Here is a 57159-nt window from a genome sequence, read left to right on the forward strand (position 1 = left end):
GATATGGGGCGGGCCAAGAACTTCCCGCCCGCGACGCTGGATTTCGAGCGCGATTTCGTCTGGCTGCGGTCGTCGCGCCCGGCGGGCTTCGGCTGGATGGCGCAGGACCTTTCGCCCGCCGGCGCCATGGGCGACGCCTCGAAGGCGACGGCCGAAAAGGGCGAGGCCACCGCCGACTACTGGGCCACCGCCTGCATCGAGCTGCTGCGCGACATCGAGGCGTTCGACCTCGCGCGCCTGAAGACCGACTGAGGCGCCCTCGCGCAAGCCACAGCCGCTAGGCTTTCGGAAGACGGGCGGTCTGGCTGGGGACGGCGATGAGCGTCGAGAAGATCGGGGCGCTGACGCAGGCGACGACCGACGCGACCGCCATGCGGGCCGTGAACGGATTTGGGCCCGGCCATGGCCAGGCGTCGCCGCCTTTCCCGCCGCCGGCCGACGCCCCCGCCGGCGCGCCGCCGCTGTACGGCAATCTCGTTCTCCCCTTGCCCAAGACGGGCGCGGACGGCGTTCCCTCCTCCCGCATCAGCGCCTCCTATCGCACGCAGGCGGCGCAGCGGATGGTCGAGTCGCTCTCCGCCGGCCGGCTGCCGGAGCCGTTGATCCGGCGCGAGGTCGAGACGCTGCTGCGCCGGCTCGCCGGAACGCGCGAGATGACGATCGCGCGGCTGATCGAGGAGACCGGAGAGACCGCCCCCGAGCGGCTGCCCTCGCGCAATTCGGCCGAGGCGCGTTTCGATTTCAGGAGCCGTCTCGCCGCCACGGACGACGACGGCCGTCTCAGGCTGTTCGATCTCTATCTGACCCGAATCGGCCCCCGCCAGTGGGAGGCGGCCATTTTCGAGCGCGACCCCTCGCGCGCCGGCCTGACCTTTCCCCGCGCGACGCCGCCGCTGGAGGCGCATCGGCTTCTGATCGACCCGACGACGGGAGCGGTGGTCGCCTGCGTGGCGCTGGCCGTTCAAACGGGCGCCTCGGCCGCAGGACATGCGGCGGCCTTCGGCGCGCCGCTGCGCAGCCTCGCTTCCGCCGCGCTGGCCGCGGCGCTGTTTCTGCTCATCGCGCGCGTGGCGTCGTGGCCCGCCGCCGCGCTGGTCCTGACGGCGCTGGTCATGTTTCTGGCTTCGGAGCGATAGGCCGTCCCGTTTCAGGAGCCGCCCGAACCGGCGCCGCTGTCCGTCACGAAGGTCGCGACCGCGAGCAGCGCCAGTGACACAACATAGACGAGCAGGGCCCCCGCCGCCGCGCCGCCGAGGATCAGCAGGCCGCTGACGACGCTTTTCCTGATCAGGACATAGACGCCGTAAAGCAATCCCCCGACCACGCCCATGCCGCCGCCAAGAACGACGGCATAGAGGAGATAGATCAGATAGTCGCTGGTCCGGCCCATCGCGCGCGCTCCACCCGAGCAGACTAGATCTTGACCATCGCTCCGGCAACGGGCCGCGAAAGCGCCCGCGCGGCGCTTTTTCGCGCCCCGGCGCGCGGGGACGTTGAATGTGACAGGCATTGCACGTCAAATGCCCCCAAACTGCCAAGCGACAGAAGGGGATTTTCACGCATGGACTTCATCCATCCTCTTGCGCGGGGCGCGAAGGTTTGGACGGCCAGTCTCAATACTGGCGAAACCAGGCGCATTCTCGTGATCGTGACGAACGCCGAGCTCGATCCGGCGAAGAAGAAATACAAGCCCGACCTCATCGCTCAGTTGACGACGGCCGCGCAGGAGTTTCTCGCGGACTCGAACGAGGCCGACGGCTTCCTTCTCGCCAACCGCCTCCGCGATTGGGAGAATTCGAGAGATCGCTGACGCCGCGCGGCTCGCTCAGGTCGCCGAGGGCGGCGACCAGGGGAGCGTCCAGGTTTCCGTGAGCGTGCGGCCCTTCGCGCGCAGGAACAGGCGCAAATCCACGGTGTCGCCGGGTTTCGCCGAGACGTCGAAAAAGACCCGCAGGCCCTCGATATGCGGATTGGCGATCACATTGCTGCGCAGCACCCGTCCCCGCGACGTCGTCGCCACCACCTCCACCTGCCCCGGATCATTGACGAAATAAGCCAGATCGCCGCCGGCGAAATCGACGATGAACCGCTTAGCGTTGGCGTCCTCCGGTTCGGCGGAGCCGAGCGCGCGGGCGGGCGCTTCGAATGTGTGCACGGCGCGGCCGTTGGGCGCGAGGCGCGGCATGTCCAGACCGGCGGTGATCCGATAGGCGAAAGCGAAGGGCTTGCCCGGCTCCGGCGGCGTCGCGGGCGTCCAGCTCGCGACGATGTTGTCGTTGGTTTCGTCCTGCGTCGGCAGTTCGATCAGCTCGACGCTGCCGTCGCCCCAGTCCCCCGACGGTTCGACGAAATAGCTCGGACGGTTCTGATAGGCGAGATCGAGGTCCTGATAGGACTCGAAGGTGCGGTCGCGCTGCAGCAGCCCGAACCCGCGCATGTTGTGATCGAGGAAATAGGACAGGCGTTCGCGCGGCGGATTGCCCAGCGGCCGCCAGAGCCATTCCTCCGCGCCATTGTGAATGAGCAGGCCGTCGGAGTCGTGCAATTCTTCGCGGAAGCCGTCGCGCACGCGGCGGTCGTTCTCTCCCGTGAGATACATGGAGGTCAGCGGCGCCATACCGAATTTGACGCCCGCGCGGCGCGGAAAGATCGTCGCCTTGACGTCGAGCGTGCTTTCCTGGCCGACGGCAAGATCGAAGCGATAGGCGCCCGTCGCCGCCTCGCCGTCCAGCAGCGCGTAGATCACGGCGCGATTGCCGCCGGCGGTCGGCGTCTCGATCCAGAATTCGCGGAAGAAGGGGAACGTCTCCCTGTTCGTTCCGGCCTCGACGCACAGCGCGCGCGCCGAAAGGCCATATTGCTGGTCGCGGCCGAGGAAACGGAAATAGCTGGCGCCCAGAAAGGAGATCGCCTCGTCGTAGACGTGCGGGTCATTGACCGGAAAATTGAGCCGGAAGCCGGCGAAGCCCGTGTTGACGCCGAGCGCCTCGCCGGCCTTCAGCGCGCCGAAATCGAATAGCGCCGGCGAATAGGGAATGGGCGCGGGAATGCCGTCGCGGATCGTGTTGACCGTCACGGGCCGGGGGAAGAGGAACCCGCGATGGAAGGTCGCGAGGCGGAAACCGCCCGGCGGATTGGAGAAGAGCGCGTGGTCTTCCCGGTAGCGGATCTGGCGCCAGGAATCGAAGGTCAGCGAATCAAAGGGCGTCGGAAGGCGCGGGACGACGTCCTCGAAGGGCGCGGCGGCAAGATCGCGCGCCCGCTGGAGCACGTCGTCATAGCCGAACTTCGGCGCCGGATTCGGACCCGCGCTTTGAGCGCGGGCCGGCGCGACGAGTTGCGCGCCGGTCGCAGCCAGGGCGCCGATCATCTGGCGCCGGGTGAGGTCGATCATGGTGGACTACCGGATTTGCCTACATTCTCCGCATGTTTCATGCGGGCGCCCGTTCGATTTGCTGTAACGAGAACGCAGAGGTTGCGCAAGCAGCGCGGCGTTTTGCAGCGCAGCGGCTCGCGGCCGCCGCGCGGATGATTTTCGTCCGCTGTGGCTTCGCTGCGCCGCGGAGCAAAAAAAATAATCATCGGGTCAAAAAGCGCTTGAGTTCGAGGGGAAACGGCGTATCTACAGTTTTGCCCAAATCGCACGTGCCTGTGGTCGTGTGTCGGTCGGCGGGGATCCGGACAAGAGGCCGGTTAACCGTCGGAAAAAAACCGGCAGCCGGAGGCGAACCGGCGAACTCCGCCCTCAACGGAGGATCGCGACTTAAAGCAACGACGGACCGGGCTTTTTTGGTCTCTGTCAGCCCTCCAAAGGCTGGCTTACCGAAGAGGCTTGTCTTTCTTGCCGGGCGTGCGGAAAGGGATCTTCCCCTTCCAATCGATGGCTGATCGGACTGAACGGCATGCGTTTGCGCGCGTGTTTTTCTTCGTCTGACTGGCTGACGGCGCATCACCGGATCGTAGCCGCGCAAGCGTGACGCGATCCTGGATTGCTGGCGCATCAGCGTTCGTCGCGTCTCCACCGCGCGCGAGCGAAGGACGTCGTGCATCCACCGAAGCAAAAATGGTTCCTGGCGCGGCTCGCACCCGCGCCCTTCGAAGGGGATGCCGCAATGACCGATCGTATCCAGGACTTCCTCGCCGAGCGCCGCCGCGCGGGCCGCGACAATGGTCCCTGCCTCGTCGTCGACCTCGACGTCGTTCGCGACAACTATCTCGGCTTCGCCAGGTCGCTGCCCGACACGCGCGTGTTCTACGCCGTGAAGGCCAATCCGGCGCCGGAAGTGCTGTCGCTGCTCGCCTCGCTCGGCTCCTGCTTCGACACGGCCTCCGTGCCGGAGATCGAGCAGACGCTCGCCGCCGGCGCCACGCCCGACCGCATCTCCTTCGGCAACACCATCAAGAAGGAGCGCGACGTCGCGCGCGCCTATGAGCTCGGCATCCGCCTTTACGCGGTCGACTGCGTCGAGGAGGTCGAGAAGATCGCGCGCGCCGCGCCGGGCTCGAAGGTGTTCTGCCGCATCCTCTGCGACGGCTCGGGCGCCGAATGGCCGCTGTCGCGCAAGTTCGGCTGTGTTCCCGAGATGGCGACGCAGGTGTTGGAGCATGCGCACCGCCTCGGGCTCCAGGCCTATGGCGTGTCCTTCCATGTCGGCTCGCAGCAGACCGACCCGCGCAAGTGGGACGGCGCGCTGAAGTCGGCGGCGGACATCTTCCGTGAACTCGCGGAGCGCGGCATCACGCTGCAGATGGTCAATCTCGGCGGCGGCTTTCCGACGAAATATCTGAAGAACGTGCCGGCGGTAAAGCAGTACGGCGCCGCCATCTTCCGGGCGCTGACGAAGCATTTCGGCAACCGCATTCCGGAGACGATCATCGAGCCGGGTCGCGGCATGGTCGGCAATGCGGGGATGATCGAGGCGGAAGTCGTTTTGATCTCGAAGAAGTCGGACGCCGAGGGCGAGCTGCGCTGGGTCTATCTCGACATCGGCAAGTTCAACGGCCTCGCCGAGACCATCGACGAGATGATCCGCTATCCGATCCGGACGGAAGCGGACGGCGCGCCGACGAGCCCCTGCGTCATCGCCGGTCCGAGCTGCGACTCGGTCGACGTGCTCTACGAGAAGAAGCCCTATGATCTGCCGATCTCCCTGGAGATCGGAACAAAGGTGCTGATCGAGGGAACGGGCGCCTATACGACCACCTATTCGGCGGTCGGCTTCAACGGCTTCCCGCCGCTCGAGACCTTCATCATCTGAGGGTCGCGCTCGCGGCCTCGCCCCTCACCCAGCCTCTCCCCGCAAGTGGGGAGTGGGGGCGGGAGCCGATCGGCGCTCTTGATGCAGGCCTGACTCTGCTCCTCTCCCCGCGCGCGGGGAGACGCTGGGTGAGGGGCGAGCCATAGGCGCGTCCCTCGCCGCTTCATTCCTCTCTCACCTGTCCCGTCCGGCGGGCGCGTGTCCTGCGCGCCAGGCGCGAGGGTCGCTTGTCCTCTCGAAGGAGGAACAGATGACCTTTGAACTTGCCCTCCCCTGCTCCGTCGCGCCCGTCGCCACCGCGCCGAGCCTGCCGCGCGCCTTCACGATCGTCGACGAAACGCCGGCGGACGTTCCCGCCCGTGAGGCGCTGCTCGACGCGGCCTTCGGCCCCGCGCGATTTCTCAAGACCTGCGAGCGGCTGCGCGAGGGGCGCAAGCCCGCGCCCGGTCTGGCGCTCGTCGCCAGGGACGAGTCCGGCGGGTTGATCGCGACCATTCGCCTGTGGCCGATTCTCGCGGGCGGCCGTCCGGCCCTTCTGCTGGGGCCGGTCGCCGTCGCGCAGGAGGCGCGCTCGCTCGGCCTCGGGGCCGAACTGATTCGCGAATCGCTTACGCGCGCCCAAGCGCTCGGCCATCGCGCGGCGCTGCTCGTTGGCGACGCGCCCTATTACGCGCGATTCGGCTTCGAGCGTCGCTTCGCCGAGCGGCTGCTTCTGCCGGGGCCGGTGGAGCGCGCGCGTTTTCTGGGTCTGGAGCTCGTCCCCGGGGCGCTGGGGGGAGCGGCGGGTCGCGTGCGGGCGGCGGCGGGGATCGACCCGGCGGCGCTGCCCCACGCGGCCTGACGCGCGGCTCAGCCGCGCTCGCGCGCCACTTCCCGCCAGCCGATGTCCCGGCGGCAGAAACCGCCGGGCCAGTCGATGACGTCGACCGCCGCATAGGCCTTCGCCTGCGCCCCGGCAACGCTGGGCGCGAGCGCCGTCACATTGAGCACGCGGCCGCCCGCCGCGAGCAGCCGCGACCCTTCGAGCCGCGTGCCGGCGTGGGTGACGATCACATCCGCCATCGCCTCCGCATTGGCGAGACCCCGGATTTCCGAGCCCGTCAGCGGCGTGCCGGGATAGCCCTTCGCGGCCAGCACCACGGTCAGCGCCTTCGCGTCCGAAAAACGCGGCCGGGCTCCGTCGAGCGCGCCGCGCGCCGCGGCCAGCATGATCGCAAGCAGATCATCTTCGAGGCGGGGGAGGATGACCTGCGCTTCCGGGTCGCCGAAGCGATTGTTGTATTCGATGAGCTGGGGTCCCTGAGCCGTCAGCATCAGCCCGGCGTAGAGCACGCCCTTGAAGGGCGCGCCCTTGTCGCGCATGGCGCGCATGGTGGGCTCGATGATCTCGGCCATCACGCGCCGCTCGATCTCCGGCGTCACGACGGAGGCCGGCGAATAGGCGCCCATGCCGCCGGTGTTCGGCCCCGTGTCGCCGTCTCCGACGCGCTTGTGATCCTGCGCCGTGGCGAAGGGAACGGCGCGCGCGCCGTCGCAGATCGCGAAGAAGGAGGCTTCCTCGCCCTCCAGAAACGCCTCAACCACCACCTCGGCGCCCGACTGGCCGAACAGCCCGGCGAACATCGCTTCGACCGCGCGCGTGGCTTCCTCCAGCGTCATGGCGACGACGACGCCCTTGCCGGCCGCGAGCCCGTCCGCCTTGACGACAATGGGCGCGCCCTTCGCGCGCACGTAAGCGAGCGCGCGATCCTTGTCGGAAAAGCGCTCATAGGCGGCGGTGGGAATGCCGTAGTCGCGGCAGAGGTCCTTGGTGAAACCCTTGGAGCCTTCGAGCTGCGCCGCCGCCTGCGTCGGGCCGAAGGCGAGCACGCCCGCGCGGGTCAACGCGTCGACGAGCCCGCCAATCAGCGGCTGCTCCGGCCCGACCACGACGAGGGCGATCCCCATGTCCTTGCAGAAGCGCGAGACGGCCCCGTGATCGCCGGCGTCGAGATCGACAGTCTCGGCGACGCGCGCGGTTCCGGGATTGCCGGGGGCTACGTAAAGCCTCGTCAGCAGAGGGCTTTTGGCCAGCGCATTGGCGATCGCGCATTCGCGCCCGCCCGATCCGATGAGAAGCACGTTCATGTCGCAAGGCCCCGTTCGATCCGCCCCCGCCCGGGGGAAGGCGGAGTTAGCGCGCTTTCCGCAAAAAAGGAAGCCGCCCCGCTGCGGTCGACCTGCGGCTACGCTCGGGAGCGGCAGATTGCCGAAAGGGACCGCGACTAGTCTCGCCGCAAATCAGATCCAGGAGGCCCCAGCGCGTGATCGCCAGCTTCAATCCGCCATCCACCATCGAAAATGGCCTCCCACACGCCGCGCTCGCGGCCGGTTGCGCCCTCGGCCACGAGGCGCTGCTGGCGATGGAGCGCCGCCGAACCGGTTTGTCGTTGTGGGAATCGGGACGTCTGGCGGAGGCTGCCGAGGCGCTTTCCGCCGCCGCCGGGTTCGCACCAAACGACGCCTGCGTCCTGCGCGAACTCGGCAGCGTGCTGTGGGCCGCCGGCCGTCATGCGGACGCGCTGCAACCGCTGGCGCGGGCGGTAGAGATCGACCCGCGGCATCTGCAAGGCTGGTTGACGCTTGCAAGCGTCGCCCATACGGCGGGGCATAAGATCGCGGCTGAACACGCGTTTCTCGCGGCGCTCGACCTCGCGCCGGCTTGCGTGGACGCCGCGACGGGGCTGGCGTTTCTCCATTTCGAGCAGAAGCGTTACGCCGAGGCGGCGAAGGGATTCGAAGCAGTCGTCGCGAGCGGCTCCGCGCCGCCGCATCTGTGGGCGTGCCTCGGGCAGACGCGGCGGCTTCTGGGTGAATTCGCGGCGGCGCGCGAGGCGTTCGAACTGGCCGCGCGCGCCGCGCCGCAGGAAGCGTCGTTCGTTGAAAAATATGCGCGGGCCCGATTTATCGAGACAGCGATCTTTGCCCCGGTCGACGCGGCGATCGAAGCCTATCGGGAGGCGGCCGGAAACGCGGCCGACGACATCGAGGCGGTCTGTCGCGATGCGTTCCAGTGTCTTGCGGGCTTCGGTCATCTGGCGGGCGCTGCGCGCCTCGCGGAGGCGCTGCTCGCGGGCGCGCCCGACGACCCCATCATCGCCTGGCACCTCGATGCGCTGAACGGCGTGCATCGAGAGCGCGCGCCCGACGCCTATCTCGCCGCCTGCTTCGACAAATACGCCGCGAAATTCGAGCGCCACCTGGTGGAGACATTGGGCTACGACATTCCGGCCCAGTGCAACGCCCTGCTGCTCCAGACCGGAAGGCGCTTCGCGAACATTCTCGACCTCGGCTGCGGAACCGGCCTGGTCGCGCCGCACCTCGCGGCGCTCGGCGGCGCGCTCACGGGCGTCGACCTCTCCGCCGGCATGCTGGAGCGCGCTCGGGCGCGGGGCCGGTATCACCGTCTGTTTCAGGCCGAGGCGACGGCCCATCTGTCTTCGCAAGAAGATTTCTATGATCTCATTGTCGCGCTCGATGTGCTCATCTACTTCGGCGACCTGGCGACGGTCTTCGATCTCGTCTCGAGCCGCCTCGCGCCGGGCGGCATCTTCGCCTTCAGCTACGAGTTCGGCTCCGGTCGCGATTACAGCTTCCTGAAGACAGGCCGCTTCGCGCACGATCCTGAGTATATCGAGAGACTGTCCAGGGGCCGTTTCGACTATCTCGCCGACATCGTCACGACCGTGCGGCTGGAGGCCAATGCGCCGCTCGAAGGCCGCCTGGTTCTGCTCCGGCGCGTGTGATCGTCGTCGCCGAGCCGGGGCGGCTCGCGCCGGAAGGCGCCGACGCGCCCATCGAGATCCACCCGCAGACGGGACTGGCCAGCGTCGACATCGGCGTCGCCGGCGCGCCCCACGCATTCGTCATCGACGCGGGCGGCGGCTATTGCTGGATGCGCGGCCAGACGCTGGCGCAATGGCTCGCCGCCGCACCCGATTGGCGGCGCGCCGAGGGCGCGGTCGGGCCAGCCAATGACAACATGATCGATTTCGCTTTCGAGAGACAGGGCACGGTCGCGCGCCTGCCCGAGATCGCCATCGGCGAGACGGCGCTCGCCAATGTCGGCGTGATGGGAACGGGACCGCTGCTCGGCGCCTTCGGGGATGCGCTGGTCGGCGATTTGTTCTGGGACAATTGGCAAAAGTCGGCGTCCAGGCCCGTCGTCGGCTGGCTCGGCGCCAATGTGCTGCGTCACTTCCGGCTCACGATCGACTACGCCAATCGCATGTCCTACTGGCGTCAGCAATCAGCCCCGGACCCGCATGATCTCGATCAGCCCGGCGTGACTCTCGTGCGCAGGGACGGGCGTTATTTCATCGGTGGAATCGTTCATCCGGCGCGCGGGGCGCCGCTCGAGGGCGCGCGACCCGGCGACGAGCTCATTGCCGTTGATGGGCTGAGCGCGCGGGAGGGCGGCAAGGGCGCGGTTCTCGCGGCGCTGCACGGGCCTCCGGGTCAGAGCCGGACGCTGACGCTGTCGGGGCCGGGCGGAGACCGCAGGATCGAGGCGCCGATTCTCGACCTGAGTTGATCCGCCGCAGTCCCCGACGCGCCGCAAGTCCCGCGCCGCGCTTGCTGGCGCCGCGATCAACGCTAGCTTTCGGCGCCAAGGGGGCGGATGGAGTGTGCCAATGTCCCTCACTCGAGAACTCCAAACAAGAGACGCGGCCGCGGCCTATGGCGGTCTGATCGACGCTATCGGCGGCGTCGCCACCATCGTGCTGGCGATCTGCGGCCTCGTGAACATCGCGCCACCCTATATGGTCGCCATCGCCACCATCGTGTTCGGTGTCGCCCTGCTGATTCAGGGCGGCGCGATGGTTTCGGAATATGCCCAGATGGTCATTCCCGCGGAGGGCTCGCGCTTCGTGTCGGAGCAGTTCGGCGGGAACAGCCTCGCGGTCGTGTTCCTGGTCGGCGCGGCGGGAATCGTGCTGGGCATTCTCGCCCTGCTCGGGATCAATTCGGGCACGCTGACGCCGATCGCGGTCATCGCCTATGGCACGGCGCTCGTGCTGAGCAGCAACGCGGTCTGGCAACTCTTCCTGATGCGCCGCGCCTCGCGTCTGCAAACGGCGGTCACGGGAGCCCAGGCGGGGGGCGAGTTGCTTGCAAGCGAAATGGCGTCGGGGTCGGCAGGCCTGCAGGCGCTCGCGGGTCTCGCCGCGATCGTCCTGGGCATCCTCGCCCTCGCCGGCAATACGAACGACATCACCCTCAATCTGTCGGCGCTGCTGGCGCTCGGCGCGACGCTCGTCCTGACGGGCAGCACGCTCAGCGCGACCGTGGTCGGCTTCATGAGGACCTGAGCCGCTCGGGGGAGAGGCGCTCGCAGGAGCGCCTTTCTCGGGGCGCCCCTTTTCGGGGCGCCTTTTCCGCCGGATCGCGGGGAAACGGCGCGCGCCGGGCCACGCGGGCGACGCTGCCTCCAAAGGGCTTTCCCCGGCTGCGCGAAATGCTCTAAACACGGCTCCAAGATTTCGCGAACCCGAGACGGAGCCAATGGCGCGCCAGTTCATCTATCACATGCAGGGCCTCACCAAGACCTATCCGGGCGGGAAGAAGGTCCTCGACAATATTCATCTCTCCTTCTACCCCGACGCCAAGATCGGCGTGCTCGGCGTCAACGGCGCGGGCAAGTCGACGCTGCTGCGCATCATGGCCGGCATCGACAAGGAGTTCACGGGCGAGGGCTTCGTCGCCGATGGCGCCCGCGTCGGCTATCTGCCGCAGGAGCCGCACCTCGATCCGGCGCTCAACGTGCGTGAAAACGTCATGCTCGGCGTCGCCGGGAAGAAGGCGATTCTCGACCGCTACAATGATCTCGCCATGAATTATTCGGACGAGACCGCCGACGAGATGACGAAGCTGCAGGACGAGATCGAGGCCAAGGGCCTGTGGGATCTCGACAGCCAGGTCGATCAGGCGATGGACGCGCTCGGTTGTCCGCCCGACGACGCCGATGTGACGCAGCTCTCCGGCGGCGAGCGCCGCCGCGTGGCGCTGTGCCGCCTGCTGCTCGAACAGCCGGAGATGCTGCTCCTCGACGAGCCGACGAACCATCTCGACGCCGAGACGGTGAACTGGCTGGAAGGCCATTTGCGCAACTATCCCGGCGCGATCCTCATCGTCACGCACGACCGCTACTTCCTCGACAATGTCACGGGCTGGATTCTCGAACTCGATCGCGGCCGCGGCATCCCCTATGAGGGCAATTACACGAGCTGGCTGAAGCAGAAACAGAAGCGCCTCATGCAGGAGGCGTCGGAAGACAAGGCACGTCAGCGCGCGCTGGAAGCCGAAAGCGAGTGGATCGCCGCGTCGCCCAAGGCGCGTCAGGCGAAGAGCAAGGCCCGCATCCAGCGTTACGAGGAGCTCGTCGCCAAGCAGAACGACAAGGCGCCGACAACCGCGCAGATCATCATTCCGGTGGCCGAGCGCCTCGGCGCCAATGTCATCGACTTCGAGCACATCACCAAGGGCTTCGGCGACCAGCTCCTGATCGACGATCTCTCCTTCAAGCTGCCGCCGGGCGGCATCGTCGGCGTGATCGGCCCCAACGGCGCCGGCAAGACCACGCTGTTTCGCATGATCACCGGGCAGGAAAAGCCGGATGGCGGCGCGATCACCATCGGCGACAGCGTGCAGCTCGGCTATGTCGATCAGTCGCGCGACGCGCTGCACGCCAACAAGACGGTGTGGGAAGAAGTTTCCGAAGGCAATGAGGTGATCTACCTCGGCAAGCGCGAGATCAACTCGCGCGCCTATTGCTCGGCCTTCAACTTCAAGGGCTCCGATCAGCAGAAGAAGGTGGGCCAGCTCTCGGGCGGCGAGCGCAACCGCGTGCATCTCGCCAAGATGCTCAAGAGCGGCGCCAATGTGCTGCTGCTCGACGAGCCGACCAACGATCTCGACGTGGATACACTGCGCGCGCTGGAGGAGGCGCTCGTGGATTTCGCCGGCTGCGCCGTCATCATCTCGCACGACCGCTTCTTCCTCGACCGGATCGCCACCCATATCCTGGCCTATGAGGGCGATTCGCATGTCGAATGGTTCGAAGGAAACTTCGCCGATTACGAGGAGGACAAGAAGCGCCGCCTCGGCGTCGACAGCGTGATTCCGCACCGTCTGAAATACAAGAAGTTCGCACGCTAGGTCTGGCGCGCAACCAGGAAGCGACCCGGCGCCGGCAGCGGCGGCCGGGTCTTTTTTTTGCCTCGACCATAAGCGTTGCCATTCCTGCCGTGCTCCCGTAACCATGAGCGTTACGATGAGAGAGCGCGTCACAGAGCCGTTTTGCTGGCGACCCCGTCACGGCCCCGACGCCGCCGCCCTGTCTCGCCTGCGCGCCCATAGCCCGCGCCCGCAGGCGCCGCTGGAGGACGCATGGTTTCTGGCCGGCGCGCCGGCGCCCGTCGCGGCCGTCGATCGCTGGATGTCCTATTGGGAGGTCCGCGACGCGCTCTATGACCTGTCGCGCAACGCCGCCCACGGCGCCGCGCGGCCGCTGGCGCGGGACTGGTTTCACTTTCTGCTGGCGCAGGAAATCCCCGGCGCCCAGTTCGGCTCGGTCCTCTCCCCGCTCGTCGAGGCGCTCGCCACCAGCTTTTTCATTCTTTACCCGCTCGGGACCGAAGACGAGCCCTACGACGGCTTTTTCCGGGACTGCCTGCTGACGCTCGGCCGCGTCGTCATGGGGCGGGACGGCTGGTCGCCGTCCGGCGCGCTCATCCGGGGCGCGGTGTTGCGGCGGCGCTGGCGGCTGGGCGCGGGATGGGGCTGGGAGCGGCCCGCCGGCGATCTCTCCGCCTCCATGTTCTTCTGCCTGAAATATCTGCCGCCAGCCAAAATCGACCCATGGCTGCGCTCCGCGCTGGAGATCGAGGACTCCTGCTGGCGCGCGCAACTCGTCGCCTGGTTCGTGAGCGCGCGGGGGGTGCTGGACGGAACGATTCGTCAGCCCGCGGATCTCCCGCACGATGATGAGCGGCCGCTCTTCTGGACGGATTCGAATCTGATCTCGGTCGACGTGATCGACGGAGACGGCGCGCCCTTCCTGCCGGTCGCCCGCCGCCTCGCCGCGCGCGCCGCGCTGGCGGCCTATTTCGACGACATCTCCTTCACCGACTGGGCGGGGGGCGTCCTCGGCGATGGCGAACTGGCGGCCGCCCTCGGCGAATTGCCCTGGCGGTTCCGGGAGCTTTTTGTGCGCGCGCCCGCCTGAGCGTCAGGCCGGGCGCCCGAAGGCGCGGCGCAACTCGTCTTTCGCCGCCTCCAGCACCCGGCGGCGCGCCTCCGGCAGATCGCGGCCGGCGCGGTTCATGTAGAAGGTGAGCATGGACATGGCCGAGCGGAAGGGCGTGCTCTTGCGCCGCGTGCTCGCCTCGGCCGAACGCTTGAGAGACGCGGCGATGGCGGCGGGATCGTCCCAGGTGAAGACGCCCGCCTCCAGGTCCAGCGCATTGCTGCCCGCGGTCACCCGCTGGAACCAGCGGTCCTGTTGGTCTGTCTGCCGGGTCATGCGCCGGGCTCCCGAAGGTGAGATGGGCGCGCGCGGACCTGACGGCAACTGCTGGGGGGCACAGGAAAAAAGTCGGGGATAAACGGATTTTTAACCGCGTTTCGGCGCCATGGAGCGGCCGTGCGGCGGCCCGGCGCGCCCCGGCCGGGTCAACCGCCACGATTTCGCCACAGGGGCGTGGCGACTTACCAAAAGTTAACTGACGCGGCGTTTTTCGAAGGGACTTATCTGAATATGAAATCAACCGCTTGCGCCGCTGCCCTGGCGGCCCTCGCCCTTGCCGGCTGCGCCGCGACGGAGTCGCCGGTGGCCTCGGCGCCCGAATCCTACGTCAACGAGCCGCGCTCCGAGGAGGCGATCACGGGATCGGGCGTCGGCGGTCTTGTCCACAAGGACGCGCTGCACGCCCGCATCGCCCATTTCGCCCGGCTCTACGACATTCCGGAATCGCTCATTCACCGCTCGGTGCGGCGCGAGAGCAATTACAATCCCGGCGCCCGGCACGGACCCTATTGGGGGCTGATGCAGATTCGCCACGATACGGCGCGGGGCATGGGCTACAGGGGGCCGGCCCACGGCCTGCTCGACGCGGACACCAATCTCACCTATGCGGTGCCCTATCTCGCCAACGCCTACAAGCTTTCGGGCGGCGACGAAACGCGTGCGATCCGGCTCTACGCCAATGGCTATTATTACGAGGCCAAGCGCCGCGGCATGCTCGGCGTGATGCACAAGGAAGCGCTCGCCACGGAGTGACCGGAACGCCCGGCGGACGCTCGCGAGAGCTGTTCGCCGGCTCTACTGGTTCTTCGGCGTGAAGGTCGAGCGCACGCGCCCGCCCTGCTGGGAGCCGCCCTGCACGGTCGCGACGCCGCTCGTGACGTCATACACCAGACGATCCCCCTTCACGATATTGTCGCCCTGGGTCAGCGTCACATTGCCGGTGAGATAGACCTTGTTGTCGGCCTTGTCATATGTGCCGTGGTCGCCCGTGCCGACCTGGTCCTTGGAGACCAGCGTGACGGGGCCGTCGGCCTCGATGTGCTTCACGCGGTCGTTGCTGGCGCCGCCCTCGGTCGCGCCCTTGCCCTCCAGAAGAATAGTGAGCCGTGTCGCCTTGAGCGTCGAGGGGCCGTTGGTGACGATGACGCTGCCGGAATAGACGAGCTTCTGGTCCTGATCGAAATAGTCGAGCTTGCCGGCGTCGATGTTGAGCGGGTCCTTGGCGCTCGCGCCGGGGAGGATGCCGCCGGAGCGGCCCTTGCCGGCCGCCTGCGCGGCGCCCGTGAAAACCAGCGCCGCAAGACCGGCGCAGAGGATCTGACGTTTCATCCCTGCCTCACTGCGCCGCCGGCGCCCCCTGCTTGGGCGCGCCGTCCTCGCCGTACAGCACGGAGTGAACATTGCCGGTGAAGGTCGCGCGCCGTTCCTTCTGGAAAAACTCCACCTGATCCGCATTGACCTGCCCGCCGTCGATCTTCAGCGTGACAGGCGCGCCCGAGGTCATCACGCTGTCCCTGAAATTCATCGCCGCGGCGTCCATCCGCATGTCGAACGTCTTCCTGTCGGTGATCTGGACGCCGCCGCTCATGTCGGCGCGGTCGGCCTTTGTGTTGTAGAGCGCCTTGGGCGCAGACAGGGTGACGGCGCCGTCCGCGCTGGTTTCGACGCGCGCGTCGAGCCCTTCGAGCTCGAACACGTCCGGCTTGGCGATGTCCTGCGCGCCGACGCGCGCGCGCACCTCATAGGGACGGCCGTCCTTGCGATAGCCCACGAGCTTGGGGCTCTCGATCACGATCCGCGTGCCCTTCAGGGCGACGCGCGCCAGATTGATGTCCACCGGCAGGAATTTCAGCGAGCTGACCAGAAGGCCGAGCGCGACGAGCGCAATGGTCCCCCCCACGCCCCAGAGAATCCAGCGGCGCAGCCGGGTGACGCGGGCCGAATGGCGCAAGGCTTCCGGGAAGGCGCTCTCGCGCGGCGCGGTGAGGCCGGCGAGGCGGTCGCGCCCCGATACTGGCGGCGCGGCGGCGGCGCGGCTCTCCTTGCCCGGCGGCGGCGCGGCCGGCGTCCGGGCGGGTTGGGCGGTTTTGGCGTCAGCGGCGCTGCCGTCGGTCATGCGGGTGCTTATCCGGCCCTGGCGTGGCGAATTCGGGGCGGCGCCGCGGCCGTCACTCGTGGGAGAAAATGTCGGTCTCCGGCCAGCCCGAGAGATCGAGCCGCGCCCGCGCCGGCAGGAAGTCGAAACAGGCCTGGGCCAGTTCGGCGCGCTCCTCGCGCGCCAGCATGGCGTCGAGGCGCTCCTTGAGCTGATGCAGATACAGCACGTCGGACGCCGCATAGGCCTGCTGGGCGTCGGAAAGCGTGGCCGCGCCCCAGTCCGAGGATTGCTGCTGCTTGGAGATTTCGACCCCGACGAGCTCGCGCACCAGATCCTTCAGCCCGTGGCGGTCGGTATAGGTGCGGACAAGCCTGGAGGCGATCTTGGTGCAATAGACCGGCGCCGGCATGACGCCGAAGGTCTTGGCGAGGATCGCCAGGTCGAAGCGCCCGAAGTGAAACAGCTTGAGCACCTTCGGATCGGCGAGCAGCTTCTCGAGATTGGGCGCGCGGGTCTGGCCGCGGGCGATCTGCACGAGCTCGGCGTCGCCGTCGCCGAAGGAGAGCTGCACGAGGCACAGCCGGTCGCGGTGCGGGTTGAGACCCAGCGTCTCCGTGTCGATGGCGACAATGGGGGAGGGAGCGTCCCCCGAGGGGAGATCGCCCTGATGCAGGCGTATCGTCATGGCGTCCGATTCGGTTGCAGGAAGCGTTCCCGCTTCCTTAGCGAAAAGCACGCCGATTGTCGAAACGCGCTCACTTGCAAGCGCTCATGGGAGTGGTTTCTGCGCCCGCCTGAGCGATGGGCGCGCGCCCATCATCGGCCGACGGCCCGCCCCCCTCTCCCCGCGCGCGAGGAGAGGGAACGTGGAAGCGTATAAGGCTGACGCGCGGGGCGGCGGGATCGGATACAAATGATTGAACACGGCGCCGCCAAAATGAATATTATGTGCGCCCGCCGCATCTTACGCGCTTTTTCGCGGATTCCCGCAAAGGCCGGCGCGGCGCCCCTTGCCAGCCCGCGGGCCGGCGTCCACTCTCGCTCCATCGCAGCGCACAACAGGCAGTCCTCGTGACCGACGAACCGCTCACCTTCAACGGCGCCGAACGCCGCTTCAACGCCGTCTTCATCGAACTGTCCATTCGCCTGTTCGTCATCGGCGCGCTCGCCTACTGGACCTTCGGCATCGTCGCGCCCTTCGGGGCGATGATCATCTGGAGCGTGGTCCTCGCCGTGGCGCTCTACCCCCTGTTCGACCGTCTGTCGACGGCGATCGGCGGGCGCCCGGCGATCTCGGCCGCGCTCATCACGGTGGCGGCGCTGGTTCTCGTCATCGGCCCGGTGACATGGATGGGCGTCGGCTTCATCGACCCGATCAAGAGCCTGATCGCCGGTTTCGACAATGGCGACATCGCCGTGCCGCCGCCGCCGGAGGCGGTGAAGAACCTGCCGCTCGTCGGCGCGCAGATCCATGCGTTCTGGGAGCTCGCCTCCACCAATCTGCACAGCGCGCTGGTGCAGATCCTGCCGCAGCTCAAGCCGGTCGGCGAATATCTGCTCGGCATGGTGCGGAACGCGGGCGTCGGCACGCTGAAATTCCTTCTGTCCGTGATCCTCTCGGGCTTCCTGCTCGCCTATGCGTCGCAACTCATCGTCGGCGTGCGCGCCCTCGCCCGGCGGATCGACCCCACCAACGGCCATAATTATCTCAATCTGGCGGGCGCCACGATCAATGCGGTGTCGCGCGGCGTCATGGGCCTCTCGCTCATGCAGGCGGTGATCGGCGCGATCGGCATGTATCTGGCGAATGTGCCGGGCGCGAGCCTGCTCACCATCGCCATCCTCGTCCTCGGCATCGTGCAGATCGGCCCGCTGCTGGTCGTGGCGCCGGTCGTCTTCTGGGCCTGGACGACGCTGTCAACGCCCGGCGCCATCGCCCTGACCATCTGCATGCTGACGGTCAATTACATGGACAATGTGCTGAAGCCGTTCATTCTCGCGCACGGGCTCTCGACGCCGATCCCGGTGATCTTCATCGGCGTCATCGGCGGCGTGCTGGCGCATGGCGTCGCGGGCCTCTTCGTCGGCCCGGTGGTGCTCGCGGTCGTGTGGGAGCTTGGCAACGCCTGGATCGCGGAAGAGGTCGCCGCCTCCCGCAGGGGCTCTGAGCAGGAAGCGCTGGCCTCCGCCGAGCGCAAGCATGTCGAGGCGGCGGAGGCGTAAGCGCGGTCGTGAGCTTGATCCCTCCCCATGAAAAGGGGAGGGAGAGGTCACGCAGGCAGGCAGGCGTCAGGCGACGAGGCTCGCCTTGCCCTTCGCCTTCTTGCGGTCGTTGGGATCGAGGATCGCCTTGCGCAGGCGGATCGATTTCGGCGTCACTTCGACCAGCTCGTCGTCCTCGATATAGGCCAGCGCCTTCTCCAGCGTCATCCGGATCGGCGGCGTGAGGCGCACGGCCTCGTCCTTGCCGGCGGCGCGGATATTGGTGAGCTGCTTGCCCTTCAGCACGTTGATCTCGAGATCATTGTCGCGCGTGTGCTCGCCGACGATCATGCCGCGATAGACCTTCCAGCCCGGCTCGATCATCATCGGCCCGCGATCTTCCAGCTTCCACATGGCGTAGGCCACGGCCTCGCCCTGCTCGTTGGAGATCAGCACGCCGTTGCGCCGTCCCTGAATCTCGCCCTTGTAGGGCGCATAGGAGTGGAACAGGCGGTTCATGATCGCGGTGCCGCGCGTGTCGGTGAGCAGTTCGCCCTGATAGCCGATGAGGCCGCGCGTCGGCGCGTGGAACACGAGGCGCAGGCGATTGCCGCCGGAGGGCCGCATCTCGATCATCTCGGCCTTGCGCTCGGACATCTTCTGCACGACGACGCCGGAATGCTCCTCGTCGACGTCGATCACGACCTCCTCGATGGGCTCGAGAATCTCGCCGTCATCATCCTTGCGGAACACCACCTTCGGACGCGACACGCCGAGCTCGAAGCCCTCGCGGCGCATGGTCTCGATGAGAATCGCGAGCTGCAATTCGCCACGGCCGGAAACGATGAAGGCGTCGCCCATCGGCGCGTCTTCCACGCGCAGCGCGACATTGCCCTCGGCCTCCTTGAACAGGCGCGCGCGGATCATGCGGCTCGTGACCTTGTCGCCCTCCGTGCCCGCGAGCGGGCTGTCGTTGACGAGGAAGGTCATGGACAGCGTCGGCGGATCGATCGGCTGCGCCTGCAGGGGCTCGCTCACATCGGTCGCGCAGAGCGTGTCGGCGACGTTGAACTGCTCCAGACCCGCGATGGCGATGATGTCGCCGGCTTCCGCCTCGTCGATCGGCTGGCGCTCGATGCCGCGGAAGGCGAGAATCTTGGACACGCGGCCCTGTTCGACGACCTTGCCGGTGCGATCCAGAACCTTCACCGGCTGATTGGGCTTCACGCTGCCGGAGAAGACGCGGCCGGTGATGATGCGGCCGAGATAGGGGTTCGCCTCCAGCAGCGTGCCGAGCATGCGGAACCCGCCCTCCTCGACCTTGGGCTGCGGCACATGCTTCACCACGAGATCGAACAGCGCCGCCATGTCCTCCTTGGGACCATCCGGCTCCTCGGCCATCCAGCCCTGCTTGGCCGAGCCGTAGATGATCGGGAAATCGAGCTGCTCGTCGGTGGCGTCCAGCGCCGCGAAGAGGTCGAAGACCTCGTTGACGACTTCCTGAACGCGGGCGTCCGGCTTGTCGACCTTGTTGACGCAGACGATGGGCTTCAGGCCGATCTTGAGCGCCTTGCCGACCACGAATTTGGTCTGCGGCATGGGGCCTTCGGCCGCGTCGACGAGCACGATGGCGCCGTCCACCATGGAGAGGATGCGCTCCACCTCGCCGCCGAAATCGGCGTGGCCGGGGGTGTCGACGATATTGATGCGAATGTCCCGCCAGACGACGGAGGTCGCCTTGGCGAGGATGGTGATGCCGCGTTCCTTCTCGAGGTCGTTCGAGTCCATGACGCGCTCGGCGACGCGCTGGTTTTCGCGGAAGGCGCCCGACTGACGCAGGAGGCAGTCGACGAGCGTGGTCTTGCCGTGGTCGACGTGGGCGATGATGGCGATATTGCGCAGTTGCATGGAACCGGCCGGCTTTCAAAGAAACAGCCGCGAACCGGTCCGCAGGCGTGAACGGGCGCGGACGAGGGCGGCGGCTATGTTGCGATGCAGCGCCTTTTACAGGAGGCGGGCCGGGAAGGGAATAGAAAAGGCTTGACGCGGCAAATCGCCCCCTCCCGGCCGTCCCCGCGTCGCGGGACGGGGCGGATCGTGGCCGCGTCATCGGGGCGGCGGATCGTCGGCTCAAGGGCCGCAGAGCCCCTCAGCTCAGATAGATGCGGTTCGGCAACTCATCCCCCTCGCCCGCCGGCGGGGCCACCCGCGCCAGCAGCCCTGCGCAGGCGTCGATGGAGAGGACGAAGCCCTCGGCGCAGCGCCCCTGCCCGAGACAGGTGAGCATCGGCTCAAGCGCGGCCTGCCATTCGGCGTCGGAGATCCTGCCGTCCAGCCCCTCGTCCGCGATGATGCGGGCGTAGCGCTCGGCGAAGGAGACGAAGATCAGCACGCCCGTGCGCCCCCGCGTGCCAGCGACATTGTGGGAGAAGAACTTCTCGACCGCCGCGCGTTCGGCGCGGCGCTTTTTCACGAGTCTGGGGGTCAACTTGAGCCGGATCGGCGGCCAGGACACGATGAGCGCCGAGGCGACGAAGACGGCGATCTGCGCGGCGTAGATCGCCTTGGCCGACATGTCGGTGAAGACAGCCAGCGGCCAGGGCGACACGAGCGCGAAAAAGGCCGCCCAGAGCGGCGGCACATAGGCGTAATCGGAGGCGCGGCGGGCCAGCGCGCAGACAATCTCGCCGGAGGTGCGCTGCTCGGCGCGGCCGATGGCGTCGACGATGCAATCCAGATCCTGCGTCGTGAGCCGCATCACCAATCCCCCGAAGCGCCGCCGCCGCCCGACGAGCCGCCGCCGCCGGAGAAACTGTCCGAACCGCCGCCGCCGCTCCAGGACGAGCCGCCGGAGGAGCCGCCGAAATCATCCCAGTCCCGGCCGCGGCCGGTCGGCACGATGACCGGCGGGCCGCCGCGGCGATAGGTGCGATAGGAGGCCGGGCGCCCGACGTCCCGCACCATCATGATGAAGATGAAGATGAACAGCGCGAAAATGATGAGCGGGAACAGCTCGTCGAAGAGCGAGGGCGGCGGCGGGACCTTCTTCACCCATTCGGCGGAGTCGCCGCTCAGCACCTCGATGACCGCGTCGACACCGCGCTCAATGCCGGCGCCGAAATCGCCGCTCTTGAACTTGGGCGCCACGGCCGTGGCCATGATGACCTTCGACAGCGCGTCGGTCAGCGTGCCTTCGAGGCCGTAACCGACCTCGATGCGCATCTTGCGGTCAGTGGGCGCGACGAGAAACAGCACGCCATTGTTCTTCTTCGCCTCGCCCAGCTTCCAGTAGCGGAAGAGGCCGTTGGCGTAGGTCTCGACGTCGGCGTCGCCCAGCGACTTGATTGTCGCCACGACGAGCTGGATGCCGGATTTGTCGTCGAGGTCCTTCAGCTTCGTGGTCAGCGACGCCCGCGTCGCCTCCGGAATGACGCCGGCCTGATCGACGACGCGGCCGGTCAGCTGCGGATATTTCGGCCCCGCGATCGCGAGGCTCGCGGCAAGGATGAGGGTGAGAGCGACCAGGGCGCGCAGCATATGGCGCGCGGCGGCCGGCGGCGCGGAATGCGGTCCGGTCATGGAATCAGGCGCCCGCGCAACGGGCGCAGCGGCCGGCGATTTCGACGACGCGGGTGCGCGCGTTGAAACCGGCTTCGGCGGTCAGCGCCGCCAACTCCCGCGCCAGGCCGGCGGAGGTAGCCTCCTTCACCTCGCCGCATTGTTCGCAAATCAGAAAGACGACCGGCTCCTCGGCCCCATGCGAATGGCCGCAGACCACGAAGGCGTTTCTGGATTCGAGCCGATGCGCGAGCCCGTGATCGAGGAGAAAGGCGAGGGCGCGATAGACGGAGACGGGCGCGGGCCTCTTGCCGTCGGCGTCGGCCATCAGATCGATCATCTCATAGGCGCCGACAGGCCGGCCGGCCTGGGTGAGAATGTCGAGCGCGCGCTGGCGCGCCGGGGTCATCCCCGGGGTTTTGGCCGTGGCGTGCGGCGGATGAGTGCTCATGCAAGACATTTTAGTCGCCCATGCACGGAAAGACGAGACCTTCGCCTTACGGCCGAGTGCAAGCTGAAGCACAATCGTTAAGATTGCGCGACCGCCCCGGAGCGGGCGGGGCGGAGGCGGCTTGCGCGCTGCGGCGGCCGGTTTATAACGGCGCCGACCCAGGCGCCCATCCCCGAGCCAGACATGACCCGCACCAAGAAAGACATCAAGAAAGTCGTCCTCGCCTATTCCGGCGGCCTCGACACCTCCATCATCCTCAAATGGCTACAGACGGTCTATGGCGCGGAGGTCGTCACCTTCACCGCCGATCTCGGCCAGGGCGAGGAGCTGGGCCCGGCGCGCGAGAAGGCGCTCCTGCTCGGCGTCAAGCCGGAGAACATCTTCATCGAGGATCTGCGCGAGGAATTCGTGCGCGACTACGTCTTCCCGATGTTTCGCGCCAATGCGCAATATGAGGGGCTCTACCTCCTCGGCACCTCGATCGCGCGTCCGCTGATCGCCAAGAAGCAGATCGAAATCGCCCGCAGGATGGGCGCCGACGCGGTCTGCCACGGCGCGACCGGCAAGGGCAATGATCAAGTGCGCTTCGAGCTCGGCTATTACGCGCTCGATCCCGACATCACCGTGATCGCGCCCTGGCGCGAGTGGGATTTCGTCTCGCGCACCGATCTCATCGCCTTCGCCGAGGCGCATCAGATTCCGATCGCGAAGGACAAGCGCGGCGAGGCGCCGTTCTCCACCGACGCCAATCTTCTGCACACCTCGTCGGAAGGCAAGGTGCTGGAAGACCCGGCGCAGGAGACCCCCGATTACGTCTATTCCCGCACCGGCAATCCCGAGGACGCGCCGGACGCGCCGCAATATGTGACGATCGACTTCGAGAAGGGCGACCCGGTGGCCGTCGACGGGGCCGCGCTGACGCCGGCCGCGCTCCTCGCCCGGCTCAACGATCTCGGCCGCCTGCACGGGATCGGGCGTCTCGATCTGGTCGAGAACCGTTTCGTCGGCATGAAGTCGCGCGGCATGTATGAGACGCCCGGCGGCGCGATCCTGCTCATCGCGCATCGCGGCATTGAGAGCCTGACGCTCGACCGCGGCGCGGCGCATCTCAAGGACGAGCTGATGCCGCGCTACGCCGAGCTCATCTACAACGGCTTCTGGTTCTCGCCCGAGCGCGAGATGCTCCAGGCGGCGATCGACCACAGCCAGCAGCATGTGACCGGCCGGGTCCGGCTGAAGCTCTACAAGGGCTCGGTGACGCTCGTCGGCCGTGAGAGCCCCTGGTCGCTCTATGATCAGGACCTCGTGACCTTCGAGGAGGGCGGCGCCTATGACCAGCGCGACGCGGAAGGCTTCATCAAGCTCAACGCCCTACGCCTGCGCACCCTCGCCCGCCGCGCCGCGCGCGGAGAGAAGAAGTAACGCGCGTTAAAGGCTGGCGCGCGGCGCGCGCCGGCCGCTCTCAGAGGAACGCCAGCGCGTAGCGCGACAGCGGGAAAGCCACCGCCGCGCCCAGCGCCACGCCGGCGACGACGTCGCTGGGGTAATGGTGGGCGGTCGCGATGCGCGACCAGGCCATGGACAGAACCAGCACCGCCGCCGAGACGGTCATCGCCGGCCAGGCGAGGACGATCGGCGCCAGCACGCCCGTCAGGGTCATCGCATGGCCGCTGGGGAAAGAGTGCTGGTCCAGGGTCTTCAGCAGCGACGGCAGGCGGGGGTCGACATGGAACGGCCGCATGCGGCTGAAGCGGCGCTTGATCATCGGATACAGGATGTGCAGCAGCGCCGCATTGGCGGCGGCGAGCAGCACGACAGGCCAGCTCCGCCAGCCCAGCCCGATGAACACGGCCGGCAGCAACAGGAGATAGATCCAGCCATTGCCGAGCTTGCTGATCGCGATGGCGAGCAGCCGCGTCGCCTTCGGCCGCGCCGTGCGCGAGAACAGATGAACCGCCGCGAGATCGGCGTCGAGGAGCCTTTGAAGCCGCGCGGCCGGACGGCCGTCTTGCGGGAAGGATGACGCGTCGCGCGTCAGCTTCGCCGCGATGTCTGTCGTAAACGCCATGACCCGAGGCTAGGCGCGTTGCGCTGCGGTTTCGCGACGCTGCGACTGCGTTTGCGTGACGGTTCGATAGAGGCTTCGTGACGCAGGGATGATGACTGCATGACAGCATGGACGCCGCCGCGAAGATTTCGGAGATGCGCGTTTTGCGCTTTTCGATGAACGGATTGGCAAGAAAGAGCTGATCACCTGTGGCGACCGCAATCCGACGCCGGATGCGCAAGACTGATTGAGAGCGTCTGAAGAAGAGACTGACGCGGGGCCTGTCGGCGCCGCGCCTGCAAAGCGGACCCGTCCGCTCAAATCAGATCATGCTGCTGAGGTTTCGCCAGCAAGGCCAGGGGGAATGATGCACGGTTTCATACGTCTGATTCGGTGGGCGCTGCCGCTTGTTCTTTCAGCCGCGTTCACCGGAGGGCCGGTCGCCGCCCAGACAGTCTCTCCCGGCCAGATTTTCAGTTCCGGCGGAATCTTCCATCGGCAGGTGTGCGCGGGAACGGCGCCCGCGGGTCAGGCGAACTGCCATTCTCATGTCGTGACCGATCAGGCGGGCGCGGCCCGCACCGATGACGTGTCGCCGCCTGAACGCAAGCGCCGGGGGCAGGTCTTCTCCCCTTTCACGGTTCCGCAAAATGGCGCCGGGGCGAGCCCGAACGCGGCGCCGACGCCAAACGCCACGACGTCGGCGGCGCCCTACGGGGTCACTGACATTCGTGCCGCCTATGGCCTCGGGCCGGCGCCGACCAGCTGCACGTCCTTTGGCCCCCTGGTCGCCATCGTCGACGCCTACGGATATGCCAGCGCGGAAGCGGACCTCGCCAAATATCGTTCGACCTATGGTCTGCCCGCGTGCACGACTGCGAATGGGTGCTTCAGAAAATACAATCAGAACGGCGGCACGTCGTACCCCGCCCAGAATCTCGGCTGGGCTCAGGAGCAGGCGCTCGATCTGGACATGGTGTCGGCGGTGTGTCCATGCTGCAAGATCGCACTCGTGCAGTCCACGACCAACAGTTACACCAGTCTTGGAACCGCGGTGAATCGGGCGGCCACGCTCGGGGCGATCGCCATCAGCAACAGTTATGGCGGTTCGGAATCCGGCACGACGTCGATCGCGACCAGCTATTATAATAATCATCCGAACTCCGCTGTTGTCGCCAGCTCCGGCGACAGCGGCTATGGCGTGCAGTTTCCCGCGTCCGCTTCCTACGTGATCGGCGTGGGCGGAACGAGTCTGAAGGGCGATGCGTCCGCGCGCGGCTTCACGGAGACGGTCTGGTCGGGCTCGGGAAGCGGATGCAGCCAGGTTTTCGGAAAACAAATCTGGCAGACCGATACCGGATGCTCGAAACGGACCGTGACCGATATTGCGGCGGTCGCCGATCCCGCCACGGGCGTCGCGGTCTACGCACCGACGAACACGACCGGCGGCGCGGCCTGGTATCAATTCGGCGGGACGTCGGTCGCGGCCCCGATCATCGCTGGCCTGTATGGGCTGGCCGGAGCGCTTCCCGCGACAAGCGCGACCTGCTCGTCGAGCTATCCTGCCTGCGCGCTCTATCGTCTCAGGGGAACGACCGCCTTCAACGACGTGATCAGCGGCTCGAATGCGACGTCGACCAGTTCCTGCGGCGCCTCGACGTCGTCCACCTATTATCTGTGCAACGGGGGCTCGGGCTATGATGGTCCGACGGGCCTTGGGACGCCGACCGGCCTGACAGGTTTCTGACACGCCGCCAGCGGCGTCGAGCGCCCATGCGCATCAGCAGCATGCGCATGGGATCGACGCCGATCCCGCCGCTCAGATCGCCCGCGTCGCCTCCCGCAGCCACTTTTTCGTCCTGGCGTCGACGAGCGGAGAAAGCGTCTTGCGCACCTGCGCGTGATAGGCGTTGAGCCAGGCGGACTCTTCCGGGCTCATCAGCTTCGGCTCCACGCAAGCGAGATCGAAAGGCGCGAGGGTGATGGTCTCGAAGCCATACATCTCGCGCTCCGCGCCGGCGATGTCGCGCCTTTCGACGATCACCAGATTTTCGAGCCTGATCCCATATTCGCCCGCGCGATAATAGCCGGGCTCATTGGAGAGGATCATGCCCGGCCGCAGGGGCGTCACGCCGACCCTGGAAATGCGCTGCGGCCCCTCGTGCACGGACAGATAGGAGCCGACGCCATGCCCGACGCCGTGATCGAAATCGAGGCCCGCCTCCCACAGGAAGCGGCGTGCGAAGCCGTCGAGCTGCGCGCCGGTGGCGCCCTTTGGAAAGACCGCGCGCGCGATGGCGATATGCCCCTTGAGCACGCGCGTGAAATGATCGCGCAACTGTCTTGACGCGCGGCCCACGCAGACGGTTCGCGTCACATCCGTGGTGCCGTCGAGATATTGCGCGCCGCTGTCGACGAGATAGACGCCCTTGCCGATGCGCAGATTGCTCTTTTCGGTCACGCGATAATGCGGGATCGCCGCATGCGCTCCGAAGGCCGAGATCGTCGGGAAGGAAATGTCGCGCAATGCGCCGGTCTCGCGACGGAAGGTTTCGAGCGCCTCGGCGGCGGTGATTTCAGTGAGGCCGCCTTTTGGCGCCGTTTCGGAAAACCAGGCGAGAAAGCGCGTCAGCGCGGCGCCGTCGCGAATATGCGCCTCGCGCGCGCCGGCAAGCTCCGTCTTGTTCTTGACGGCCTTGGGCAGCGAAGCGGGGTCATCCGCGACGCGCGGCTTGCCGCCGGCCTCGCGCAAGGTCTCGACGAGCTTCACGGGCGCGGTCGCTGCGTCGAACAGGATGGTCTCGCCACGCCGGCCGGCTTGCGCCAGATCGCCGAGCAACCCGGAGGGCGCGCGCAGGGTGAGAAACTTCTCCAGCGCGGCGCGGGTCTTCTGGTCGAGCTTGGCGTCGTCGGCGTAAAGGGCCGGCGCGCCCTCCTTCGGCAGGAGGGCGAAGCACAGCGCGATGGGCGTATGCGCGACGTCCGAGCCGCGAATGTTGAAGGCCCAGCAGATGGCGTGCGGGTCCGACATGAGCGCCGCGTCGGCGCCGTTCAGACCGGCGCGCAAAGTCTTGATCTTCGCGGCGGCGGCCGCGCCGGCGTAGCGCGGCGGATGAACGACGATCGCGCCCATGGGCTCGGCGGGCCGGTCCGTCCACAACGCGTCGATCGGATTGGCGTCGAGCGCGACAAGCTCGATCTTTTTGCTCTCCAGCGCCTTGGCGAAGCGCTCGATCTGGCCGCTTGTGTGCACCCAGGGGTCATAGCCGATCCGGGCGCCCTCGCGCGCATGCGCGGCGAGCCACTGGGCGGGCGCCGTTTCGGCGATGTCGATCGACGCGAACAGCCTGCCGTCGATCTCCTGCGGCGCCTGCAGCACATAGCGTCCATCGACGAAGAGGGCGGCCTCTTTTTGCAAAATGACGGCGAAGCCCGCCGAACCGGTGAATCCCGTGAGCCAGGCGAGCCGCTCGGCGTTCCTGGGAACATATTCGTTCTGATGCGCGTCCGCGCGCGGCAGCAGAAAGCCGTCGAGAGTCTGGCGCGCGAGTTCGGCGCGCAGCGCGGCGAGCCGGGCGGCGCTGTCGTGAGACGAGGAGGCGTCGGCGAAGGATTGGAATTTTGCTTCGAACATGAGGGAAAGCTAATCCGCCCAAAGGCGGCGGGCAATGGGAGAACGGGCGCCGCCCCCTCCCCGTCCCCTCTCCTTACGAAGCGGGGGAGGGACAGGGGCGTTGCCTCGGGCCGCGCAATGCGCATGTATGAAGAGGAATCGCCGCAGCACGCGGGCCTCTGATCTCCACAACGGGAATAACCCATGCAGCACCCCCTCTCGCGCCGCCAGACCCTCTGCTTTCTCGGCGCGGCCGCCGGCGCGCTCGCCTGCGGCGCAGCGCAGGCGGAGGACGCGAAGAAGATGATCGTCCACAAGAGCGCGACCTGCGGCTGCTGCGGCGGCTGGGCGAAGCACATGCGCGCGGCCGGCTATGTGATCGAGGAAATCAACGAGCCGGACATGAAGGCGATCAAGGCGCGGTTGGGCGTGCCGGAGAAGATGGCCTCCTGCCACACCGCCGAACTCGACGGCTACATCATCGAGGGCCACGTGCCCGCGCAGGCCATTGCGCAATTGCTGAAGGAGCGCCCCAAGGCGGTCGGCCTGGCCGCGCCGGGCATGCCGATGGGCTCGCCCGGCATGGAGATGGGCGAGCCGGAAGTCTACAGCCTGTATTTGTTCGACGCCTCTGGCGCGCGCGAATTCGGCAAGTGGCTGGGCGACAAGCCGGCCTGAGCGTCATCCTTCAGAAGGCCGAGATAACGGGCGGCGCCCCTGCCGGCGGCGAGGCCGGTGGCGAACGCCGCCTGAAGCAGATAGCCGCCGGTGGGCGCGTCGAAGTCGAGCATCTCGCCCGCGACGAAGACGCCCGGCATCTTCATGACCATCAGACCGTCGTCCACTTCCTCGAAGGAGACCCCGCCGGCGGTCGAAATCGCGCGCTCCAGCCCGGCGACGCCGGCGACCGTGAGCGGCGCGTTCTTGATCAGCGCCGCCAGCGCCTCGGCGTCGCGCGGCAGGCCCTCCGGCCGCGCCTCGCGCAGCAGGCCGATTTCCGCCCGCGAGAAACCGGCGCGGCGCAGAAAGGTGGCGTGCGATTGTTTGGGCGGACGGCGCGTGAGCTTGCGAATCAGACAGGCTTCGCTCGTGTCGGGGCGCAGATCGAGGCGGAGCGTCGTTTGCCCGGCCTCCGCCGCGGCCTCGCGCAGCCGGGACGAGAGGGCGTAGACCGGCCCGCCTTCGAGCCCCGCCCGCGTGATCACCACATCGCCGCGCGCGGTGGCGTCGCCATGGCGCAGAAGCACGGTCTTGAGCGGCTGGCCCTCGAAGTCGCCCCTGAAGATCGGGCTCCAGTCGATGACCGCGCCGCTGTTGGCCGCGGCGAGCGGCGTCACCGCGACGCCCGCCTCGCGCAGCGTGCCGGTCCAGCCGCCCTCGGAGCCGAGGCGCGGCCAGGAGGCGCCGCCGAGCGCCAGCACGACGGCGTGCGCCGGGCGGGTGAATTCGGCCCCGTCAGGGCCGCGCAGCCGCAGCGCCCCCTGCCCGGCGAAGCCCAGAAAGGCGTGGCGCGTGGCGATGCGGACGCCAAGATCCGCCAGCCGCGCCAGCCAGGCGCGCAGCAGGGGCGACGCCTTGAAGCTCGCCGGAAAGACGCGCCCGCTCGATCCCACGAAGGTCGATTCGCCCAGTTCAGCGCAGAAATCGCGCAGCGCCTGGGGCGGAAAGGCGCGGATGACGGGGCCGATGCGCCGGGCGGCGGCGCCGTAACGCGCGATGAAGCGTTCGAGATTTTCGCTGTGGGTGATATTGAGACCGCCGCGTCCCGCCATGAGAAATTTGCGCGCGGGGCTCGGCTTGTGCTCATAAACGATCACGCGCGCGCCGGCGCGGGCGAGAGCTTCGGCCGCGAACAGCCCGGCGGGTCCCGCTCCAATCACGGCGCAAAATGGAGTGGCGGCGTCGTTAATGTCAGCGGCCTCCACTTGAGCGGCGGCGACGAATGCGAGAGGCGGATGGCTCTGTCCCATCTCAGGTCACGCTTCTATCGGCGTTTTTCGGAGCGCTCAGTTAGCACGAGCGCTCCCTTAAGCGGAAGAAAACTTTAAATGAGCTTCGAGGATATGCAGCAAATGGACGCAGGCGGCGCCACGCGTTTCGCCTTCACCGTCGCCGAGGACGCGGCCGGGGCGCGGCTCGATCGCTACCTTGCCGAGCGGCCGGAGCTTGTCGAGGCCCATCTCTCCCGCAGCCGGCTCAAGGCCCTGATCGAGGAGGGACGCGTCGCCCTGCGCGGCGCGGCGGTCTTCGACCCGGCGAAAAAGCTCGCCCCGGGAGACATGGTCACGCTCGACGTGCCGCCGCCCGAGCCCGCCGAGCCGCAGGCGGAGGACATCGCCCTGAACGTCGTTTTCGAGGACGCGCATCTCATCGTCATCGACAAGCCGGCGGGCCTCGTGGTGCATCCGGCGAGCGGGCACGAGACCGGCACGCTGGTGAACGCGCTGATCGCCCATTGCGGCGATAGTCTCTCCGGCGTCGGCGGGGTGAAGAAGCCGGGAATCGTGCATCGCATCGACAAGGACACGACCGGCCTGCTGGTGGTCGCGAAGACCGACGCGGCCCATCACGGCCTTTCGGCGCTGTTCGCCGATCACGGCCGCACCCTGTCGCTCACGCGCGAATATCTGGCCTTCGTCTGGGGCGTTCCCGACCGCGCCCATGGGACGATCGAGACCCATCTCGGGCGCCACAACATCCAGCGCGAGAAGATGGCGGTCGTGCCGGAAGCGCGGGGGCGGGAGGCCATCACCCATTGGGAGAAGGTCGCCGATTTCGGAGTGGCGTCGCTGATCCGCTGCCAGCTCGAGACCGGGCGCACCCACCAGATTCGCGTGCATCTCGCCCATATCGGCCATCCGCTGATCGGCGATTCGACCTATGGCGCGGGCTTCAAGACCAAGGCGGCCAAGCTTCCCGAACCGGCGCGCGCGGCCGTGGAGGCGCTCGGCCGGCAGGCGCTCCACGCCGCGACGCTCGGTTTCGAGCACCCGGTCACCGGCGAGGAGATGATGTTCGAGAGCGAGTTGCCGGAGGATCTCGCCGCGCTGCTGGCGGCGCTGGAGGAGGGGTAACACGCGTCCGACGCCGATCCTGCTCAATTTCACTCCCCTCTCCCCGCGCGCGGGGAGAGTGTGAGGGGCAAGGCGCGAAGGCAGGGGGTGTCTGCCGTCTGGAGACGGTCAACTCCGACGAGACCCGCTCCCCGCCGGACGGATCTACCCCCCGCGCAGCGCCTTCAGCACCTTGAGGCTGGCGCGGCCGTTGCGCGGCAGGCCGACGCGGCTCTGATAATCCGCGATGGCCTCCTTGGTCTTGGTCCCGATGACGCCGTCGGGGTCGCCCACGTCATAGCCGGCGCGGATCAGCAGCCCCTGCAACTCGCGCCGCTCGGCGCGCGACAGGCCAGGATCGTCCGTGGGCCAGGGCGTCTGGATGCCGGGACGCCCGCGCAGCCGGTCCGACAGCACGCAGATCGCCAGAGCATAGGATTCGGCGGCGTTATAGGCGTAGATCGCGTCGAAGTTCCTCGTCACGAGAAACGCCGGGCCGTTGCGTCCCGCCGGCAGCAGCAGCCCGGCCGAACCGCCCCCCAGCCCGCCGCCATCGAGCCGCGTGATCCCGCGCGACTCCCAGAAGGACATGGGCTGCTTGCGCCCGCGCCCCGTCGGGCCGGAATAATTCTCCGGCAGCCGCACCTCGAAGCCCCAGGTCTCGCCGGAGCGCCAGCCGCTCTTGCGCAGGAAATTGGCGGTCGAGCCCAGCGAATCCGCCGCCGAGCTCGCAATGTTGCGGCGGCCGTCGCCGTCGAGATCCACGGCCGTGCCGAGGAAGGTCGACGGCATGAACTGCGTATGGCCGAAGGCGCCGGCCCAGGAGCCCATGAATTCGTCGGACCGGATGTCGCCCGCGTCGAGAATCTTCAACGCGGCGACGAATTCCTTGCGCCAGTAGTCGTTGCGGCGGGGGGCCTCGCAGGCGAGCGTCGCCAGCGACTGCACCACGGGGCGCTTCCCGAAGCTCTTGCCGAAATCCGACTCGACGCCCCAGACGGCGACCACCGTCGCCGGGTCGACCCCATAGCGGCTCTCGGCGGCGTGCAGCGCATGGCCGTATTTCTGCACCATCGCGCGCCCTTCCTCGACGCGCTCCTCATCCACGAGGCCGGCGACGTAATCCCACACCGGCGTCGTGAACTCCGGCTGCTTGTCCATGAAGCTGACGGCGTCATTGGGCTCGAGCCCGTTTGTCGCGGAGGCGATCGCGTCGTGACTGACGCCCGCCCCCGCGGCCGCCTGGCGCAGACCCGACAGACAGTTTGACCATTCCGCGCGGGCCGGGCCCACGAAGAGGAGAAGCGCGGCGACAGCCGCGGTCAGATGATTCGCCTTCATGCGCTCACGATAACGCAGGAAAGTGTTTTTTTTACTTTGGCCGCGCGACTCCCGGGTCTCGCGGCTACACCGGCCGATTGGCGTTCCGGTTGCGCACAGGCCCCATGCGCTCGACGCCCTGCGCATAGCTGATGACGTCGAATTTCTGGTTGAAGCCCAGCGCGGCGTCGGCGACGGCGTCGGTCTTGCCGGCCGTGGAGAGTTTCTTGAGGTCGCCCTTGTCGAGATAGAGCAGCTCCAGCAGCTCGTTGTAGACGGTCGCCTCGTCGATCGGCAGCACGTTGAACGTGATTCCGTCGATCTCGACCTCATATTTCGACAGCAGGTCGATGTTGTTGCAGAAGATGAAATACTTCCCCTCGGGCGTGAACAGGCCCTTCGTCACCTCGGCCAGAGTGGTCAGCCATTCGAAGGAATGAAGATAACAGGCGAAGAACGGAATTGTCGGTTCTCCGACATGGGCGATGGCGATCACCTGATCGACCGAGCGCTCCGGCGGGCGTTTTTCATCGGCGAACTGGTCCGCGAAAATGAGCGCCAGTTCGCCACGGAAGCCATAGCGGCCCGGCTTTTCCGTGGGACCCTTGAGGACCGCGTTGAGAAGGCGGCCCTGTTCCTCGAGGATCTTGAAGGCGGTGTTGGCAATGCTGGTCATTTCGTCTCTCTTCGCCGTTTGGAAACCTGCAGCGAGAGAAGAGCAACCGACGTGCCACCCATGCGTCGGGCCGCCCGCGGCGGTCCGACGCATGTCGGAAACGATCAATATTGATCGCAGACGCGGCGGGGATGCGAGCCGATGACGTTGCCGTATTCGTCGAACACGGGGCGGCGCTCGGTCCAGCAGCGCGGCGGGGGCGGCGGCGGCTCGACATAGACGACCGGCGGCGGCGCCGGCTGGGCCAGCGCGCCGCCAGCGATGGCGCCGAGCGCGAAGCCGCCGATGCCGGCGGCGATGGCCGGGCCGGCCGAGTCCGCCCGCGCCGGCGCGACGGACAGCGTCAGGGCCCCGATCGCCGAAACAGCGAGGATCGGGGCAAGGGTCTTGCGCATCTCAAACTCTCCCAAAAGGCGACGGGGCCTGTTGAAAACCTTTCCCATCGCGACGTTAGCGGTCAGATGGTCGATGAATCGTAAATGCGCGGCGAAAACGTGACGGCTTCACCCCGATCCATCTCGAATCATGGAGACTTTCGGCCGCGACGGGGGTTTCGGCCCCGATGTCGGGAGGCGGATGTTCTCCCAGCCGCCGGCGGGCGGCGCGACTTCATTGGCCTCGCGCGGCGGCTCCTTCACGCGGAACGCCGCCGCGGCGGCCTTCGCGGCGGCCAGCTCCCTGGAATCCAGCCGCGCCCCGACTTCCTCGCGCTTCTTGTCCGCATCGGCGTCGCCCTGGGCGGCGGCGGCGGCGAACCAGACATAGGATTGCGTCAGGCTCTGCGGCAGGCCGAGACCACGCGCGTAGAGGATCGCCAGATTGTACTGGCTGTCGCGGACGCCCGCCTCGCCGGCCTTGCGGAACCATTCCGAGGCGGCCCCGTAATCCGGCTTGCCGTTGTCGCCGCCTTCGGCGAGCATCACCGCGAGATTGTGCATGGCGCGGGCGTTCCCGGCCTGCGCCGCGGACAGATACAGCTTGCGCGCGCGGGCGGGATCGCGCTCCACGCCGACGCCCTTCTCATAGAGCGATCCGAGCCGGTATTGCGCCGGCGCGAGACCTTGCGCGGCGGCTTTCTCGAACCACTGGGCCGCCGCCTTCGGATCGCGCGGCGCGCCCCGCCCTTCGGCGGAGCGCAGGGCGAGCTCGAACTGCGCCGCCGCGCTGCCCTGCTCGGCGAGCGTACGGATGACGTTCACCGCCTCCTGCGGCGACAGCGGATTGAGCGCGCCGGGGCTGATCGAGCCGACCGGCGTCTTATCGAGCGGGGCATTGTCCGCGCGCGGCGCGATCATGCGCGGCGTCGGCGCGGGCGTCGGCGCGGCGGCCTGCGGCCGCTCCACCTTCTCGGGCTCGGGAAGGGCCGGCGCGACGGAGCCCTTGGGAGCCCGCCTGTCGGCCTTGGGGGCAGGCGCGGGAGCCGTCGCCTCGCCGTCTCCGGGCGAGATTTCCGCGTGCTGGCCGCCCTGCCGCCAGGTCTCGGCGCCGTCGATGCCGATGCGCGCGATCTGATAGGCCCCCGCCATCAGCACCAGGGCGCCCAGGCCGAGCAGCAGCGGCCGCTTGCGCTCCTGGATCAGCGCCGCAAGGCCGGAGGCCTTGCCGGCGGATCGGGCTTCGCCCCCGGCGGCGTTTTCCGCCACCGTGGCGGCGCGGCGGGCCATATGGGCGCGCTCGGCGGCCTGCGCGTCGCGCGCCGCCTGCTGGGCGGCGCGGCGCGCGGCGGCGATGAAGTCCATCTGGGCCGATTCCGGCCGGGAGGCCTCGGGCGCGACGGCGGCCTCGGCGGTCTGCGGCCGATCCGTCGCCGGCTGCGGCCCGAACGCCGCCGAGAGGATCTCCGTCAGATCGCCGGGGTCCGGCGCTCCGGCGCGAGGCGCCAGCGGCGCCGCCTCGGGCGCGCGCTCCATCTCCACCGGCTTCGGCGGCCGTGCGACGGGAGGCCGCACGATCGCCGGGGCGGGAGGCGCGGCGCGGATCTCGGTCAGCTCGTCCTCGAACATGGCGAGCCGGTCGACCACGCGCTCCAGCGTCTCATGCACGGCGAGCAGCGTCTCATGGGTCCGCTGCCCGCTTTCGTCCTGAATGTTGCGGATGTCGGAGAGCTCGCGCTCGATCGCGGCGCGCAGGGCTTCGGCGTCGGGGCTCGCCTCTCGCAGAATATCCTGCGTGGCGCGGCGAATCGCCTCCTCGGCGGCGAGCGTCGTCGCGGTTTTGGTTTCCTCGATCTGCGCGACGAGCGCGCCGATCTTCTCCTCGACGGCCGAGAGCGCGGCGCCGTTATGGTCGCTGCGGTCGAGCCGTTGCGAGAGGGCGCTGATCTGCCGCTCGAGCGCCCTCAGCGCCTCGGCGTCGCCGCGCGGATCGACCGCCTGATTCATGCGCGCGGCAAGCTGCTCGACGAGGTCGGTCAGCTCGGCCTGGCGCGCCTCGACGCGGGCGCCGTCGTCGGGGCGCCGCGCCAGCGCCATCTGCATATGGTCGAGCCGCGACGCGATCTCGTCGAGCTTGGGATGCTCGGTCGGCGCCGTCAGCAGCGCGCCGAGCCTGTTCGTGCTCGGATCGTCGAGGCGGTCGACCTTCTGCGACAATTGCTCGAGCTGGCTGCGGATCGGCTCCATGTCCGGCGCCGCGGCCCTCGCCGCCAGCGCCGTTTCGACCTTGCGGTCGAGGCCGCGCACGAGCTTCTCGATCGCGCCGATTTCCGGCTTGGGGACCGCCGCGCCCTGTTCGAGCTTCTGCGCCAGAGTCTCCCGCACGCCGTCGATGCGCTGCGCCAGATCGGCGAAGCGCTGGTCGGCCTGCGGCCTGGCCAGCGCCGCCTCGATGCGCGCGATCGACTCGGCCGCCGCCGGGTCGGGAAGGCGCCTCTCGATGCGTCCGATCCGTTTGCCGATCTCCGCGAAGCCGGTCTCCGGATTCGGCAGGCGCGTCTCCAGCGCCTCGAGCTTGCGCCCGATCTCCTCGAAGCCGAGCCGCTGATCGGGAAGGCGCGTTTCGAGCGCCTCCAGCTTGCGGCCGATCTCCTCGATCACCGGCGCGTGCGGCGGGTGATCGAGCGCGGTGTCGAGCTTTTTCGCGAGGCCCGCGACGAGGTTTTCGAGCGACGACGTGTCGAGCGGCGGCGGCGCCTGCGCCGCGCTGGCGGCGATGCGCGTGGCGAGCTTGTGGCCGAGGTCGTCGATCCGCTTGCCGATTTCGTCGAAACGCTTGGCGCCGGCTTCGGCGACCACGCCGTCGAGCTTGGCGGCCAGCGTCTCCAGACGGCCGCTGAAGGTGTCGAAGCTCGAACTCGTTTCTTCCGCCACGATGGCGCGGATGGAGCGCGCCACCTCGCCCATGTCGAAGGCGACGGCGGCCTTGGCCGCGTTGCCGGCGGCGCGGGTCAGCAATTCGACGCGCTGCGTCAGGTCGACGAGCCGCGCCTCGATCTTTTCGAGCGGCAGCGGCCGCGCGGCGAGACCGGCGAGCTGCGTGCGAATCTCGGCCGTCTGGCCGACCAGCAGCTCGACGGCCGCCGGGTCGATCGCGCCGGGCTGCTGAAGCGCGTCGAGGCGCCGCCCGATCGCCTGCACGTCGGCGTGCAGATTGCGCACGAGCGGGCTCGGGTCGAGCTCCTTCATGGCGATGCGCAATTCGCCCGCGATCCGCTCGGCCGGCGCCAGCAGATCCTCGGCCACGCCCTGGTCGCGCTGCGTCTCGATGCGGCGCGACAGATGATGCAGCGCCGTCTCGATGGAGGCGATGGAGGCGCGTGGCGCGAGTTCGACGATCGCGCCCGCCATCTCCGCCAGATCGCGGCGCCGCGCCTCGACCTGGCGCATCACCACGAGATGGTGATCGGCGCGTTCGGACGCGTCCCGACGCGCCGTCTCGAGCTGCTGGGCGATCGTATCGAGGCGCGCGTGGACCGCCGCGAGATGTTTGGCGGAGGGAGCCGGCTCCGGCGCCTCCATGCGCGCCGGCGTTTCCATGCGCGCCGCCGTCTCCATGCGGGCCGGCGCGGGCGCTGGCGGGCGGGATGGCGTGGGGGGAGCCGCCGGCGCCTCCACGGCGTCGAGCGCGCGCTGGCGGCGCGCGATTTCTGCGACGGACTCTTCCAGCGGACGGCGCGCGAAGGACTCGGGCCGGCGCGGAGGCTCGGGTCGGGCAGGCGCCGGCGCCTCGGGAGCCGGCGGCGGACCGGTCCGTTCGCGGGCCTGCGACGCGTCCAGCCGGCTGGCGATGTCCGCCAGACGCCGGTCGAGCCCATCGAGCGCTTCCTCGACATGGGCGACGCGATCCGCCCCCGAGAGGCGCTCCAGGCGCGATTCGAGCCGCGCCAGCGCCGAGCGGATCGGCCGGACGCTGTCCCCGGCCGAGGGCTGTTCGGCCAGGCGCGATTCGATGCGGCCCAGGCGCCGGGCGAGGAAGGCGAGCCCCTCTTCGGCCGTCTCGCGGCTGCGCGCGCCGTCTTCCACGAGCCCGGCGAGATTGTCGAGCGCGCGGGCGGTGTGGCGCTCGCTCTCCGCGATGCGGCGCCCGACGATCGCCGCCGCATCGGCGACGATCGCCTCAGGATCGACCGGGTCTTCAAATCCGGCAAGGCCGCGCCAGGAGGCGCCGAGCCTCCGCCCGCCCCGACGCGATCCGTCGTCGTCCATCTCCTCGTCCGCGTCGAAACGGGAATCGCGGCGTGCGCGCAAGGGCGCGCGCATATCCTCCGCCTCGTCGCGCCAACGGCGCGGCGCGTCCTCGTCCGCATGCCGGCGCCGCGGCGGCGCGTCGCTGAACTCCTCGCGGCGGCGGCGCTCGTTGCGCCCCTCCTCCCGGGACCGGCGCGGCTGCTCGTCGAAATCGTCGCGCTGGCGGCGCGGCCGGCCCTTGGCCTCGTCGCGCCAGCGGCGCGGCGGCTCGTCCTCGTCCCGCCGCCGGCGCGGCTCGCCCCCGCCCGGCCGCGCCAGACGACGGGCGGCGGCCTCGACGCGCTCCGCGTCGTCGGCGTCGTCGTCCTCGAAGGCGTCTTCGTCCTCGCGGCCCGCGTCATCCAGCCAGGCGCCGAGGCGCTTTCCCGAGCGACGGGCCTCGGCGCGAGCGGCGCTGCGCGCCTCTGCGTCCTGTCCGCGATATTTTCGGGGAAGAGCCTTGGTCATGTGCGTGTCCGGCGAATCCGTCTGGCGGATGGCTCGAGAAGAACTCCAGGAAACCGATTCACAGGCACGCGCGAATCAGGCTTTAACTTAACCTTAAACTTATGCGAACGTCGCGTTAACCATTCAAGCGCCGAGCCGGCTCCAAGGCTGAATTTCGTTGTGGACGGTAAACAGGGGGTTAACGGCCGCCGGCGCCGGTAAGTTTTGTCAGAGCTTGAGAAACAGACAGTTAGCCAGCGCCGTGACATTGTTTGGGGAAAGGATGCGCGCGCAGGTTGAAAGGGCCTGAGCCATGTTCAACCCCCTATTGCGCGCTTCTCGCCCCCTCTCTACCTAAGACGCGAACGGCGTCTCACGCGGACGGCGCGCGCCGGCCGCAGGTCGATTTTTGGGGAGAATTCGATGCCGAGCTACAGAGCGCCCGTCGACGACACTCTTTTTCTGCTCAACGACGTGTTGCAGGTCCAGCGCTTCGGCGCGCTGCCGGGGTTTGCCGACGTCACGCCGGACGTGATGGCGCAAATCCTGTCCGAGGCGGGCAAGCTCTGCGAGGAAGCGCTTGCCCCGCTCAATCAGTCGGGCGACGCCAATGGCTGCCGCCGCCACCCGGACGGCTCGGTGACGACGCCCGCCGGGTTCAAGGCGGCCTTCGAGGCCTATGCGGGGGGCGGCTGGATCGGTCTGCCGGTTCCGGAGGAGTATGGCGGACAGGGCCTGCCCTTCGCCTTGTCGACGGTGATGAGCGAATATGCGTCCTCGGCGAACATGGCCTTCGCCATGTATCCGGGGCTCACGCAGGGCGCGCTCGCGGCGCTCCTGACGCATGGCTCGGACGAACAGAAGCGGCTCTATGCGCCGAAAATGGCGGAGGGGCGCTGGACCGGCACGATGAATCTCACCGAGCCGCAGTGCGGGACCGATCTCGGCCTGCTGACGACAAAGGCGGTCCCGCGCGCCGACGGCTCCTATTCGCTCACCGGGCAGAAGATTTTCATTTCGGCCGGCGAGCATGATCTCGCCGAGAACATCATCCATCTGGTCCTCGCGCGCATCGAGGGCGCGCCGGCGGGGGTGAAGGGCATTTCGCTCTTCCTCGCGCCCAAGTTTCTCGTCAACGCCGACGGCTCGCTCGGCGCGCGCAACGGCGTCTCGTGCGGCTCCATCGAAGAGAAGATGGGCATTCATGGCAACGCCACCTGCGTGATGAATTACGACGGCGCCCAGGGCTTCCTCATCGGCGAAGCCAATCGCGGCCTCAACGCCATGTTCGTCATGATGAACGAGGCCCGGCTCGGCGTCGCCATCCAGGGGCTCGCGCAATCCGAGGTCGCCTATCAGAACGCGCTCGCCTACGCCAGGGAGCGGCTGCAGGGCCGCGCGCTGACCGGGCCGAAGGAGCCGGACAAAAAGGCCGATCCGATCATCGTGCATCCGGACGTGCGCCGCATGCTGATGGAGATCAAGGCGTTCAACGAGGCGGCGCGCGGGCTCACGCTCGCCGCCGCGCTCGACAGCGACGTGGCGCATCGCTCAAACGACGCGGCGGCGCGTCAGGCGGCGGAGGATCGTCTCGGGCTGATGACGCCGGTGCTGAAGGGCGTGCTCACCGACGTCGGCTTCGACAACGCCGTGAAGGCGCAGCAGGTGTTCGGCGGGCATGGCTACATTCGCGAATGGGGCATGGAGCAGTTCGTCCGCGACGCGCGCATCACGATGATCTACGAAGGCGCCAATGGCGTTCAGGCGCTCGATCTCGTCGGCCGCAAGCTGCCGCGCGATGGCGGCCGCGCCATCATGGCCTTCTTCAAGGACGGCGCCGAACTGTTGCAGGTGCACGGCGACCGCGAGGCGATGAAGCCCTTCGTCCAGCCGGCGCAGGCGGCGCTCGGCGATCTTCAGAAGGCCACCATGTGGCTCATGCAGAACGCCATGGCGAAGCCCGACAACGCCGCCGCCGCGTCATACGACTATATGCACCTCCTCGGCCGGGTGGCGCTGGCGTTGATGTGGGTGCGGATCGCCGCCGCGGCGATCGACGGGAAGGCCCGCGAGCCGGATCAGGCTGCGCGCATGGACGCGAAGCTCGTCACCGCGCGCTTCTACATGGAGCGCATGCAGCCGGAAACGGGCCTGCGGCTGGCGCGCATCGTCACCGGCGCCGACACGATGATGTCGCTTACGGCGGAGATGTTCTAGCCATGAAAGCCAAAGTGCGCGCGGCTTCGCCCCTCACCCCAACCCTCTCCCCGCCTTGCGGGGAGCGGGAGAAGCGTGGCGGTCCGTAGTGTCGATGAAGGCCCGCATCTCCACGCCTCTCCCCGCTTGCGGGGAGAGGCCGGGTGAGGGGCAAGGCCGCGAACACGAATGAAAATGACCGAGAGGAAACGTCATGCCCGAAGCCTTTATTTACGACGCCGTCCGGACGCCGCGCGGGCGCGGCAAGCCGGATGGTTCGCTGCATGAGGTCTCCTCGCTCAGCCTCGCCAACACCGCGCTGACGGCGATCAGGGCGCGCAACGGCCTCGCCGGACCTGAAGTCGACGACGTGATTCTGGGCTGCGTCGATCCGGTCGGCGAAGCGGGCGGCGACATTGCGCGCGCCTCCGCGATCGCCTCGGGCTTCTCGTACAGAGTGCCCGGCGTCCAGATCAACCGCTTCTGCGCCTCCGGTCTCGATTCGGTGAATTTCGCGGCCGCCGAGATCATGTCGGGGCAGCATGATCTGGCGATCGGCGGCGGCGTGGAATCGATGAGCCGCGTCGGCATCGGCGCCTCCGGCGGCGCCTGGCCCGTGGACCCGACCATCGCGATTCCCTCCTATTTCATGCCGCAGGGCGTCTCGGCCGATCTGATCGCGACGAAGTATGGTTTTTCGCGCGACGACGTCGACGCCTATGCGGTGGAGTCGCAAAAGCGCGCCGCCGCCGCCTGGGCCGAAGGCCGCTTCGCGCGATCCGTGGTTCCCGTCACAGATGTGAACGGGATCACGCTGCTCGACCGCGACGAGCACATGCGCCCCGACACCAACATGCAGTCGCTGGCGAGCCTGAAGCCCTCCTTCGCCTTCTTCGCGGAACAGGGCGGCTTCGACGCCGTGGCGATCCAGGCCTATCCGGCGATCGAGAAGCTGCATTACGTGCACCACGCCGGCAATTCCTCCGGCATCGTCGACGGCGCGGCGGCGGTGCTCGTCGGCTCCAGGGACGCCGGCGAGAAATTGGGGCTCAAGCCGAGGGCGCGCATTCGCGCTTTCGCCAATATCGGCTCGGAGCCGGCGATCATGCTGACCGGGCCGGTCGACGTGACCAAGAAAGTGCTGGCGCGCTCCGGCATGACGCTCGACGACATCGACATCTTCGAGGTCAACGAAGCCTTCGCGGCGGTCGTGCTGCGGTATTTGCAGGCGTTCGATCTCGACCCGGCGAAGGTGAACGTCAATGGCGGCGCCATCGCCATGGGCCATCCGCTCGGCGCGACTGGCGCGATGCTCGTCGGCACGGCGCTCGACGAACTGGAGCGCACGGGCAAATCGACCGCGCTGGTGACGCTCTGCATCGGCGCGGGCATGGGCACGGCGACGATTATCGAACGGGTGTAAGCAGCGCCCCCTCCCCAACCCTCTCGCGGGAGAGGGAGCAGATTGCGCCTTCATTGACGGCGCCGATCGTGAGCGTCCCCTCTCCGCGAAGCGGGGGAGGGACTAAGGAGGGGGGAAAAGGATTCTCCGCTTGGGAGCGAACCAAATGAACCTCGTCAACTTCCGCTTCGAGACCGGCGCCGATGGCGTCGCGCTCCTGACATGGGACATGCCCGACCGCTCGATGAACGTCATCACGCCCGAGGTGATGGACGAACTCGATCACGCCGTGGAAACCATCGTGGCCGATCCCGCCGTCAAGGGCTGTGTGATCGCCTCGGGCAAGAGCGCCTTCTCCGGCGGCGCCGATCTCTCCATGCTGCAAACCGGCGCGGCGGAATACGCCAGGGCGCGCAAGGAACAGGGCGAGGAAGCGGCCAACAGGCTGTTCTTCGAAAACTCGCGCAGGCTCTCGCTGCTCTATCGCAAGCTGGAGACCTGCGGCAAACCCTTCGCGGTCGCGCTTCACGGCGTCTGTCTCGGCGGCGCCTTCGAACTGGCGCTGGCCTGCCACTACCGCGTGATGGCCGACGACGAGAAGACCAAGGTCGGGCTGCCGGAAATCAAGGTCGGCCTCTTCCCCGGCGCCGGCGGCACGCAGCGGGTCTCGCGCATCATGCAGACCGGCGACGCGCTCCAGTTCCTGTTCCGCGGCGATCAGGTCAAACCGAAAGCGGCGCTCGGCGCGAAGCTCGTGCACGAGATCGCGCCCCGCGCGGAGATCGTCGAGCGCGCCCGCGCCTGGATCGCCAACGGCGGCAAGGCGCAGGCGCCCTGGGACGTGAAGGATTTCAAGAATCCGTCCGGCAAGGTGTTCTCGCCCGCCGGCATGATGGTGTGGCCGGCGGCCAACGCCATCTATCGTCGCGAAACCTACGACAATTATCCGGCGGCGAAGGCCATTCTGCATGCGGTCTATGAAGGGCTGCAATTGCCGATGGATCAGGCGCTGACCGTCGAGTCGCGCTGGTTCGCGCATATCCTGCGCTCGAAGGAGGCGGCGGCCATGATCCGCTCGCTGTTCCTCTCCAAGAACGAGCTGGACAAGGGCGCGCATCGGCCGAAGGATGTCCCGCCGACGAATCTCAAAAAGATCGGCGTGCTCGGCGCCGGCTTCATGGGCGCCGGCGTCGGCTATGTCAGCGCGCTCAATGGAATCGAGGTGGTGCTGATCGACCGCGATCAGGAGAGCGCCGACCGGGGCAAGGCGACCATCGACGGGCTGATCTCCGGCTCTGTCGCCAAGGGGCGCGCGACGCCGGCCGACAAGGAGGCGCTGCTGGCGCGCGTGACGGCGACCGCCGATTACGCCGCGCTCGCCGGCTGTGATCTCGTGCTCGAAGCCGTCTTCGAGGACCGCGCCGTGAAGGCCGAAGCCACGAAGCGCGCGCAGGCGGTGGTGGGCGCCGACGTGATCTTCGCCTCCAACACCTCGACCCTGCCGATCAGCTCGCTCGCGGAAACCTCGCTCGCGCCCGAAAACTTCATCGGCATCCACTTCTTCTCGCCGGTCGAGAAGATGCTGCTCGTCGAAGTGATCATGGGCGAGAAGACGGGCGACCGGGCGCTGGCGACGGCGCTGGATTTCATCCGCATCATCAAGAAGACGCCCATCGTCGTCAACGACACGCGCGGCTTCTACGCCAATCGCTGCGTGCTGAATTACGTGCGCGAAGGCCAGATCATGCTGACCGAAGGCGTGCCGGCGGCGATGATCGAGAATGTCGCGCGCATGGCCGGCATGCCGGTCGGGCCGCTCTCGCTCAATGATGAAGTCGCGCTCGATCTCGGCTGGAAGATCCTCAACGCCACCAAGAAGGACCTCGGCGAACAGGCCATCGATCCGCGCCAGGAACGCGTGCTGCGCTTCATGGTGGAGGAGAACGGGCGCTTCGGCCGCAAGAACGGCAAGGGCTTCTACGACTATCACGCCGACCGCACCAAGAGCCTGTGGCCCGGCCTCTCCGCCCTCGCGGAAACGAAGCTCGACCCCGATACGATCGACGTCGCCGAGCTGAAGCAGCGCTTCCTCGTGGCGCAGGCGGTGGAGGCGGCGCGCACGCTCGCCGAGGGCGTCGTCACCGATCCGCGCGAAGCGGATGTGGGGTCGATTCTCGGCTTCGGCTTCGCGCCCTTCACCGGCGGCACGCTGAGCTATATCGACGGCATGGGCGCGAAGGCGTTCGTGGCGCTATGCGACGCGCTCGCCGCGAAACACGGCCCCCGCTTCTCGCCGCCGCAACTCCTGCGCGACATGGCGGCCAAGGGAGAAACCTTCTACGGCCGCTTTCTGCCGCAGAAAAAGGCGGCCTGACACGGCGCGGGCGCTGACCCGCGCCAGATCCTCGCGTATGGGCGGACGGCGCGCCGTCCGCCCGGCGTGAGCGCCGCGTCCCGCTTTCGCCCTTCTTTCGCCTTGCGCGACCCCTTGATTATAAACGGGGCCTGCGCCCGAAGGGGGCATGACATCGCCTCTCCCCGCCGCTAAAAGGTTAACGCGGCGCGGGGCTGAGTCGCGCGCCCCCCGGACCCCTTTGATGCCCTTTTTTGTTCTGCCCTTCCCCATCGTCGATCCGGTCGCGGTCCATCTCGGCCCGTTTCCGATCCGCTGGTACGCGCTCGCCTATATCGGCGGCTTCATTTGCGCCTGGCTGGGCATGCGGGCGCTCGTCGGGGCCAGCGCCCTGTGGCGGCGCGACCAGCTCCGGCCGAGCGCCGAGGGCGTCGACGATCTGATCGTCTACGCGGCCTTCGGGGTCATCATCGGCGGGCGGCTCGGCCATGTGCTGATCTACGATCCCGGCCATTATCTCGCCCATCCGCTCGAAATCTTCGAGACATGGAAAGGCGGCATGGCCTTTCACGGCGGGCTCATCGGCGCGATTGTCGGCATGGCGCTCTTCGCCCGCAAACATGCGACGCCGATCTTCACGGTCTCGGATCTCTGCGCCGCCGTCACGCCCATCGGGCTTTTCTTCGGACGGCTGGCAAATTTCATTCGACCTGAAATGTGGGGCCGCGAAACGGACGTCCCCTGGGCCATGGTGTTCCCGCCCGCCGGAGACGCCCCGCGCCATCCCAGCCAGCTCTACGAGGCGGGGCTCGAGGGAGTGGCGTTGTTCGTGGCGCTCATGCTGGTCGTGCGCGCGGGCGGGCTGAAGCGTCCCGGCCTCGTCACCGGCCTGTTCGGCGTCGGCTACGGGCTCGCCCGCATCTTCTGCGAATTCTTCCGTGAGCCGGACCCAGCGCAGGAGGCCCTGTCCAATGGACTGACAATGGGCATGGCGCTGTCCCTGCCGCTCATTCTGATCGGAGGCGCCCTGATGATCCTCTCGCTGCGCCGCAGGAGCGCGCCCGCATGAATGCGCTGAAACAGGAAATCGCAACGATGATCGCCCATGAGGGGCCGATCACGCTCGAACGCTACATGGGCCTCTGCCTCGCGCATCCGCGCTATGGCTATTACATGACGCGCGATCCCTTCGGGGCCGGCGGCGATTTCATCACCGCGCCGGAGATCAGCCAGATGTTCGGCGAGCTTCTCGGCGTCTGGGCGAGCGAGGCCTGGCGCCTCGCGGGCGCGCCGGTCCCCGCGCGGCTCGTCGAGCTCGGCCCCGGACGCGGCACGCTGATGTCCGACGTGCTGCGCGTCGCCCGCATCTCGCCGGCCTTCCTCGACGCCGTCACCGTGCATCTCGTGGAGACCTCGCCGGTCCTGCGCCGCATTCAGGAGCAGACGCTCGCGCGCGCGCCAAAAATGGTGAGCTGGGCCAGCGACGTCAACGAGACGCCCCCGGGGCCGGCGATTCTGCTGGCCAATGAATTTTTCGACGCCCTGCCGGTGCGCCACTATGTCCGCACCCTCTCCGGCTGGCGCGAGCGCCTCGTCGGGCTCAACGCTTCGGGCGGCCTGGTCTTCGGGCTGTCCGACGAGATCGAGCCGTCGCTGATCGCGCCGGCGCGCGAGGGCTCGATCATCGAGGTGAGCCCCATGAGCCAGCGCATCATGAGCGACATCGCCGCGCGCCTCGTGCGCGAGGGCGGCGCGATGCTCGTGATCGACTACGGCTATCTCGAAACCTCGCTGGGCGACAGCCTTCAGGCGGTCTCCAAACACGCCTATGTCGATCCGCTCGCGGAGCCGGGCGAAGCCGATCTGACCGCCCATGTGGATTTCGCGGCGCTGGCGCGCGCCGCCCACGCGCAGGGCGCGAGGGTGATGGGGCCGGTGACGCAGGCGCAGTTCCTGATGCAGCTCGGCATCGAGCGGCGCGCCCAGGCGTTGATGAAGAAGGCCAACCCGGAGCAGGCGCAGGCGATCGTCGACGCGTTCGACCGGCTGACCGGCGCGAAGGACCCGCGCCGTCACATGGGCGGCCTGTTCAAGGTGATGGCGGTGACCCATCCGGACATGCCCGACATGCCGGGCTTCATCGTCTGAGTGAGGACAAGCGCATGTCACATCCGCCCGCGCTGACCGCCGGGAACCTCGACCTGCCCGGCGTGCGCCACGCCTTCTTCACACGCGAGGGCGGCGTTTCGGAGGGCGTTTACGGCTCGCTCAACGGCGGCGTCGGATCGAAGGACGCGCCCGCGCGCGTCGCCGAGAATCGCGCGCGCATGGCCGCGCGGGTGGGCGTCGCGCCCGAACGCCTGCTAGTGCCGTTCCAGATTCACTCAGCCGACGCCTTGACCGTTGCGGAGCCATGGGCTCCCGAGGCGCGGCCGCGCTGCGACGGCCTCGTCACTGGCGCGGCGGGGCTCGCGCTCGGCGTCACCGGCGCGGATTGCGGCATGCTGCTCTTCGCCGACGCGCGGGCGGGCGTGGTCGGAGCCTGTCACGCGGGCTGGAAGGGCGCCTTTGGCGGCATGATCGAGGCGACCGTGGTCGCCATGGAGGCGCAGGGCGCGCGGCGCGGCGATCTTCACGCGGCGCTCGGCCCGGCCATCGGCGCGTCGAGCTATGAGGTCGGCCCGGAGTTTTCCGACCGGTTCCTGGAAACCGACCCCGGTTACGCGCGCTTCTTCGCGCCCTCGCCCCGCGCGGGCCACAGCATGTTCGATTTGCAGGGCTTCATCGCCATGCGGGTGGAGCGGCTCGACCTCGGGTCCTTCACGGCGCTGGGCGTCGACACCTACGCCGACGAGGCCCGCTGCTTCAGCTATCGCCGCAGCGTCCATCGCCGCGAGCCGGATTACGGACGGTTGGTGTCGGCGATCGCGCTGGAGGGGTGAGGCAGCAGCGAGTCGCGCCACAGGCGCCCCCTCACTGTCCCTCCCCCGCCAGAGGGTGTCCGTAAGGACGCCCGTCTGTTGACCGGCGGCGAGGGAGGTGGCTACTTCGTCGCGTAAGAGAACAGCATCGCCCGCGGCAGGCCGCGCGGCGGCGGCGGGAAGGGCGCGGCGGCGCGGACGGCCGCGAGCGCGGCGGCGTCGAGGTCCGGCAGGCCGCTGGTCTTGTAAACCGCCTGATGGGTCAGATTGCCCATCTCGTCGATGTAGAAGGCCACGACGCCCTTGGTCGACATCGGCAGTTCGCGCACGCGCGGCGGAATCCGCATGTGCGGCATGATCAGCCCGTAGAGGATCGTCAGATAGGTGGTCTTGGCCTGACCGCCGCCGACCGGCGACGTCTTCGGCGGCGCGGAGAAGACCGGCGCCGGCAGCGGCGCCATGGCCGCGACCATTTCGGCGATCGTCTTGCCCTCGCCCTTCCTGGCCGCTTTGCCGGGGTCCGGCGTCGGCTTCTCGACCGGCTTGGGCGTTTTTTCGGCCTGCTCGATCACCTCCGCGTCGGGCTTGTCCTCGATCTCCTTCATGGGCGCCGGCGCAGGCTTCTTGTCGCCGTCGGCGTCATCCTCGGCGTCCTTCAGGGCTTCGGGCTTCTCGTCCTTGGGAACGACCTTCTCCGTCGGCGTGTCCTTGCGCGGCGTCTTTGTCTCTTTCTGCTCCTCGGGCGCGTCCTGCTCGCTCTTGGCCTTGCTTTCGAGCTTGGGCGCGTCCGTCGCCGGCTCCTCCAGCTTGTCCGGCGGGGGCGGAGGCGGCGGCGGGGGCTTCTGCTTTTCCTGCTGCTGCTGCTCGGGCTCGGGCGGCGGCGGCTCTTCCTTCTTTTCTTCCTGCGGCGGCGGCGGCGGCTCGGTGATCACCTCGACCGGGATTTCCTCGACGGGCGCCGGCAGCGCCGTGTGCTTGTCCTCCCACAGCAGGAAGGCAAGGATCGAGAGATGCAGCAGCAGGCAGAGGATGAGAAAGGCGAGGAAGCGCGGCCGTGGCTTGACCGCGCCGCGAAAGCGCGGCTCGAAGAGGCGCTCCATCGCGACAGCCGCGACCGCTGCGCCACGCGGCTTCTGTCTGACCGTCTCGTTCATTCGCTGAGAGAACCCGTCTGAAGCCGGCGCCCGCTGACGCCACTCACAGGCATAAATCGTCCTGAGCTTTTGCCACAGGCGACGCCGACTTCGCAAATTTTATGAACCCTTTCGCGGCGCCGCCGCCCTTTCGCGCCGTCGCGCTGCCGCCTTATGCCGCAGGGGTTTCGGACCCGAAGGGTCTTATATTCGACATAACTAATAAATCGCGCGGATCGTCGCGCAAAAGGGAAGGTGTTGAATGCGCAAGATGTTCAGGGTGACGCGACGCGGCTTCCTGATGTCGGCCGCGGCCCTCGCCGCGCCGCGGATGGCCTTTGAAACAGCCGTGGCGAAGCCGGCGCGGGGGGCAAGCGAGAGCTTCAGTGCGGACGTCGATCTGGAGCTGGTCTGCCAGCGCGATCTCGCCCCCATCCTGCCGGGCAAGCCGACCCAGGTGTGGCGGTATACGGGCAATCTGCTCAAGGGCCCGGCCAATACGCTGACAACCCTGCCCGACAGCTATCTCGGGCCGCTCCTGCGGCTCGTGAAGGGACAGAAGGTCCGCATTCGCCTGCGCAATGATCTGCCCGAACAGACAATCACCCATTGGCACGGCCTGCATGTGCCGATGGAGGCCGATGGCCACCCGATGGCCGCGATCGAAACGGGCGAGACCTACGTCTATGAATTTGACGTCCGCAATCGCGCGAGCTTCAATTTCTATCATCCGCACACGCATGAGGCGACGGCGACGCAGGTCTATCACGGCCTCGCCGGCGGCCTGATCGTCGAGGACGAGGAAGAACGCGCGCTCGGCCTGCCTTCGGGCGCCTATGAAATTCCGCTCGTGATTCAGGATCGCTCTTTCGACGAGGCCAATCAGCTCGCCTATTGGGGCGGCATGCATCGCGACATGTTCGGCTTTTATGGCGAGCGCATTCTCGTCAACGGACGGCCCGACTACAGGCTCGACGTCGAAAGCCGCGCCTATCGCTTCCGCCTGCTGAACGGATCGAACGCGCGCATCTACAAGCTGACGTGGGACGACGGAACGCCGCTGACCGTGATCGGCGTCGACGGCGGCCTGCTGGAAAAGCCGGAGCGCCGCCCTTACGTCATGTTCGCGCCGGCCGAGCGCGTCGACCTCTGGGTCGATTTCAGCGGCCGTCCGGTGGGCTCGAAACTGGTGATGCGCAGCGGCGCCTTCGAGGGTCTCGTTCCGCCGATGGCGCAACGCATGATGGGCGGCGCGCTCTTCGTGGGCGACGACTATCCGCTGTTCACGGCGACCGTGACGCGCGCCGTGAGCGACAGTCCGAAACTGCCAGAGAAGCTCGCCACGATTCAGCACATCCGCATGGAGGACATCGCCAACCGCGACCGGCCGCGCCCGATCGCGCTCTCCATGGGCCACATGCAGGTCGCGCTCAACGGACGCACTTACGAGCATGACAATGTGATGGACATCGAGCGCATCCCCGTCGACACGGTGCAGCTCTTCGAAATCTACCATGCGCATGGCGGCGGCATGGGAGGGATGGGCGGCATGGGAATGGGCCGCGGCATGATGGGCGGCGGCATGATGGGCGGAATGGGCGGCGGAATGGGGATGATGGGCATGATGAACATGGCGCATCCCGTCCATCTGCACGGCCAGCCCTTCGAGATCCTGAGCCGGACCTATGAGGGCGACGACGCCGACGCCTATGCGACGATCCGGGACGGGTTGATCGACAGCGGGCTGAAGGACACGGTCCTCGTCACCCATGGCGAGACGATCCGCATCGCCAAGCCCTTCAACGATTTCAAGGGCCGCTTCATGTATCACTGCCACAACCTCGAACATGAGGACATGGGCATGATGCGGGAGTTTTCGGTGGAGTAAGGCAAGAGACTCCCTCTCCCCGCGTCGGGGGAGAGGGAAGTTACGCGTCAGTGCTGCATGCCGCCGCCCGAGCCGCCGTGGCTCATTCCGCCCATCATGCCGCCCATGCCGCCGCCCATCATGCCGCCGCCGCCCATGCCGCCGCCCATGCCGCCGCCGCCCATGGACATGCCGACCTTCATGACGGAGGTCATCGTTTCGCTGGCGATCTTCTTCTGGTCGTCGGAGAGCGCGGTGAAGAGCGGTTCGATCGCCGCCTTCTGCGCGCGCACGATGTCGAGATGGTCCGTCATGTGGTTTTCCATCTTTTCCAGCTTCTGGAGAACCGCCGGCTTGGAATTATCGGGGCGGTCGTCCATCGCGGCGCATTTGCTGCTGGCCTTCTGGGCCGCCGCGCGCCAGGCGTCGGCGAAATTGTTCCAGGGTGTGACCTGCTCGGCGGTGAGTTTCAGCTCGGCCTTCAGATAGGCGAGGCGGCCTTCGAGATGTTCGGTGAAGCCGCACATCATGTGGTGCATCATCCCGCCCATGCCGCCGCCATGGCCCGCGCCGCCGCCGGAGCCGCCATGGTTCATGCCGCCCATTCCACCCATCATGCCGCCCATCATGCCGCCGCCCATGCCGCCGCCGTGCGACATGCCGCCCGCGCCATGATCCATGCCGCCGCCCGCGCCGCCGCCGTCATGATGGCCGGCATGTTCGTCAGCCTTCGGCGTCTCGGTCTTCGGAGCCTCGGCGGCGGCGGCAGGGGCCGCCGATTGCGCCTTGCCGGGGTCGGCCCATTGCACCTGCCCTGTCGGCGCGGCGCCGTGGGCGGAATGGTCCATCCCGCTGTGATCCATCTTGCTGTGGTCCATGCCCGCATGGTCTTCCGCGCGCGCCGCGCCGACGCTCGCCGCAATGAGCAGGGCGGCCGCGCCGGCCGTCAGATATCCGCCGCGCAGGACTTTGATGTGCGTCGTCATGAAACCTCCCAAATGATTTTGTCCCGGAGCCGGCAAAGGCGCGCCTTTGCACCCGATCCGAGCCTGCGCGCTTGCCGCGCGGAGGACGATAACTTTGTCACAGATCAAACACGGAGGCGAGCCGGCGAATCGTCGCGCCGCAGCGTTCACGCGGCCCTGCTTTTTTCCGCGATGTCGACGAGCGCGCGCATGATGCGCCGCGTGCCGGCGAGCCGCTGCTTCATCGAGTCGAATTCACGGATGAACACGATGCGCATGTCCGGCCGCACCTTGGCCTGCGTTCCCTGCTCCGACACATAGCGCACGAGGCCCGCCGGATCGGCAAAATGATTGTCCCGGAAGGAGATGATGACGCCCTTCGGCCCGGCGTCGACCTTCTCGACATGGGCGCGGCGGCACATGGCCTTGATCGCGACGATCTCGAAGAGCTGCTCCACCTCGGGCGGGATCGGACCGAAGCGGTCGATCATCTCGGCGGCGAAGGCCTCGATGTCCTGATCCGTTTCGAGCGTCGACAGGCGCCGGTAAAGCTGCAGGCGCAAGGTGAGGTCGGGAACATAACCCTCCGGGATTGTGACCGGCGCGCCGATGGCGATGGTCGGCGACCACACATCTTCCTCGGGCTCCTCGACCCCGGCCTTCAGCATGGTGATCGCGTCGCTGAGCATCTGCTGATAGAGCTCGTAACCGACTTCCTTGATGTGGCCGGACTGTTCCTCGCCGAGCAGATTGCCGGCGCCGCGAATGTCGAGATCGTGGCTGGCGAGCTGGAAGCCGGCGCCGAGCGTGTCGAGCGTCTGCAACACTTCTAGGCGCTTTTGCGCCTGCGGCGTGATGGTGCGGTTCGCGGGCGTGGTGAACAGCGCATAGGCGCGCGTCTTCGAGCGCCCGACGCGGCCGCGCAACTGATAGAGCTGCGCGAGGCCGAACATGTCCGCGCGCCAGACGATGAGCGTGTTGGCGGTGGGAATGTCGAGGCCGGATTCGATGATCGTCGTCGACAGCAGAATGTCGAACTTCCCGTCATAGAAGGCCGACATCTTGTCCTCGAGCTCGCTCGCCGCCATTTGCCCATGCGCGACGACGAATTTGGATTCGGGGAGATTTTCCCTCAGGAAGGCCGCCGCCTCCTCCAGGTCCTCGATGCGCGGGCAGACGAAGAACGCCTGACCGCCGCGATAGCGTTCGCGCAGCAGGGCCTCCCGCACGATCAGCGGATCGAAGGGCGAGATGAAGCTGCGGACCGCCAGACGATCGACCGGCGGCGTGGTGATGAGCGAGAGCTCGCGCACGCCGGTCATGGCGAGTTGCAGCGTGCGCGGGATCGGCGTCGCGGAAAGCGTCAGCACATGGACTTCGGCGCGCAGCTCCTTGAGCCGCTCCTTGTGGCCGACGCCGAAATGCTGCTCCTCGTCGATGATGACGAGGCCGAGATCGCTGAAGCTGACCCCCTTGCCGAGAACGGCGTGCGTGCCGATGAGGATTTCCACCTTGCCCTCGGCCAGCTCCTTCTTGGTCTCGCGCGCCTCCGCCGTTCCGACCATGCGCGACAAACGCCCGATCTTCACCGGGAGCCCCGCGAACCGCTCGCAGAAATTCCTGTAATGCTGGCGCGCGAGCAGCGTCGTCGGCGCGACGACAGCGACCTGCCTGCCATTGATCGCCGCCGTGAAGGCGGCGCGCAGGGCGACCTCCGTCTTTCCGAAGCCGACATCGCCGCAGACGAGCCGGTCCATCGGCCGCCCCGCCGCGAGATCGTCGAGCACGGCCTCGATCGCCGCGAGCTGATCCTCGGTCTCGTCATAGGGAAAGCGCGCGCAGAACTCGTCGTAGAGCCCCTCGGGCGGGATGAGTTTCGGCGCCTGCCGCAACTGGCGCTGGGCCGCGATGGCGATGAGGCCCTTGGCCATCTCGCGGATGCGGTTCTTCATCCGCGCCTTGCGCGTCTGCCAGCCGGCGCCGCCGAGCCTGTCGAGCTGCGCCTCGGCGTCCTCGCCGCCATAGCGGGTCAAAAGCTCGATGTTTTCGACCGGCAGATACAGCTTGTCGCCGCCGGCGTAATGCAGTTCGAGGCAATCATGCGGCGCGCCCGCGGCGGTGATCGTCTCGAGGCCCACGAAACGGCCGATGCCGTGATCGACATGCACGACGAGATCGCCCGCGGTGAGCGCCGCGACTTCGCCAAGCAGATTTTCGGTGGGCTTGCGCTTGCGGCGGCGGCGCACGAGGCGGTCGCCGAGAATGTCCTGTTCGCCGAGCAGCGCATAAGCTTCGGTCTCGAACCCATGCTCGACGCCGAGCACCGCGAGCGCGAGCCCGCCGATGGTCTTCTCCCTGCCCTGCGCCAGCGCCGCCGTGAGCGAACCGACAAGGCTCAGATCCGTGAGGCCGTGCTCCTGCAGGACATGGCCCAGACGCTCGCAGGAGCCGTCGGACCAGCCGGCGACGACGACCGTCTTGCCGGCGGCGCGCAGCGCCTGCACATGATCCGCGGCCGCCTGGAAGACATTCACCTCCGGCTCGTTGCGCTCGGGCGCGAAATCCCGGCCGGGCTCGACGCCGCAGTCGATGGCGTCGTCGCGCTGCGACGCAAAGGGCGTGAACTGCGCATGGGCGCGGCCATCGAGCGCCCCGCGCCATTCGCTCGGGGTGAGGTAGAGTTCGCGCGGCTCCAGCGGCTTGTAGGAGGAATTGGCGGGGTCGAGGTCGTGCGACTCCTTTCGCGCGTCGTAATAGTCGGCGATCTGCTTGAGGCGCTCGCTGGCCGCATCCTCCAGGAGCGCGTCGAGCATGAGCGGCGCGTCGCCGAGATAATCGAACAGCGTGTCCATGCGCTCATAGAAGAGCGGCAGCCAATGCTCCATGCCATGATGGCGCCGGCCCTCGCTCACCGCCTCGTACAACGCGTCGCCGCGCGTCTGGCCGCCGAAGCGCGTGGCGTAATTCTGGCGGAAGCGGCGCATCGTGTCGCTTGTCAGCCGCAATTCGCTCATCGGCGTGAGGTCGAGCGCGCGCAATTGCCCGGTGGCGCGCTGCGTCTCGGGATCGAAGCTGCGGATCGATTCGAGCGTGTCGCCGAAAAAGTCGAGGCGAATGGGCGCCGGCAAACCCGGCGGATAGAGGTCGATGAGGCCGCCGCGCTGGGCGTATTCGCCGGTCTCGCGCACGGTGGAGGCGCGCAGGAAGCCATTGGCCTCGAGCCAGCGGGCGAGTTCGTCGAGCTTGACCACATTGCCGGGCGCGGCGGAAAAGCTCTCGGCCGCGACCATCTTCCTGGGCGGGACGCGCTGGAGCAGGCAATCGGCCGTCGTGGTGACGACGCGGGGCCGCTCGGCCGAAGAGCTGGCGCGGGCGAGGCGCGACAACGCCGTCATGCGCCGGGCGACGACCTCGGCGTGGGGCGAGACGCGGTCGTAGGGCTGGCAGTCCCAGCCCGGGACGTCGAGGATTTCGACCTCGGGATTGGCGAAGCGCAGCGCCTCGCGAAAAGAGGCGGAGCGCGCCGAATCGCGGGCCACATGGACGAAGACCGCCGGGCGCCCCTCCGCTTCGCGGGCGAGCGCGCGGGCGAGATCGGCGCAGAGAAAGGCGTCGAAGCCGTCGGGCGCGCGAGCGAAGAGGAGCTTCCCGCCCCGCGCGAGACGCGCCCGCGCGCTCTCCAGCGCCACGGCCGCGCCCCTGGTCTTCGCTGCCGCCTTGCTCAATGGATCGGTCCGTCGTGGGTGTGGAAGGCGATGATGTCTCTAAGTAGGGCCGTATCCCGCTCCGGCGGAGGCGGCGCGCCGCCCGCGAGCCAGCTCAAGAGCTCGGCGTCGGGCAGTTCGAGCAGCGCCTCCATCTCGTCGAGCTCGGCCTCGCCGAGACTGTCGATCCTGGCGTCGACAAAGCCGCCCAGGAGAATATCGAGTTCGCGCATCCCTCGCCGCCAGGCGCGTATCCTGACGCGCCGGCGGCGGATGTCGCTTTCGCTCGGCGGGGGGCCGTCGGCCGGAATTTCTTGGGACATGGCGGAATCTTGGAGCAGAATCACGGCAGGGCGCCGCTCGATGGCCGGGCGTCGCGGATGGCGAAAAGGCTTAGCCCAGCGCGTCGGGAAAGAAAAGCGCGGGAAAAATCGACGGCAGGAGAGAAGCGCTTGACTTCCAAATCCAGCTGCCCTATCCCGCAGTCCTCGCGCGAACAACGCGCCGCGCGGGGGAGTAGCTCAGTTGGTTAGAGCGCCGGCCTGTCACGCCGGAGGTCGCGGGTTCGAGCCCCGTCTCTCTCGCCATAAAATCAATCCCTTACAGAACCGTTCCGAAAGCGGACCCGGCGAGTTTTCGGAATTTGTTCCGAAAATGTCCCTATTGATGCCTCCGGTCGGCCACTCCTTCCCCGAAAACGGGGTTCCTCGCAGCGTGATGCTCTCACTCGTCTAGGGCGTGCACCAACCGAGCCACAAACTTCCACTCCCGCATACGCCCGGCGCGAAAGCCGCCGTCAAATAGCGAGCATGGCGAGTGCACCTGCTCACGATCCCAACTTCGGCAATTCCCGCATCAGTGGTTTCCACAGCACGGTAACAAACTGAGGCCATTCGCAGGGTGCTTCAGGCCGCGTGCAGGGCTTCGTCCGAGCTGTGTGCCTGTCGATGCCGAAGAGAGGCGGCGCCAAGAAGATCTCCAATCAGGCAACCAAGCCCTGAACACGGCGGAACGCCTCATCTTGTTCGAGCGCCGCACTTCGCCGGTCTCCGAGGTCGATCAATCTGTCAAGGAGCTTTAACAATCCTCGTGCCCGATTAACTTCAAGGGGATAATTCGACTCGGCTAGTCGTTGAATCGTGGCGGCAAGCCGCGCGGGCAATAATGTCCCTACCCAGCTTCCTTTTGCGTATTCGACCGAGTCCAAAGCTGCGGTAGCCTGTTCGATAAACGCATCGATCGGATAAGACGCGGCCGCGCGTTCACATAAGGTCAGGAAGTTTTGCATGACGAATGTTGACCATCCAGTCGCTTTAACCAGCTTCGTCACGAGAGGAACGATGACGGCGATAGCGCTCCAGTCGCCATTGGCGAACCGTGCTGCGCCTGAACACTCAGCCTCGACATTCACAAACAGAAGCGCCTTGATGAGCCTTGGCATATCGTAGCCGTGGATTTCGCCCGCGCGATAACCGTTCCGCGCAAATGCTCTATCATCGATGACCCGTTGCACACAGGCGTCGAGAATTGGCAGCGCATTCTCGGGGATGTCTTTGGCATCGAGGACGTGACGAGTAACGATACTCTCGGCGAATTGCGCAAGGACACGCAACACTTCCTCGTCGTCCTGGGAGAATGGCTTGAAGAAATTGTCGCGCACCCATATCAAGTCAAAGAACGGCAAGGCGCGGGCAAGCATCGTGCCCAAGGTCCGATTCCATTCAAAAAGAGTAGTCTGTTTGTCTCGGCGCGCCTTCCTATCGTCCCACGGCGGCATCAATCGGTCAGCGGTCCAGTGCGCTAGATCGGCAAGAAGCGACTGGATTTTCGGGCGGTAGACATCTGACCGGCACCACTCTTCAAGCGGAAAGTGCGCGAAGCGCTTGGCCGCGTACTGACCATCGAAGGAGCGCTCGGGGTTGGTCCAATAGTCCTCCGCACGTCCGTTCCGCTTGCATACCCACGCAGGCGGCAGTGGCTCAAAACCCTCCTCGGCTTCGACACCGAGGGCATACAATGCCTTCACGAGAGCTGCTCCACGAGCATCTCGATCTGCTGTGTCGTCGCTCTCAAAGGTCTTCTCATTCCGGATCGGGTCGATGTAGTGCGCCAGGTCGAAGGCGAAATGCGCGGCAACCCACTTCACATGCGGGTCCGGGTCCATAAAGAGAGCCTGGAAAGCCATGATCTGCACATCCTCGTTCGGATGACTCGCAAGCTGGATCAGGCTGGCGGACGAGTCCGAACGGGGCGCGCCGCTCTTGCGGTCATGAAACAGCGCGGAAATGAGGTTGAACGAAGGATGCCATGGAATATTCGATCCATGGAAATCGCTGGGTTCCCGCATTTTCAGAACACGTTCCATTACGTTCCACGCCCATGACAGATCCGGTGAATCGCTTTCACCGAATCGGATAACGCAGGCGGCGATAGCCGAGACGCCGCTTTGGATCGCATGGGCACCGACATTGGCGCGCTCATTGAACAGGTCGTCGAGGTCGTGCTTTTTGGCGAAGGCGATGGCGCTTACCAACCTCCATCCCTCAGCAAGCTTACCCTCATTCAAGGAAGCAAGGGCCCAAGTGAGCACGCGCTGCTGGTTCAACGATTCAGCGGCCTTAGCGGCTCGTTCTTGGGTGGCCGCGGGCGGCGCATTCGGCGGTTC

At 67.6% G+C, this 57159-nt stretch carries 45 protein-coding genes, 1 tRNA gene and 1 pseudogene (2 of these 47 running past the window's edge); 24 read left to right on the top strand and 23 right to left on the bottom strand.

Going from position 1 to position 57159, the window contains the following annotated elements; all coding sequences use genetic code 11:
- Together ACR652_RS16995 and ACR652_RS17000 are read left to right on the top strand one after the other, a co-directional pair.
- Window positions 1-252, top strand: the 3' end of a protein-coding gene (locus ACR652_RS16995) for a creatininase family protein (RefSeq protein ID WP_434507665.1). 546 nt of this gene lie to the left of the window's left edge; 252 of the gene's 798 nt are visible here — the last part of the coding sequence; its start codon lies beyond the left edge, outside the window; it ends in the stop codon at window positions 250-252.
- Window positions 253-317: 65 nt separating this feature from the next.
- Window positions 318-1136 (top strand): hypothetical protein, encoded by an 819-nt coding sequence (locus tag ACR652_RS17000; RefSeq protein ID WP_434507666.1) that lies wholly within the window; start codon window positions 318-320, stop codon window positions 1134-1136.
- 11 nt (window positions 1137-1147) lie between these two features.
- On the opposite strand, the gene ACR652_RS17005 is transcribed toward ACR652_RS17000, so the two are convergent.
- Window positions 1148-1390: a hypothetical protein gene (locus ACR652_RS17005; protein WP_434507667.1), complete on the bottom strand. Its 243-nt coding sequence runs from the start codon at window positions 1388-1390 to the stop codon at window positions 1148-1150.
- Between the two features lie 171 nt (window positions 1391-1561).
- Here ACR652_RS17005 and ACR652_RS17010 point away from each other — a divergent pair, with 171 nt between their 5' ends.
- Window positions 1562-1810: a hypothetical protein gene (locus ACR652_RS17010; RefSeq protein WP_434507668.1), complete on the top strand. Its 249-nt coding sequence runs from the start codon at window positions 1562-1564 to the stop codon at window positions 1808-1810.
- 15 nt (window positions 1811-1825) lie between these two features.
- Here ACR652_RS17010 and ACR652_RS17015 read toward each other — a convergent pair whose 3' ends face one another.
- Window positions 1826-3394, bottom strand: a complete 1569-nt coding sequence (locus ACR652_RS17015; RefSeq protein WP_434507669.1) for a glucan biosynthesis protein — start codon at window positions 3392-3394, stop codon at window positions 1826-1828.
- Between the two features lie 718 nt (window positions 3395-4112).
- Between ACR652_RS17015 and ACR652_RS17020 the strand changes: the two genes are divergently transcribed.
- Both ACR652_RS17020 and ACR652_RS17025 read left to right on the top strand, forming a co-directional pair.
- Window positions 4113-5258, top strand: a complete 1146-nt coding sequence (locus tag ACR652_RS17020; protein WP_434507670.1) for a type III PLP-dependent enzyme — start codon at window positions 4113-4115, stop codon at window positions 5256-5258.
- 250 nt (window positions 5259-5508) lie between these two features.
- Entirely contained in the window at window positions 5509-6099 is a 591-nt protein-coding gene (locus ACR652_RS17025) for a GNAT family N-acetyltransferase (RefSeq protein WP_434507671.1), read from the top strand.
- Between the two features lie 8 nt (window positions 6100-6107).
- On the opposite strand, the gene purD is transcribed toward ACR652_RS17025, so the two are convergent.
- On the bottom strand, window positions 6108-7385 hold the full coding sequence (gene purD, locus ACR652_RS17030; protein ID WP_434507672.1) for a phosphoribosylamine--glycine ligase: 1278 nt from the start codon (window positions 7383-7385) through the stop codon (window positions 6108-6110).
- A gap of 176 nt (window positions 7386-7561) precedes the next feature.
- Between purD and ACR652_RS17035 the strand changes: the two genes are divergently transcribed.
- The 5 genes from ACR652_RS17035 (at window position 7562) to ACR652_RS17055 (ending at window position 13524) form a co-directional block, all read left to right on the top strand.
- Window positions 7562-9043, top strand: coding sequence for a methyltransferase domain-containing protein (locus ACR652_RS17035; protein WP_434507673.1), 1482 nt, complete (start codon window positions 7562-7564; stop codon window positions 9041-9043).
- Window positions 9040-9831, top strand: coding sequence for a hypothetical protein (locus tag ACR652_RS17040; protein WP_434507674.1), 792 nt, complete (start codon window positions 9040-9042; stop codon window positions 9829-9831). Before ACR652_RS17035 ends, ACR652_RS17040 begins: the two co-directional genes overlap by 4 nt.
- 100 nt (window positions 9832-9931) lie before the next feature.
- Window positions 9932-10609 carry a hypothetical protein gene (locus ACR652_RS17045; RefSeq protein WP_434507675.1) on the top strand — a complete coding sequence of 226 codons (678 nt, stop codon included), beginning with the start codon at window positions 9932-9934 and terminating at the stop codon, window positions 10607-10609.
- Window positions 10610-10802: 193 nt separating this feature from the next.
- Window positions 10803-12455 (top strand): energy-dependent translational throttle protein EttA, encoded by a 1653-nt coding sequence (ettA, locus tag ACR652_RS17050; protein ID WP_434507676.1) that lies wholly within the window; start codon window positions 10803-10805, stop codon window positions 12453-12455.
- Between the two features lie 115 nt (window positions 12456-12570).
- Window positions 12571-13524, top strand: a complete 954-nt coding sequence (locus tag ACR652_RS17055) for a hypothetical protein (RefSeq protein WP_434507677.1) — start codon at window positions 12571-12573, stop codon at window positions 13522-13524.
- A gap of 3 nt (window positions 13525-13527) precedes the next feature.
- Here ACR652_RS17055 and ACR652_RS17060 read toward each other — a convergent pair whose 3' ends face one another.
- Window positions 13528-13821: a DUF3175 domain-containing protein gene (locus ACR652_RS17060; protein WP_434507678.1), complete on the bottom strand. Its 294-nt coding sequence runs from the start codon at window positions 13819-13821 to the stop codon at window positions 13528-13530.
- Window positions 13822-14253: 432 nt separating this feature from the next.
- On the opposite strand from ACR652_RS17060, the pseudogene ACR652_RS17065 reads away from it, so the two are divergent.
- Window positions 14254-14541 (top strand): annotated as a pseudogene (locus tag ACR652_RS17065) (transglycosylase SLT domain-containing protein); the annotation flags it as partial.
- A 78-nt stretch (window positions 14542-14619) separates the two neighbouring features.
- On the opposite strand, the gene lptA reads toward ACR652_RS17065, so the two are convergent.
- Genes lptA through ACR652_RS17080 form a run of 3 tightly spaced genes read right to left on the bottom strand, consistent with a single transcriptional unit; the run spans window position 14620 to window position 16607 of the window.
- The gene (gene lptA, locus ACR652_RS17070) at window positions 14620-15153 is read right to left on the bottom strand and encodes a lipopolysaccharide transport periplasmic protein LptA (RefSeq protein WP_434507679.1); all 534 of its coding nucleotides are present in this window, start codon (window positions 15151-15153) and stop codon (window positions 14620-14622) included.
- A gap of 7 nt (window positions 15154-15160) precedes the next feature.
- Complete coding sequence (gene lptC / locus ACR652_RS17075) at window positions 15161-15940, bottom strand: LPS export ABC transporter periplasmic protein LptC (RefSeq protein WP_434507680.1); 780 nt, start codon at window positions 15938-15940, stop codon at window positions 15161-15163.
- 52 nt (window positions 15941-15992) lie between these two features.
- Window positions 15993-16607, bottom strand: coding sequence for a ribonuclease D (locus ACR652_RS17080; RefSeq protein WP_434507681.1), 615 nt, complete (start codon window positions 16605-16607; stop codon window positions 15993-15995).
- Between the two features lie 386 nt (window positions 16608-16993).
- On the opposite strand from ACR652_RS17080, the gene ACR652_RS17085 reads away from it, so the two are divergent.
- A complete protein-coding gene (locus tag ACR652_RS17085) occupies window positions 16994-18145 on the top strand; it encodes an AI-2E family transporter (RefSeq protein ID WP_434507682.1) in 1152 nt (383 codons plus the stop codon).
- A gap of 66 nt (window positions 18146-18211) precedes the next feature.
- Here ACR652_RS17085 and typA read toward each other — a convergent pair whose 3' ends face one another.
- The 4 genes from typA to ACR652_RS17105 all read right to left on the bottom strand — a co-directional run bounded on the left by typA (window position 18212) and on the right by ACR652_RS17105 (window position 22133).
- Complete coding sequence (gene typA / locus ACR652_RS17090) at window positions 18212-20032, bottom strand: translational GTPase TypA (RefSeq protein ID WP_434507683.1); 1821 nt, start codon at window positions 20030-20032, stop codon at window positions 18212-18214.
- A 241-nt stretch (window positions 20033-20273) separates the two neighbouring features.
- Complete coding sequence (locus ACR652_RS17095; protein WP_434507684.1) at window positions 20274-20882, bottom strand: TPM domain-containing protein; 609 nt, start codon at window positions 20880-20882, stop codon at window positions 20274-20276.
- A complete protein-coding gene (locus tag ACR652_RS17100; protein WP_434507685.1) occupies window positions 20882-21703 on the bottom strand; it encodes a TPM domain-containing protein in 822 nt (273 codons plus the stop codon). Before ACR652_RS17100 ends, ACR652_RS17095 begins: the two co-directional genes overlap by 1 nt.
- 4 nt (window positions 21704-21707) lie before the next feature.
- Window positions 21708-22133 carry a transcriptional repressor gene (locus ACR652_RS17105; protein ID WP_434507686.1) on the bottom strand — a complete coding sequence of 142 codons (426 nt, stop codon included), beginning with the start codon at window positions 22131-22133 and terminating at the stop codon, window positions 21708-21710.
- A 183-nt stretch (window positions 22134-22316) separates the two neighbouring features.
- On the opposite strand from ACR652_RS17105, the gene ACR652_RS17110 reads away from it, so the two are divergent.
- Window positions 22317-23555, top strand: coding sequence for an argininosuccinate synthase (locus tag ACR652_RS17110; RefSeq protein WP_434507687.1), 1239 nt, complete (start codon window positions 22317-22319; stop codon window positions 23553-23555).
- 40 nt (window positions 23556-23595) lie between these two features.
- Here the strand turns inward: ACR652_RS17110 and ACR652_RS17115 are convergent, their stop codons facing one another.
- On the bottom strand, window positions 23596-24201 hold the full coding sequence (locus ACR652_RS17115; RefSeq protein ID WP_434507688.1) for a phosphatase PAP2 family protein: 606 nt from the start codon (window positions 24199-24201) through the stop codon (window positions 23596-23598).
- 343 nt (window positions 24202-24544) lie between these two features.
- On the opposite strand from ACR652_RS17115, the gene ACR652_RS17120 reads away from it, so the two are divergent.
- Window positions 24545-25927, top strand: coding sequence for a S53 family peptidase (locus ACR652_RS17120; protein WP_434507689.1), 1383 nt, complete (start codon window positions 24545-24547; stop codon window positions 25925-25927).
- Window positions 25928-25999: 72 nt separating this feature from the next.
- On the opposite strand, the gene ACR652_RS17125 is transcribed toward ACR652_RS17120, so the two are convergent.
- Window positions 26000-27814, bottom strand: coding sequence for a M24 family metallopeptidase (locus ACR652_RS17125; protein ID WP_434507690.1), 1815 nt, complete (start codon window positions 27812-27814; stop codon window positions 26000-26002).
- A 183-nt stretch (window positions 27815-27997) separates the two neighbouring features.
- Between ACR652_RS17125 and ACR652_RS17130 the strand changes: the two genes are divergently transcribed.
- Window positions 27998-28471: a DUF411 domain-containing protein gene (locus tag ACR652_RS17130; protein ID WP_434507691.1), complete on the top strand. Its 474-nt coding sequence runs from the start codon at window positions 27998-28000 to the stop codon at window positions 28469-28471.
- Here the strand turns inward: ACR652_RS17130 and ACR652_RS17135 are convergent.
- Window positions 28399-29763, bottom strand: a complete 1365-nt coding sequence (locus ACR652_RS17135) for an NAD(P)/FAD-dependent oxidoreductase (protein WP_434507692.1) — start codon at window positions 29761-29763, stop codon at window positions 28399-28401. The two genes, ACR652_RS17130 and ACR652_RS17135, sit on opposite strands and share 73 nt — an antisense overlap.
- Before the next feature lie 78 nt (window positions 29764-29841).
- Here ACR652_RS17135 and ACR652_RS17140 point away from each other — a divergent pair, with 78 nt between their 5' ends.
- Window positions 29842-30867 carry an RluA family pseudouridine synthase gene (locus ACR652_RS17140; RefSeq protein ID WP_434507693.1) on the top strand — a complete coding sequence of 342 codons (1026 nt, stop codon included), beginning with the start codon at window positions 29842-29844 and terminating at the stop codon, window positions 30865-30867.
- A gap of 144 nt (window positions 30868-31011) precedes the next feature.
- Here the strand turns inward: ACR652_RS17140 and ACR652_RS17145 are convergent, their stop codons facing one another.
- The 4 genes from ACR652_RS17145 to ACR652_RS17160 form a co-directional block, all read right to left on the bottom strand.
- Window positions 31012-32187 carry a lytic murein transglycosylase gene (locus ACR652_RS17145; protein ID WP_434507694.1) on the bottom strand — a complete coding sequence of 392 codons (1176 nt, stop codon included), beginning with the start codon at window positions 32185-32187 and terminating at the stop codon, window positions 31012-31014.
- Between the two features lie 64 nt (window positions 32188-32251).
- Complete coding sequence (locus ACR652_RS17150; RefSeq protein WP_434507695.1) at window positions 32252-32842, bottom strand: hypothetical protein; 591 nt, start codon at window positions 32840-32842, stop codon at window positions 32252-32254.
- A gap of 104 nt (window positions 32843-32946) precedes the next feature.
- The gene (locus ACR652_RS17155) at window positions 32947-33237 is read right to left on the bottom strand and encodes a hypothetical protein (RefSeq protein ID WP_434507696.1); all 291 of its coding nucleotides are present in this window, start codon (window positions 33235-33237) and stop codon (window positions 32947-32949) included.
- Between the two features lie 108 nt (window positions 33238-33345).
- A complete protein-coding gene (locus ACR652_RS17160) occupies window positions 33346-37974 on the bottom strand; it encodes a peptidoglycan-binding protein (RefSeq protein ID WP_434507697.1) in 4629 nt (1542 codons plus the stop codon).
- A 402-nt stretch (window positions 37975-38376) separates the two neighbouring features.
- Here ACR652_RS17160 and ACR652_RS17165 point away from each other — a divergent pair, with 402 nt between their 5' ends.
- The 6 genes from ACR652_RS17165 (at window position 38377) to ACR652_RS17190 (ending at window position 46846) form a co-directional block, all read left to right on the top strand.
- Window positions 38377-40170: an acyl-CoA dehydrogenase C-terminal domain-containing protein gene (locus ACR652_RS17165; RefSeq protein ID WP_434507698.1), complete on the top strand. Its 1794-nt coding sequence runs from the start codon at window positions 38377-38379 to the stop codon at window positions 40168-40170.
- Between the two features lie 193 nt (window positions 40171-40363).
- Window positions 40364-41572, top strand: a complete 1209-nt coding sequence (locus tag ACR652_RS17170) for an acetyl-CoA C-acetyltransferase (RefSeq protein WP_434507699.1) — start codon at window positions 40364-40366, stop codon at window positions 41570-41572.
- A 145-nt stretch (window positions 41573-41717) separates the two neighbouring features.
- On the top strand, window positions 41718-43925 hold the full coding sequence (locus ACR652_RS17175) for a 3-hydroxyacyl-CoA dehydrogenase NAD-binding domain-containing protein (RefSeq protein WP_434507700.1): 2208 nt from the start codon (window positions 41718-41720) through the stop codon (window positions 43923-43925).
- A gap of 223 nt (window positions 43926-44148) precedes the next feature.
- Entirely contained in the window at window positions 44149-44973 is an 825-nt protein-coding gene (gene lgt / locus ACR652_RS17180; protein WP_434507701.1) for a prolipoprotein diacylglyceryl transferase, read from the top strand.
- Complete coding sequence (locus tag ACR652_RS17185) at window positions 44970-46052, top strand: class I SAM-dependent methyltransferase (protein ID WP_434507702.1); 1083 nt, start codon at window positions 44970-44972, stop codon at window positions 46050-46052. The genes lgt and ACR652_RS17185 overlap by 4 nt, the downstream gene beginning before the upstream one ends.
- Before the next feature lie 14 nt (window positions 46053-46066).
- Complete coding sequence (locus ACR652_RS17190; RefSeq protein ID WP_434507703.1) at window positions 46067-46846, top strand: polyphenol oxidase family protein; 780 nt, start codon at window positions 46067-46069, stop codon at window positions 46844-46846.
- Window positions 46847-46947: 101 nt separating this feature from the next.
- Here the strand turns inward: ACR652_RS17190 and ACR652_RS17195 are convergent, their stop codons facing one another.
- Entirely contained in the window at window positions 46948-47979 is a 1032-nt protein-coding gene (locus ACR652_RS17195) for a TonB family protein (RefSeq protein ID WP_434507704.1), read from the bottom strand.
- A 241-nt stretch (window positions 47980-48220) separates the two neighbouring features.
- Between ACR652_RS17195 and ACR652_RS17200 the strand changes: the two genes are divergently transcribed.
- The gene (locus ACR652_RS17200) at window positions 48221-49846 is read left to right on the top strand and encodes a multicopper oxidase family protein (RefSeq protein ID WP_434507705.1); all 1626 of its coding nucleotides are present in this window, start codon (window positions 48221-48223) and stop codon (window positions 49844-49846) included.
- A 47-nt stretch (window positions 49847-49893) separates the two neighbouring features.
- Here the strand turns inward: ACR652_RS17200 and ACR652_RS17205 are convergent, their stop codons facing one another.
- The 3 genes from ACR652_RS17205 to ACR652_RS17215 form a co-directional block, all read right to left on the bottom strand.
- Window positions 49894-50811: a Spy/CpxP family protein refolding chaperone gene (locus ACR652_RS17205; RefSeq protein ID WP_434507706.1), complete on the bottom strand. Its 918-nt coding sequence runs from the start codon at window positions 50809-50811 to the stop codon at window positions 49894-49896.
- A 146-nt stretch (window positions 50812-50957) separates the two neighbouring features.
- Window positions 50958-54515, bottom strand: a complete 3558-nt coding sequence (mfd, locus tag ACR652_RS17210; protein WP_434507707.1) for a transcription-repair coupling factor — start codon at window positions 54513-54515, stop codon at window positions 50958-50960.
- Complete coding sequence (locus ACR652_RS17215; protein WP_434507708.1) at window positions 54512-54817, bottom strand: succinate dehydrogenase assembly factor 2; 306 nt, start codon at window positions 54815-54817, stop codon at window positions 54512-54514. Before ACR652_RS17215 ends, mfd begins: the two co-directional genes overlap by 4 nt.
- 187 nt (window positions 54818-55004) lie before the next feature.
- Here ACR652_RS17215 and ACR652_RS17220 point away from each other — a divergent pair.
- A tRNA-Asp gene (locus ACR652_RS17220) sits at window positions 55005-55081 on the top strand.
- A 395-nt stretch (window positions 55082-55476) separates the two neighbouring features.
- Here the strand turns inward: ACR652_RS17220 and ACR652_RS17225 are convergent.
- Window positions 55477-57159 carry the 3' portion of a hypothetical protein gene (locus ACR652_RS17225; protein WP_434507709.1) on the bottom strand. The gene runs 3618 nt beyond the window's last position, so the window shows 1683 of its 5301 coding nt (coding positions 3619-5301); its start codon lies beyond the right edge, outside the window — the gene reads right to left on this strand; the stop codon is at window positions 55477-55479.

The sequence above is a fragment of the Methylocystis sp. genome (assembly GCF_051061225.1).
Classification (GTDB): Bacteria; Pseudomonadota; Alphaproteobacteria; order Rhizobiales; family Beijerinckiaceae; genus Methylocystis.

Excerpts from the sequence above, each read along its gene's own strand:
- ACR652_RS17080 (WP_434507681.1), bottom strand. The coding sequence starts at position 16,607 with ATGACGATACGCCTGCATCAGGGCGATCTCCCCTCGGGGGACGCTCCC.
- ACR652_RS17175 (WP_434507700.1), top strand. The coding sequence starts at position 41,718 with ATGAACCTCGTCAACTTCCGCTTCGAGACCGGCGCCGATGGCGTCGCG.
- ACR652_RS17010 (WP_434507668.1), top strand. The coding sequence starts at position 1,562 with ATGGACTTCATCCATCCTCTTGCGCGGGGCGCGAAGGTTTGGACGGCC.
- ACR652_RS17185 (WP_434507702.1), top strand. The coding sequence starts at position 44,970 with ATGAATGCGCTGAAACAGGAAATCGCAACGATGATCGCCCATGAGGGG.
- typA (WP_434507683.1), bottom strand. The coding sequence starts at position 20,032 with ATGCAACTGCGCAATATCGCCATCATCGCCCACGTCGACCACGGCAAG.
- ACR652_RS17125 (WP_434507690.1), bottom strand. The coding sequence starts at position 27,814 with ATGTTCGAAGCAAAATTCCAATCCTTCGCCGACGCCTCCTCGTCTCAC.
- ACR652_RS17045 (WP_434507675.1), top strand. The coding sequence starts at position 9,932 with ATGTCCCTCACTCGAGAACTCCAAACAAGAGACGCGGCCGCGGCCTAT.
- ACR652_RS17170 (WP_434507699.1), top strand. The coding sequence starts at position 40,364 with ATGCCCGAAGCCTTTATTTACGACGCCGTCCGGACGCCGCGCGGGCGC.
- ACR652_RS17060 (WP_434507678.1), bottom strand. The coding sequence starts at position 13,821 with ATGACCCGGCAGACAGACCAACAGGACCGCTGGTTCCAGCGGGTGACC.
- ACR652_RS17120 (WP_434507689.1), top strand. The coding sequence starts at position 24,545 with ATGATGCACGGTTTCATACGTCTGATTCGGTGGGCGCTGCCGCTTGTT.
- purD (WP_434507672.1), bottom strand. The coding sequence starts at position 7,385 with ATGAACGTGCTTCTCATCGGATCGGGCGGGCGCGAATGCGCGATCGCC.
- ACR652_RS17205 (WP_434507706.1), bottom strand. The coding sequence starts at position 50,811 with ATGACGACGCACATCAAAGTCCTGCGCGGCGGATATCTGACGGCCGGC.
- ACR652_RS17155 (WP_434507696.1), bottom strand. The coding sequence starts at position 33,237 with ATGCGCAAGACCCTTGCCCCGATCCTCGCTGTTTCGGCGATCGGGGCC.
- ACR652_RS17130 (WP_434507691.1), top strand. The coding sequence starts at position 27,998 with ATGCAGCACCCCCTCTCGCGCCGCCAGACCCTCTGCTTTCTCGGCGCG.
- ACR652_RS17015 (WP_434507669.1), bottom strand. The coding sequence starts at position 3,394 with ATGATCGACCTCACCCGGCGCCAGATGATCGGCGCCCTGGCTGCGACC.
- ACR652_RS17190 (WP_434507703.1), top strand. The coding sequence starts at position 46,067 with ATGTCACATCCGCCCGCGCTGACCGCCGGGAACCTCGACCTGCCCGGC.
- lptC (WP_434507680.1), bottom strand. The coding sequence starts at position 15,940 with ATGACCGACGGCAGCGCCGCTGACGCCAAAACCGCCCAACCCGCCCGG.
- ACR652_RS17105 (WP_434507686.1), bottom strand. The coding sequence starts at position 22,133 with ATGAGCACTCATCCGCCGCACGCCACGGCCAAAACCCCGGGGATGACC.
- lptA (WP_434507679.1), bottom strand. The coding sequence starts at position 15,153 with ATGAAACGTCAGATCCTCTGCGCCGGTCTTGCGGCGCTGGTTTTCACG.
- ACR652_RS17115 (WP_434507688.1), bottom strand. The coding sequence starts at position 24,201 with ATGGCGTTTACGACAGACATCGCGGCGAAGCTGACGCGCGACGCGTCA.
- ACR652_RS17005 (WP_434507667.1), bottom strand. The coding sequence starts at position 1,390 with ATGGGCCGGACCAGCGACTATCTGATCTATCTCCTCTATGCCGTCGTT.
- ACR652_RS17055 (WP_434507677.1), top strand. The coding sequence starts at position 12,571 with ATGAGAGAGCGCGTCACAGAGCCGTTTTGCTGGCGACCCCGTCACGGC.
- ACR652_RS17200 (WP_434507705.1), top strand. The coding sequence starts at position 48,221 with ATGCGCAAGATGTTCAGGGTGACGCGACGCGGCTTCCTGATGTCGGCC.
- ACR652_RS17215 (WP_434507708.1), bottom strand. The coding sequence starts at position 54,817 with ATGTCCCAAGAAATTCCGGCCGACGGCCCCCCGCCGAGCGAAAGCGAC.
- ACR652_RS17160 (WP_434507697.1), bottom strand. The coding sequence starts at position 37,974 with ATGACCAAGGCTCTTCCCCGAAAATATCGCGGACAGGACGCAGAGGCG.
- ACR652_RS17110 (WP_434507687.1), top strand. The coding sequence starts at position 22,317 with ATGACCCGCACCAAGAAAGACATCAAGAAAGTCGTCCTCGCCTATTCC.
- ACR652_RS17150 (WP_434507695.1), bottom strand. The coding sequence starts at position 32,842 with ATGACCAGCATTGCCAACACCGCCTTCAAGATCCTCGAGGAACAGGGC.
- ettA (WP_434507676.1), top strand. The coding sequence starts at position 10,803 with ATGGCGCGCCAGTTCATCTATCACATGCAGGGCCTCACCAAGACCTAT.
- ACR652_RS17140 (WP_434507693.1), top strand. The coding sequence starts at position 29,842 with ATGAGCTTCGAGGATATGCAGCAAATGGACGCAGGCGGCGCCACGCGT.
- ACR652_RS17165 (WP_434507698.1), top strand. The coding sequence starts at position 38,377 with ATGCCGAGCTACAGAGCGCCCGTCGACGACACTCTTTTTCTGCTCAAC.
- ACR652_RS17135 (WP_434507692.1), bottom strand. The coding sequence starts at position 29,763 with ATGGGACAGAGCCATCCGCCTCTCGCATTCGTCGCCGCCGCTCAAGTG.
- ACR652_RS17020 (WP_434507670.1), top strand. The coding sequence starts at position 4,113 with ATGACCGATCGTATCCAGGACTTCCTCGCCGAGCGCCGCCGCGCGGGC.
- ACR652_RS17095 (WP_434507684.1), bottom strand. The coding sequence starts at position 20,882 with ATGCGGCTCACGACGCAGGATCTGGATTGCATCGTCGACGCCATCGGC.
- ACR652_RS17195 (WP_434507704.1), bottom strand. The coding sequence starts at position 47,979 with ATGAACGAGACGGTCAGACAGAAGCCGCGTGGCGCAGCGGTCGCGGCT.
- ACR652_RS17025 (WP_434507671.1), top strand. The coding sequence starts at position 5,509 with ATGACCTTTGAACTTGCCCTCCCCTGCTCCGTCGCGCCCGTCGCCACC.
- ACR652_RS17000 (WP_434507666.1), top strand. The coding sequence starts at position 318 with ATGAGCGTCGAGAAGATCGGGGCGCTGACGCAGGCGACGACCGACGCG.
- ACR652_RS17145 (WP_434507694.1), bottom strand. The coding sequence starts at position 32,187 with ATGAAGGCGAATCATCTGACCGCGGCTGTCGCCGCGCTTCTCCTCTTC.
- ACR652_RS17100 (WP_434507685.1), bottom strand. The coding sequence starts at position 21,703 with ATGACCGGACCGCATTCCGCGCCGCCGGCCGCCGCGCGCCATATGCTG.
- lgt (WP_434507701.1), top strand. The coding sequence starts at position 44,149 with ATGCCCTTTTTTGTTCTGCCCTTCCCCATCGTCGATCCGGTCGCGGTC.